The sequence below is a fragment of the Intestinimonas sp. genome (genome assembly GCF_026169115.1).
Classification (GTDB): Bacteria; Bacillota; Clostridia; order Oscillospirales; family Oscillospiraceae; genus Intestinimonas.
In genome coordinates this window covers 1-46292 of sequence record NZ_JAPFEA010000029.1, presented here as the reverse complement: position 1 = coordinate 46292, position 46292 = coordinate 1, and the positions used below count along the sequence as shown (strand labels likewise).

Here is a 46292-nt window from a genome sequence, read left to right as displayed (position 1 = left end):
GGGATGTATACACTTCCTTGGTGATGAGGGCCAGCACAATGGCCAGCACAGGGGGCAGAAGAGCCAGGGGCTGCGCGAAGAAATTGCTCACATACTCGGCTTCGCCCTCGGCGAAAGCGGTGGTCATCAGTAATCCGGTGATCGCTGCCAGGACAAGCATAAAGGGGACAATACGTCTCTTTGTCACTTGCATGGTTACCCTCCCTTTCAAATGGCGCGGTGGTGAGATATGCTGTGCAGTGGACAGGAGCAATGCTGTTTCCAAACCGATCGCGTGTGCTGTGCTTTGTAAATCCTTGTGCAAAACCAAACCAATTCCCACTTGCTACCCTACCAGCTTTTGTGCGCAATTACAAGGGATACTGTGTCAAATTTCGGTATAACTTTTGTAAAATCTATGTAAAGTTTTCAAATAAGTTTTGATATATCTACTTTTATGTCATCTTTTTTCACTTTTTTGATGAAATCCGCCTCTATCCCCTGCTCCACAGCGTCCAGGCCCGCCAGCCCCCGCAGCAGCGCCCGGAGCGATGCGGGCGTGTGTCTGGTCCGAAGGACGCCCATATCCAAATCGCGCTCCCGCTTGGAGAGTCGCCGGCCATCCTCCGCCATCAGCAAAGGCACATGGGCATAGACCGGCGGGCGATGGCCCAGCTGCTCCATCAGCCAGATCTGCCGGGCGGCGGAGTCCAGCAGGTCCCGGCCCCGTACCACCCGTGTCACACCCATCAGGGCATCGTCCACCGTCACCGCCAGCTGATAGCCGTACACCCCGTCGGCCCGGCGGAGGATGAAGTCGCCGCAGTCCCAGGCCAGGTCGAAGGTCTGCTCCCCCTGGATGAGATCCCGGAAGCGGACGGTCTCGTGGGGCAGGGCTGCCTTCCAGGCCGGCGCCTTCACCATGGCCCTGGCCTCCCGCTCTGCCCGTGAGAGGTCCCGGCATGGGCAGCGTCCCAGGTCCCGCACCTCCCCCGGATGGGGGGCCGAGGCCGCCAGCCGCTGGGCCCGGCTGCACCAGCAGGGGTAGACCGCCTCCCTGGCCCGGAGGACCGCAAAGGCGGCGTCATAGAGGTGGGTACGCTCCCGCTGGCAGTAGGGCCCATCCGGCCCTCCGACCCCATAGCCCTCGTCCCAGTCCAGCCCCAGCCAGCCCAGGTCCTCCACGATCTGCTCCGTCCACGGCTGCCCGGTGCGGTCCGGGTCCAGATCCTCCATCCGCAGGACCACACGTCCCCCCACCGACCGGGCATCCAGCCAGGCCAGATAGAAGGAAAACAGATTTCCCAGGTGCATCCGCCCGCTGGGACTGGGGGCAAACCGTCCCTTTTCCGCCATATGCGCCACACTCCTCACAGTTCCGTTTGTTCCCACTGAGTGTACCACGCTCCCGGCCATTTGCAAATAGTGTAAAAAACTCTTGACACATTTCTCCCGGTCTGCTATGCTCAACATGTCAAAAGAATTTGACATACTGCCATCTATATTTGGAAGGGAGGCTCCGTTATGCATCTGCTCCATCCTATCGGCCATGGGCTGTTCCTGCTGCTTCTGCTCGGCATCGCCGCCCTGGACATCGCCCTGGTGGTCTCACTCATCCGTCCGGGAGATGAGCGGCGGCAGCTCATCGTCTGGAAGGCCAGCGCCTCCACCCTGGCCGGTGTCGCCGGCTATCTGATCCTCCGGGTGGCCCTCAATTTCCTGCGCGGCTACCAGAGCATCAACCCCTTTACCCTGCTGGCCGTCCTCGCCACCCTCTACTTCGTCTTCCTGCTCTACCACCGCGCCAGGCTGGGGGGCTGAGCATGGAAAATCGGATCAAGGCCCTGCGGGAGGGGCTCGCCCTCTCCCAGGGCGAGCTGGCCAGGACCTGCGGCGTCTCCCGCCAGACCATCAACGCCATCGAGAACAATAAGTACGACCCCACCCTGGCCCTGGCCTTCCGGCTGGCCCAGGTCCTGGGGACCACGGTGGACCAGCTGTTTACCCCAAACTGACAGAAAAAGGGCCGTTCGGCATGCCGAACGGCCCTTTTTGTCCATTTCTATCGGTTGAGCTGGTGGATGCTCAGGCCCAGGCCGGCCTCCGCCGCCTCGCCGACAGCCTCAGCGAAGGTTGGGTGGGCCCGGATCACCCTGGCCATATCCTCCAGATTCTCCCCCCTGGAGATGGCGGAGGCAAAGGCCCCCACCAGGTCGGTGGCCCGTTCGCACAGGAGCTGTGCCCCCAGCACCATGCCGGTCTCCCCGTGGTAAACCACCTTGATAAAGCCCCGGCCCGCGTCGGCGATGACGCTGCGGCTGTTGCTCCCGGTCAGGTATTTGGCCGTTTTGACAGGGATGCCCGCCTCCTTACACTGGGCTTCGGTGCGGCCCACGGCGGCCATCTCCGGGCGGACATAGACGCAGGAGGGCACCACGGAGAGGTCCATGGGCGGCTCCTTCCCCGCCAGCATGCTCACGGCGTTGATCCCCTGGGCAGCGGCGACATGGGCCAGCTGGATGCCGCCCTTCACCACGTCGCCGATGGCATAGATGCCGGGGACGCAGGTCTGGAATCGGTCATCCACGGGGATAGCCCCCCGGTCCAGGCCCAGGTCCACCTCCGGGGCACACAGCCCTTCGGTGTTGGCCCGGCGTCCGGCGGCCACCAGCAGGGCGTCGGCTGTGATACATTCGGTCTTCTCCTTCACAGTATAGGTGCAGACCAGGCCGTCGGGGCCCCGCTCCACCCGCTCCAGGCGGGCGCCGGTACACAGCTTCACGCCCCGCTTCTTCATGAGCATGCTCAGACTTTGAGAGAGCTCCCGGTCCAGGGTGGGGAGCACCCGGTCCATGGCCTCCAGCACGGTGACCTCCGCCCCCAAGGTCCGGTAGAGCCCGGCAAATTCCATACCGATGACCCCGCCGCCGAGGATGGCAAGTTTGGGATAGAATCGAGCTCCGGTGAGGAGGTCGTCGCTGGTGAGGACCCCGGGCCCGTCCAGCCCGGGCACCGGGGGCAGGGCGGGACGGGCCCCCACGGCGACGAGGATGTGGGTCCCCTCCAGCACCTCTTCCCCCACCCGGACCCGTCCGGGGCCCAGGATACAGGCGGTACCGGTGATGCGCTCCACCTTGTTGCCCTTCAAAAGGCGCTCCACGCCGTCCCGGAGCTGGCCCACCACCTGGTCCCGGCGCTCGCACATAGCCGGGTAGTCAAAGGAGACCCCCTCCGTCCGCAGGCCGAAGGTGTCGCAGGTCAGCAGCTCCTCATACCGCTCGGCAGCATGGATGAGGGCTTTGGTGGGGATGCACCCCCGGTTGAGGCAGGTGCCGCCCATGGCGTCCCGCTCCACCAGAGCGGTGTGCAGCCCCAGCTGGGCGGCCCGGATGGCGGCGGTATAGCCGCCGGGGCCGCCGCCGATGACGATGAGGTCCCAGCTCATGCCTCGCCCTCCGGCGGCCTGTACCGCAGCACCGGGTGACGGGCGGCCTTGACCTCGTCGGGTCGTCCGATGGGCGTGGTGTGGGGGGCGGTGTGGAGGGCCTCCGGGTCGGCGTCAGCCTGAGCACGGATGCTTCTGAGCACCGCCGCCGCCTCGTCCAGGGTCTCCCGGGACTCGGTCTCGGTGGGCTCAAACATGAGGGCCTCCTCCACAATGAGGGGGAAATACATGGTGGGCGGGTGGATGCCGTGGTCGATGAGGGCCTTGGCCACGTCCATGGCGGAGACTCCGGTCTCCTTTTTGAGGTCACGGAGGGTAAGCACGAACTCGTGCATGCAGGGGCCGTCGCCGTAGGCGATGTCATAGGTCCCCCGCAGCTGCTCCCGCAGGTAGTTGGCGTTGAGCACCGCCCCCTTGGCGGCCTCGGGGATGCCCTGGGCCCCCAGGGTGAGGATATAGCTGAGGGCCTTCACCACTACGGTGAAGTTGCCGTAAAAGCCCTTGACGCTGCCGATGCTCTTGGCCGGATGCTGGAATTCCAGGCCGTCGGCCCCCTCCTCCACATGGAACAGGGGCAGGAAGTCCCGCAAAAAACTCTTACAGCCCACAGGGCCGGAGCCGGGCCCGCCGCCGCCGTGGGGGGTGGAGAAGGTCTTGTGGAGGTTCAAATGGACCAGATCGAAGCCCATATCTCCGGGCCGGACCACGCCCATGACGGCGTTGAGGTTGGCCCCGTCATAGTAGCACAGTCCGCCGGCGTCGTGGACGATCTGGGTGATCTCCAGAATATTGGGGTCAAAGAGCCCCAGGGTGTTGGGATTGGTGAGCATGAGGGCGGCGGTGTCGGGACCGGCTGCCGCCCGCAGAGCCTCCAGGTCCACGCCTCCCTCCGGGTTGGAGGGCACGTTGACCACGGTGAAGCCGCACATGGCGGCGGAGGCCGGGTTGGTGCCGTGGGCGGAGTCCGGGACCAGGATCTTGGTCCGGGCGGTGTCCCCCCGGTCCAGATGGTATTTCTTCACCATCAGCAGGGCGGTGAACTCCCCGTGGGCCCCGGCGGCGGGCTGGAAGGTCATGGCCTCCATGCCGGTGATCTCGCACAGCAGCTCCTCGGCCAGATAGAGGACCTCCAGACAGCCCTGGGCGGTGTCGGCGCTCTGGGTGGGATGGACCCCGGTGAAGCCGGGCAGGGCGGCGAGCTCCTCGTTGAGCCGGGGGTTGTACTTCATGGTGCAGGAGCCCAGGGGATAGAAGCCATTGTTCACCCCGTGGGCCCGGCGCTCCAGGGCAGAGTAGTGCCGGGCCAGATCCACCTCGGAGAGATCAGGCAGCTCCAGAGGGCTCTCCCGTTTTGTGCCCTCCATCAGGTGGGCGGGGGGCACGTCCAGGGGGGGCAGCAGGTCGCAGCGGCGGCCCTTGCGGCTTTTTTCAAACAGCAGTTCCACTCATACCACCTCCCGAATGGCCTGTTCCAGGGCGTCGATCTCGTTCCTGGCGTTCATCTCCGTAGCGCACCACAGCAGGTTGCCGTCCTCCAGGGGGAGGGGGCCCAGGATGCCCCAGCAGGCCAGACCATCGAGCAGCTTTTCCGGCTTGCAGGGGCAGGTGGTGACGAACTCATGGAAGTAGGGGCCGGGATAGACCATGTCAAAGCCGGGTACTGCGCACACCCGCTCGGCGGTATACCGGGCGTGGGCCATGCAGCTCTCGGCGGCCTGCCGCAGGCCGTCGGGCCCCATGGCGGCCAGGTAGACGGCAGCCGTCATGGCGCAGAGGGCCTGGTTAGAGCAGACGTTGGAGGACGCCTTCTCCCGGCGGATGTGCTGCTCCCGGGCCTGGAGGGTGAGCACATAGGCCCGCCGTCCGTCGTGGTCGGTGGTCTCGCCCACGATGCGGCCGGGCAGCTTCCGGGTGAGGGCAGCAGTGGCCGCCATGAAGCCCAGATAGGGTCCGCCGAAGCTCAGGGGCATGCCCAGGGGCTGCCCCTCGCCCACGGCGATGTCGGCGCCGCACTCCCCCGGGGTCTTGAGCACGGCCATGGCGATGGGGTTGACCCCCATGATGAACTTGGCCCCGGCGGCGTGGGCGGCCTCTCCCAGGGCCTGGGCCGACTCGATGCGGCCATAGTAGTTGGGCTGCTGGAGATAGAAGCAGGCCACCGTGTCGTCCAGGAGGTCGGCGAGGGCCTGGGCGTCGGTGAAGCCATTTTTCATGGGGACGGTCTTCACCTCCATGCCGCTGCCGAAGCAATAGGTCTCCACCGTCCGGCGGACCATGGGATGGGCGGCAGCCGAAATGAGGACGGTGCTCCGCTTCCGGTCCCGGCACATGGCCACGGCCTCGGCGGCGGCGGAGGGGCCGTCATAGACAGAGGCGTTGGCGGCGTCCATGCCGGTGAGAGCGCAGATCATGGTCTGGTATTCAAAAATGGACTGAAGCACCCCCTGAGAGAGTTCGGCCTGATAGGGGGTGTAGGAGGTGACAAAGGTCTCCTTGCTGGTCACGCTTTTGACGATGGCGGGGATATAGTGCTTGTAGGCCCCCGCCCCCCGGAAGACCGAGGGGAAGACCATATTTTTGGCGGCGATGCCCTCCAGGGTCCGCCGGACCTCCAGCTCGCTCCCGCCCTCGGGCAGGTCCAGCTGCTCCACGCGCATCTCCGCCGGCACCTGGGCGTAGAGATCATCCATGCTGCGGCAGCCGACGGCCTCCAGCATGGCCTGTCGCTCCGCCTGGGTGGATGGCTGATAGCTTCCCATATCCTTGGATCAGCTCCTTTCCGTATGTTGGACGGGCTCAGCCCTCCTGGGCGCAGTGGGCCTCGTAGGCGGCGGCGTCCAGCAGCTCCTCCCGGTCGGTGATATCCTCCACCTCCACCAGCCAGGCGCCGTAGGGGTCGGCATTGATGGCCTCGGGGGCATCCAGCAGATCCTCATTGACCGCCTTCACGGTGCCGCTCACCGGGCTGTATACGTCGGAGACGGCCTTCACCGACTCCACGTCGCCCAATGCCTCGCCGCAGGTGAGGGCGTCCCCCACCTGGGGCAGATTGACGAAGACCAGGTCGCCCAGGGCGTCCTGGGCGTGGTCGGTGAGGCCCACCTTGGCGCTTCCGTCCGCGGCAAAAAGGACCCACTCGTGGGATTTGGTGTAGCTGAGATGCTCAGGGGTATTCATCATAAATTCCTCCTAATATAAAATAACGATGGCTGATCTTCCGGTTCAGCGTTTGTAGAAGGGCAGGGGGACCACCTTGCAGGCCACCCGGCGGCCCCGGACGTCCACCTCCACCTGCTTGCCCTCAACGGCGTCCTCCGGGGAGAGATAGGCCATGGCGATGGCCTTCCCCAGGAAGGGGGCGTGGGTACCGGAGGTAGTCTGTCCCGCTAGCCGGTCCCCAATATAGATGTCCTGGTGCTCCCGGACGATCCCCCGACCGGTGACCTCCAGGCCCACACGGACCTTGGTCAGGGGCAGTCGGCTCTCCAGGCCGGCCTTGCCGATGAAATCCTCCTTGCCCAGCTTGATGGCAAAGTCCAGCCCCGCCTCCAGGGGGCCGATGTCGTCGGTGAGCTCATGGCCGTAGAGGGGCATGGCGGCCTCCAGACGCAGGGTATCCCGGGCCCCCAGGCCGCAGGGGATGAGGCCCGCTTCCTTCCCCGTCTCCAGCAGCAGGTCCCACAGGGCGGGGCCCTCCCCGGCGGCGCAGTAGAGCTCGTAGCCAAATTCCCCGGTGTAGCCGGTCCGGGAGACGAGGCAGCGGATGCCCCCCACCATGACCGCGGGGACAAAGCTGTAATACTTCTTGGGCAGGTCCTCCTCTCCCACCAGCTTCAGCAGGATCTCCTTGGATTTTGGTCCCTGGAGGGCCACCTGGGCCACGGTCTCCGAGATGTCTTTCATCCTGCAAGCTCCGGTCAGGTGCTCCGCCATCCAGGCGGCGTCCTTATCCTTGTTGGCGGCGTTGACCACCACCAGATAGGTCTCCTCCCGGACCTTGTAGACGATGAGGTCATCCACGCAGCCCCCGGCGTCGTTGCACATGGGGGAGTAGCGGACCTGACCGTCGGCCATGCCGGTGAAGTCGTTGGTGAGCATATGGTTGAGGTTTTGGAGGGCGTCCGGGCCGGTAAAGACCAGCTCTCCCATGTGGGAGACGTCGAAGAGCCCGGCGGCGGTGCGGACGGCCATGTGCTCGGCGATGACGCCGGTGGGATACTGGACCGGCAGCAGATAGCCCGCAAAGGGGACGATCTTGCCGCCCAGCGCCTCATGGCGGTCGTAAAGCGGCGTCTTTTTTTCCATTGGCGATCCCTTCTTTCTGAAAATTGGTAGGACAAAAAACAGGAAACGGAGGCGCGCCAAACAAAGGCACGCCTCCGTCTTCTCACCTGAAAGATTCTCCGCCCCGTCGGGGCAGATTGCTTCTTCGGTCCGCCGGGGCCTGGGCCCCTTTGGTCTTCGGAGTCTCGTCCGGCATCGGTACTTTTGCCTGAGAGTTCTTGCCGCTCCCCTTCGGCGCCGCCGAAGCGGTCTCTCCCGATGCCATCATCCGAACCATATTCCTAACATCCTCAGTATACTGGATGTCTCTCCCCATTGCAAGCAGAAATTGTCCGACCTTGGCTGGTTGTCCACAATCTGCTCGTGAACAAGCCCTTCCATTTGTTCGTTCCAACAATGTTTCCGGCTACGTCCCGTCCGACCCTTGATTTTTTCCGACAGACAGGTGTAGAATTACCTCCGTTCTCCGAAGGTGCTCTGTACAAGCAGCGCCCTGCGGAGAATCTATTTTTTAGAGAAAGTGGAGCGGTGTATCATGGAATCCTATGATTTTATTCTGAGTGTAGCCATCATCCTGGCGGCCACCAAGCTGCTGGGTATGGCCACCAAGCGCATCGCCATGCCCCAGGTGGTGGGGGCGCTGCTGGCCGGCCTGATCCTGGGTCCGGCCTGTCTGGGGCTTTTGCGGGAGACCGAGTTTCTCAATGAACTCTCCGAGCTGGGGGTCATCGTGCTCATGTTCACCGCCGGTCTGGAGACCGACGTGAAGGAGCTGAAAAAATCCGGCGGGCCCGCCTTTCTCATCGCCCTCATCGGCGTGCTGGTCCCTCTGGCCGGTGGCACGGCCCTGGCCGCCCTCTTCCACCCCGGCAAGGAATTTCTGCTCCAGCATCTCTTCATCGGCGTCATCCTCACCGCCACCTCGGTGAGCATCACTGTGGAGACTCTGCGGGAGATGGGCCGGCTGTCCACTCGCTCGGGCAACGCCATCCTGGGCGCCGCCCTCATCGACGACGTACTGGGCATCGTGGGCCTCACCCTCATCACCAGCATGGCCGATCCCACCGTGAGTATCTTCACCGTACTACTGAAGATCGCCGCCTTCTTCGTGCTGGCCCTGGTGGGCGGGATGGCGGCCCACAGGCTGGTGGACCGGCTCACCGGCGGCCCTGGTCGGGACCGCCGCCGCTATGCCGTCCTCTCCCTGGCCTTCTGCATGCTCTGCGCCTATATTGCAGAGGTGTGGTTCGGCGTGGCCGACATCACCGGCGCCTATGTGGCCGGCGTCATCATCTCCAACACCAACCGCACCACTTATATTGCCTCCAAGTGCGAAGGGCTCTCCGACATGCTCCTCTCCCCCTGCTTCTTTGCCAGTATCGGCGCCAAGGTGGTACTGCCCCACATGACCCTTTCCATCGTCCTCTTCTCCGTTCTTCTGATGGTATGGGCCATCGTCTCCAAAATCGTGGGCTGCGGCCTGGGCGCCAAGCTGTGCCGCTACACCAACCGGGAGTGCGTCCAGATCGGTGTGGGTATGATCTCCAGAGGCGAGGTGGCCCTCATCGTGGCCAACAAGGGCATCGCCACCGGCCTGATGACCGCCACATACTTCGGTCCAGTGGTCATCATGGTGGCCGCCACCACCATCGTCACCCCCATCCTCCTCAAATTGGTCTACAAAGGCCGCAAGGACTACGGCGACCTGCTCCAGACTGATCTGGTCGATCACATGGAGGACGTCAAGGACCTGGAGGATGCCGCCCAGTCCGTCCTGGACATCCACACCAATATGCTCCGGGAGGGCGAGACACACCGTGAAAGCTCATCCCGTGACTGCTGACCAGTTCTATTCCGCCGCAAACCCATACCTCTGCCAACAAACAGGGCGGGTGGGACCATCCGGTCCCGCCCGCCCTGTTCTCAGTCGTACCACACTAGAAGCAACGTCCCCTTCCGGACCGCCGCCCGGCTCTCCGCGCCGGTGAACTCATTGCTCACACCCAGTGGAAAATCACAGGTGAGGACGGCGTCCTTCAGGGGGTACTTGAGACCCTCCAGGGTCACCCCTTCCGCCCGGTCCCCCTGGCAGAAGACAGAGAGGAAGCCCCTGTGGCGGTTGGAAAAGGTCATCTCGCCGTCGGTGATGGCCGCGGCGGTCCAGTTCTCCCCCACCAGGAAGCCCCGCCCGCCCCGTCTGGAGATCCAGACCAGCCCTTGCAGGTTGGCCAGAGTGTGGTCCACCCGGCCCCCGGTGCCACCGTAGAGCCGGTAGGTCCGGTAGCCCCGTTCCCAGCCCAGCCGGATGGCGGCCATCATGTCGGTGTCGTCCTTTTCCACCGGCAGGTCCACCACATTGGGGTGGTCGGGCCGGAAGCCCATGGAGTCAAAGTCCCCCACCACCAGGTCCATGGCCGTCCCCCGGTCCGACAGAGTCCCGAAGCCCCCGTCGGCGGCGATGACCAGATCCCCTTCCCCCGGCGTGAAGCTCCGGTCATAGAATTCCCCCGCACCCACGATATAGCATGTCCCGTTCTGGCTCATCAACGCACTCCCGCCTTTCTTCTGATGCCTTATCATACCCCACCGGGCCGGTCCTGTCCAGTGCCGGCCCTCCCACCTTGCAAAATTTCCTCCGCCGTGGTATAACTGGTCCACAGAGTAAAGACAGAAAGGTGGTTTTTCCGCATGTTTCGTGCTATGAGACGAAAAAATCAGGTCCTCTCCCGGGAGGAGTGTCTGGCGGTGCTGGACCGCGGCACCTCCGGGGTGCTGGCTGTCCACGGCGACGACGGCTATCCCTACGCCGTCCCCCTGAGCTATTTCTATGAGGACGGGAGGCTCTGGTTCCACTGCGCCCGCTCCGGCCACAAGCTGGACGCCATCCGGAAGGACCCCAGGGTCTCCTTCTGCGTGGTGGACCGGGACCAGGTGGTCCCCCCAGAGTACACCACCTACTTCCGCAGTGTCATTCTCTTTGGAAAGGCCAGAATCCTGGAGGACCCGGCGGAGTTCCGGGAGGCCCTGGAAAAGCTGGCCCTGCGCTACGCCCCCGACGATCCCCCGGAGCACCGAGAGGAGATCATCCGCAGGGAGCTGCCCGGCGTGGCCATGGTGGAGGTGGCGGTGGAGCACCTCTCCGGCAAGGAGGCCATTGAGCTGGTCCGCAGCCGGCATGCGCTGGAGTGAGATACCAAACGAGGTCCCTGCCCGATATGGGCAGGGACCTCCTTTTCCTATTTCCGCTTTCCGCAGCTCTTTCCGCAGGCGGCGCAGTCGCCGCCGCAGCTCCCGCCGCCGCAGCCGCACTCGCCCCGGAGCTGCCGCCGGACGTGGCGGACCAGATAGACCACCGCCCACAGGATGAGCAGAGCCACGGCGGCGTAGATGACATACTTCATGGCGCGCTCCTTTCAGCCCACGATCAGGCTGCCGATCTGGTAGACCAGGAAGGACCCCAGGTAGGCCGCCCCGATCTGCCAGAGCACGGAGCGGAGGGTCCACTTGGCGGAGTTCATCTCCTTGTGGATGGTGGACACCGCCGCCACACAGGGGACGTAGAGCAGCACGAAGACCAGGAAGGCGTAGGCCGCCACCGGGGTCTGGAAGGTGCCGGAGAGGGCGGAGGCCACCACCGCGCCGCTGGCCCCCAGGGAGAAGCCGTAGAACATGCTCATGGAGGAGACCACCGCCTCCTTGGCGATGAGACCGGAGAGGAGGGCCACCGCCGCCTGCCAGGTGCCGAAGCCCAGGGGGCGGAGGACGGGGGCGATGAAGCCGCCCACCAGCCCCAGGAAGGAGTCCGAGGCGTCCTCCACCATGGCAAAGCCGGGGCCGAAGCTCTGGAGGAACCAGAGGACCACGCTCATGGCCAGGATGAGGGTGCCCGCCTTCACCAGGAAGCCCCGGACCTTCTCCCACACATGCATGGCGCAGTTTTGGAAGGTGGGCAGACGGTAGGGGGGCAGCTCCAGCAGGAAGGCGGCGGGCTCCCCCTGGAACATGGTCTTTTTGAGGATGACGCCGGAGACGATGGCGAACAGGATGCCGATGACATAGAGGGAGAAGACCACCAGACCGCTGTATCTGGGGAAGAAGGCGGCGGACATCAGGCCGTACACCGGCAGCCGGGCCGAGCAGGACATGAAGGGCACCAGCATGATGGTCATGCGCCGGTCCTTTTCATTCTCCATGGTCCGGGCCCCCATGACGGCGGGGACGGTGCAGCCGAAGCCCATGAGCATGGGGATGAAGGCTTTGCCCGAGAGGCCGAACCGCCGCAGCAGCCGGTCCATGATAAAGGCGGCCCGGGCCATGTAGCCCGAGTCCTCCAAAATGGAGAGGAACAGGAAGAGGAGGGCGATCTGAGGCAGGAAGGTGAGCACGCCTCCCACGCCGGAGATGACGCCGTCCACCAGCAGGGACTCCACCCAGGGGGCCACCTGGGCGGCTGTCAGGGCCGAGGCCACCCAGCCGGCGAAGACCTCCCCCACCAGATACTCCACCCCATCCGAGAGGAAGGAGCCCACGGGGCCGAAGGTGATGGCGAACATGGCCAGCATCATGAGGAGGAAGACGGGGATGGCCAGATATTTGTTGGTGACGATGGAATCGATCTTGTCGGAGAGGGTGAGGGCGTCGTGGGGCTGCCCCCGCACCACCGACGCCTCCACCACCCGCTGAATGAACTGGTACCGGCTGTCGGCGATGAGGGTCTCCCGGTCTCCCAGAGCATAGGCGCTCTCGTAGTCCCGGCAGATGGCGTCCAGCCACTTTTTCGTTTTTTCGTCCAGGCCCAGGGCCTCCTCTACCAGGGCGTCCCCCTCAATGAGCTTGATGGAGGACCAGTGGGCGGGCAGGCCCACCTCGTAGGCCCGGTCATGGATGAGCTCGCCCACCTGATGGTGGATGCGGTGGGTATAGTCGTCATAGAGGTCGTCGGGCTCCACCGTCACGCCGATGTGCATCTGCCGGTGGGCCACCCGGAGCATCTCCTCCACGTTTTCCCCAGAGCGGGCGGTAATGGGGATAACCGGCACCCCCAGCTCCCGGGAGAGCCGCTCCACGTCGATGCGGTCCCCGTGCTTTTCCACCTCGTCCATGAAATTGAGGGCCACCACCATGGGCCGCTCCAGCTCCAGAAGCTGGGCGGTGAGGTAGAGATTGCGCTCGATGTTGGTGGCGTCCACGATGTCGATGATGGCGTCGGGGTGTTCCCCCACGATGAAGTCCCGGGCCACGATCTCCTCCATGGAGTAGGGGGAGAGGGAGTAGATGCCCGGCAGGTCCACAATGGTCACCGGCTTGCCGTCCACTGAGGCCCTGCCCTCCTTCTTCTCCACCGTCACGCCGGGCCAGTTGCCCACATACTGGTTGGAACCCGTGAGGGCGTTGAAGAGGGTCGTCTTACCGCAGTTTGGGTTCCCCACCAGGGCCAGCTTCATCTCCCGGGTGTCATGGCTGGCGTAGTCGGGCACGCCGCCGTGGTGCTCCTTCTCATGGGCGTGGGCGGCCTCCATCTTCTTCCGTGTGGCCTCGTCCGGGGACTGCTGGGCGGCCTGCCGCCGCCGGTGGCGCTCCTGATGCCGGGCGTCGGTCTCCTCCCGGCTGGTGGTCACGGCGATCTGCGCCGCATCCTCCTTCCGTAGGGAGAGCTCATAGCCCCGGATATTCACCTCAATGGGGTCGCCGAAGGGGGCCACCTTCCGCACCGTTATCATGGTGCCGGGGGTGAGCCCCATATCCACAAGCCGGCGCTTCACGGGCCCCTTGTCGCTGCCCACCTTCAGGATCACGCCGCTCTGTCCCGGCTCCAGGTCCATCAGGGTCCCGCCCTTTTTCACTGTCTCTGCCGCCATCTGTCATTCCCTGCCTTTAGCACTCGCGCCGGTCCTTTGGCTGCGAATTAGCCGCATCAAACTCTTCGCTTTTTATAGTACTACGTCCCCCGGGGGATGGCAAGCCCAAATATTGCCCTCCAAACCGGTAGGTTTTGTATACTTGGCACAAGTCCCCTCCGCGTCGAAGGAGGATGTCCCTATCCCGGAACAAAAAACAAGCGTGGACGCATGGCGTCCACGCTTGTCATTGCTTTGTCAGACTCAGAACAGACCGGTGATGACGCCGTTTTCGTCCACGTCGATGTGCTCGGCGGCGGGGACCTTGGGCAGGCCGGGCATGGTCATGATGTCGCCGGTGAGGACCACCACGAAACCGGCGCCGGCGGAGACCTTCACCTTCTGGACCTTGATGCGGAAGCCGGTGGGGGCCCCCAGCTTTCCGGCGTCGTCGGACAGGGAGTACTGGGTCTTGGCCATGCATACCGGCAGGTTGCCGTAGCCCAGCTCGGTGAGGCGCTGGAGCTCCTTGGCGGCGGCAGGGGCGTAGTCCACCCCGTCGGCGCCGTAGACCTTCCGGGCCACCGCCTCGATCTTGTCCGTGAGGGGGGCCGCGCTCTCATAGGCGAAATGGAAGTCAGGCTTGGCCTCGTCGATGATGCGCAGGACCTCCCGGGCCAGCTCCTCGCCGCCTTCGCCGCCCTTGGCCCACACCTGGCTCAGGGCCACCCGGACGCCGTACTTCCCACAGGCGTCCCGGATCATGGCGATCTCGGCGTCGGTGTCGCTGTCAAACTGGTTGATGGCCACCACGGCGGGGAGGCCGTACACCTTGGTGATGTTCTCCACGTGCTTGAGGAGGTTGGGCAGGCCCTTTTCCAGGGCGGAGAGGTCCTCGCTGCCCAGGGCGGCCTTGGGGCAGCCGCCGTGGTGCTTGAGGGCCCGGACCGTGGCCACGATGACCACCGCGTCGGGGGTGAGCCCCGCCGCCCGGCACTTGATGTCCAGGAACTTCTCTGCCCCCAGGTCAGCGCCGAAGCCGGCCTCGGTGACCACATAGTCCCCCAGCTTCAGGGCGGTGTCGGTGGCCGCCACCGAGTTGCATCCGTGGGCGATGTTAGCAAAGGGGCCGCCGTGGATGAGGGCGGGGGTGTGCTCCAGGGTCTGGACCAGATTGGGCCGGATGGCGTCCTTGAGCAGGGCGGTCATGGCCCCCTGGGCCTTCAGGTCGGAGCAGTACACCGGCTCGCCGGAGCGGTTGTAGGCCACCACCATGCGGCCCAGCCGGGCCTTCAAATCCACGAGGTCGGAGGCCAGGCACAGCACCGCCATGATCTCGCTGGCCACGGTGATGTCGAAGCCGTCCTCTCTGGGGACGCCGTTGACCTTGCCGCCCAGGCCGCAGACGATGTTCCGCAGCTGCCGGTCGTTCATGTCCACGCACCGCCTCCAGGTGATGCGCCGGACGTCAATGTCCAGGGCGTTGCCCTGCTGGATGTGGTTGTCCAGCATGGCGGAAAGGAGGTTGTTGGCCGCGCCGATGGCGTGGAAGTCGCCGGTGAAGTGGAGGTTGATGTCCTCCATGGGCACGACCTGGGCGTACCCGCCGCCGGCGGCCCCGCCCTTCACACCGAAGACGGGGCCCAGGGAGGGCTCCCGCAGGGCCAGGACGGCATTTTTCCCCAGCCGGTGGAGGGCGTCGCCCAGGCCCACGCTGGTGGTGGTCTTGCCCTCCCCTGCCGGGGTGGGGTTGATGGCCGTCACCAGGATGAGCTTGCCCTTCCGGGGCGCGTCCCGCAGGGCCAGGGTGTCCACCTTGGCCTTATACTTCCCATAGTACTCCAGCTTGTCCTCATCCAGGCCCACCTGACGGGCGATCTGCCCGATGGGCAGCATCTCCGCCGCCTGGGCGATCTCAATGTCTGTTTTCATCCTTCCAAGCCCCTTTCACATTGTATGCGGTTTACGGATTCAATAGGGCCGCCGCCGCGGTCCCCACCAGATTGGCGTCGGCCACCTGGCGGAAGGCCAGATGCCGACCCAGCGTACCGGTGATATAGCTGCCGCACAGCCGTTCCAGCTTGCCCCGGAACAGATGTCCTTTATAGAAGGTGGATCCCTCCGCCACCACGCAGGCGGGGCGGTGGATGTGCTGCCCGGAACCGGTCTGGAGGAGGATGCCGGCCAGATTGGCGCACACCAGCCGGGCGGAGCGTTCCACCACCCGGTCTATGACGGTGTAGAGCATCTCCCGGTCTTCCTCCCCGCCGCAGGCGGCGGCCAGCAGATTCTCTCCATAGGGCCGGGCGGCGAAGGCGTCGGCCTGGACCATGGTGAGCCCTTCCAAACCGGTCAGGAAGTCGCTCAGTCCGGAGGAAAAGAGCCCGTCCGCCGCCCCCTGCCGGAGGGCCCGCCACACCAGCTCCCCCTGATAGCGTCCGGAGACCATCTTCTCATAGTGGCACAGGCCGGGGTCCACGCTGTTCTCGTCCAGCGCCCGGTCAAAGGCGCTCATCGGAACGCCGTCGAACCGGGCCGACTCCATATTGATGAGCATGGTGTCCCGGTCCCAGGGGGTGGTCACCTTGCCCAGCTGCTCCCGGCGCTCCACATAGCAGGTGTTGACGCCGGTACCGTAAATGAGGCCGATATACCCGTCAAAATGCTCCTCTCCCAGGGCGGCCACGCCCCCCAGCAGGGCGGCCACCGTATCGTTGAGGACCACGAAGGCGACCCCCTCCGCCCCCTTGGCCGCCAGGGCAGCCGAGAGGTCCCGGCCCAGCTCCTTCCCGGCGGAGCCGGAGATCTGGACCTGCTTGGAGAGGTTGAGGACCCTCCCGTCCCGGTTGGGCAGGATCTCGGCGGCGTAGGAGAAGCAGAAACCCACCCGGCGGCTCCGGTCCGTGAGGGGGAGGATAGCGTCGGAGACCTGGTCCACGAAGGTCTCCCAGGTGATGGGTTCCTGAGAGCCGGGCATGGGGAAGACCCGCAGCCCCTCCACAACCGGCCCATGGTCGGTGATGGTGACCAGACCGATGCGGAAGTTGGTGCCGCCGGCATCGATGACGATGGTGGGGGTGTCCCTGGGGATGTCCCCGTCCAGGGACAGATAGGTGGGCAGCATCATCATCCAGGCATCCGGATCCCCCCGGAGCCCCCGTTCCATGTCGGCCTGAAAGGCTCTGGCGCAGGCGTCCACATCCACCAGGGCGGGGTCCAGGCCATAGGTCCGCAAAAATGCCTGGGTCTTGCCGATGACATCGGCCATATGATTCACCTCTCTATGATCTGGCGGACCCACGGTCCGCCGATATGGCAAAAAGGGACAGGGCAGACTGACTGCCCTGTCCCTTATTGTACCATGATTTCGTGCCGCTGCACAGTCCTTTGGAAAAAACTCTCTTACTTCTTGGCCAGATACTTGCGCATATCCAGGGCGCAGGCGAAGAGGATGATGGCGCCCTTGATGAGGTACTGGAGGTTGGGGTCCACCTTCATCATGGTCAGGCCGATGAAGATGAGGCGGAGCATTAGCACGCCGATGACGATACCGCGGATCTTACCGATGCCGCCGACGAAGGAGACGCCGCCGATGACGCAGGCCGCGATGGCGTCCAGCTCGTAGTTGAGACCGGTGTTGGCGGTGTTGGAGCCGATGCGGGCGCCCTCGATGAAGCCGGTGAAGCCATACATGGCGCCGGCCAGGGCGAAGACCATGACGGTGGTGAGGAAGACGTTGACGCCGGAGACCCGGGCGGCCTCCTCATTGGCGCCCAGGGCAAACATGTTCTTGCCGAAGGTGGTCTTGTTCCAGATGAACCACATGAGGATGGTGAGGGCGATGGCGAACCAGACATAGTTGGGGATGGCGACGCCGCCCACCTTCAGGATGGAGCCCTTGACGAAGTCGGTGTAGGAGGCGTCCAGATTGGAGATGGCCATACCCTTGTTGTTGCCCTGCTGGACGTACAGCAGCAGCAGGGTGTAGACGATGAGCTGGGTGCCCAGGGTGACGATGAAGGGGTGGAGCTTGAACTTGGCCACGAACAGGCCGTTGAAGGAGCCGATGACGGCGCCGATGAGCATGGCGATGGGGATGACCACCCAGATGGGCAGGGTGCCGATCTCAGGCCACATCTTGTTGGCCAGGTTGGTGGTGCTCTGGAGGAGGGAGGCCGAGATACAGGCGGTGAGGCCCACGATACGACCGGCGCTCAGGTCGGTGCCGGTGAGGACAATACAGCCGGCGATACCCAGGGCGGCGGGCAGGTAGGCAGCCGTCTGGGAGATGATGTTGATGATGGAGGTGGGCTTGAGGAAATTCTCATTGGATATGGCGATGTAAATGACGGCCACCACCATCAGGATGATGAGGGCGTTATTGAGAATCAGGTCTCCGATCCGCTTGGCATCCCAAGCCGGCTTTTCCAGGGTCTTGGTCTCGTTACTCATTGCTCGGTTCCTCCCCTTTACACATATTTGGCGGCCAGGGTCAGGATCTCCTCCTGGCTGGTGTTCTTGGCGTCTACCTCGCCGGCCAGCTGGCCGCCGGACATGACCAGAATACGGTCGCACACGCCCAGCAGCTCCGGCATCTCGGAGGAGACCATGATGACTCCCTTGCCCTGGTTGGCCAGGTCGATGATGAGCTCGTAGATCTCATACTTTGCGCCCACGTCGATGCCGCGGGTGGGCTCGTCCAGCAGCAGCACCTCCGGCTTGGTGAGGAGCCACCGGCCGATGATGACCTTCTGCTGGTTGCCGCCGGAGAGGGAACGGATCTGGGTGGACTGGCTGGGGGTCTTGATGTGCATGGCCTGGATGGCCCAGTCGGTATCCTCCCGCATCTTTTTGTCGCTCAGGCAGATGCCGCCCATGAGGTAGCTTTTCAGGTTGGAGATGACGGTGTTCTCCTTGATGTCCCGGATGCCGAAGATACCGGTGGCCCGGCGCTCCTCGGTGAGGAGGGCGAAGCCGTTCTTGATGGACTCCCGGGGAGAGCGGTTCTTGATCTCCTTGCCGTGGAGCGTGATGGTGCCGCCGCCCTTGGTCATGGCGCCGAAGAGATTCTCCAGCACCTCGGTCCGTCCGGAGCCGTCCAGGCCGGCGATGCCCAGGATCTCGCCCTTCTGGAGCTGGAAGGAGGCGTCCTTGAGCCGGGTGTACTTGCCGGAGAGGTGCTGCACGTCCAGGATGACCTCGCCGGGCTTGTTGGTCTTGGGCGGGAAGCGGTTGGTGAGCTCGCGGCCCACCATCAGCTTGATGATCTCGTCCATGGTGAGCTCCTTGGCCGACCGGGTGGCCACCCAGGTGCCGTCCCGCATGATGGTGACGTCGTCACTGATGCGGAGGATCTCCTCCATCTTGTGGGAGATGTAGATGATGCCGCAGCCCTTGTCCCGGAGCATGTTGATGATGCGGAACAGGTGCTCCACCTCGGTCTCCGTGAGGGAGGAGGTGGGCTCGTCAAACACGATGATCTTGGAGTCATAGGAAACCGCCTTGGCGATCTCCACCATCTGCCGCTGGGAGACCGGCATGGTGGACATGATGGTCTTGGGGTCCACATTGACCTCCAATTCCTCAAAGATCTCCTTGGTCCGCTTGGCCATGGTGCGTTCGCTGACCATGAGCCCTCCCACCTTGGGATAGCGGCCCAGCCACAGGTTGTCCATTACGCTGCGGGTCAGGGCCTGGTTGAGCTCCTGGTGGACCATGGCCACGCCGTTCTCCAGGGCCTCCTTGGAGTTTTTGAAGTTGACCTCCTTGCCGTCCAGGACGATGGTGCCGCTGTCTCTGGAATAAATACCAAAGAGACATTTCATCAGCGTGGATTTGCCTGCGCCGTTCTCGCCCATCAGGGCATGGACGGTGCCGGGCCGGACCGTCAGGTGGACGTTGTCCAGGGCCTTGACGCCGGGGAAAGACTTGCTGATGTCGCGCATTTCCAGCAGTACCGGCTGATCCATATGCTTCCTCCTCCTTTTCCGATTCTCTTCCTCAGAGCCTCTGCTTCAGGCGCGCCCTCCCGTGGCCGGGCCGGAGAGGATGCGTCTCAAGCAGATGCTCCGCAATGAGAAGAAACGGGGCTGCCGGCAAGCCGGCAGCCCCGCTCGTCTTTTGGTTTCTTGGGGCCGATCGAGCGTGTAAAATTACTCGGCGGTGTAGAGACCGTAAGGCACGCGGATCTTGTTGACCTTCACGGTGCCGTCGTCGTTGAGGTCCACGATGTAGCCGCCGGCCTCATCGATGCCGTCCATCACGGCGCCGCCGTTCTGAACATTGGCCACCAGAGCGGTGATGGTGCTGGCCATACCCTCGGCGTCCTGCATGACGGTACCGGTCATCTTGCCCTCGTCGATGGCCTGCTTGGCGGAGTCGATGGCGTCCACGCCGAAGACGGGGATGGTGACGCACTCACCGTCGCCCAGGTTGTAGCCGGCGGTCTGGAGGGAGGAGATGGCGCCCATGGCCATGTCGTCGTTGTTGGCGATGACCAGCTCGACCATGTTGCCGTTGGCCTCGGAGTACTCAGCCAGGATGGTGTCCATGTAGGCCACAGCAGCGGCGGAGGACCAGGTGCCGTTCTGGTCGACCAGGTACTTGGTGGCCACATCGGCGCCGGCGTAGTAGGAGAGAGCTTCCTTGCCGCCCTCGGTCAGGATGGCGTCGGCGTCCTCCACGGCGTACTGGGTGCGGAACTCGGCCTCGGCGTTGCCCTCCTGGCCCTTGAACATGACGTAGGAGATCTTGCCGTCGCCGTTGAGGTCCACGGTGTCATAGTTGGCCATCAGGAAGTCGCCGATCATCTTGCCCTGCATGTGGCCGGCCTCGGGGGCGTCGGTGCCAACGAAGGCGCACTTGTCGTAGCTGTTGACCACGTCGTCAGAGACCTCGCGGTTGAAGAAGATGATGGGGATGCCGGCGGCCTTGGCGGCGTCCACAGCGTTCTGAGCGGCGTCGGGAGAAGAGGTCTCCACGATGTTGACAATCAGCAGATTGGCGCCGTTGGCGATGGCGGTGGAGATCTGGTCGGTCTGCTGGTTCTGGTTACCAGCGCCGTCGTAGTTGTCGGGGGTGATGCCCATCTCGCCCAGCATGGTGTCCATGTTGTTGCGGACGCTGGAGATGTAGATATCGGAGTAGTTGTAGTAGAAGACGGCCACGTTCAGGTCGGAGACAGCGCCGGTCTCGGCGGGAGCGCCGCTCTCAGCGGGAGCCGTGGTCTCGGGGGCGGGGGTCTCCTTGTTGCCGCCGGAGCAAGCGGCGATGCTCAGGCACATGGTGCCAGCCAGGAGCAGAGCGGACAGCTTTTTCAGTTTCATGTAAGATCCTCCTTGATTTTGTTTGGCGGCTCTTTTGGAGCTCTACCGTGTTTATCATACCACGAAACCCTGGAAAAGGCCATAGCAAAAATCACCGTTTACCATAAATAATCTATTTTTCCCTTTTTGTTCTTTGTCATTTTTATGCAAAATACTCAACGATTTCTGGTGGAAAAGCCGAAAGGCTCCGTTTCGGCCCTCTGGATGTGCATGGGGATGCGGATGACGCCCCCCTCTGCGTCCTCCAGCCCCTCCGGCTCCTCCCCGTCGGACAGCGCCCGGGCCAGGTCGAAAATGGCCTGACCGTGGGCGGCATAGTCCATAATCACCGTGCCCAGGAGCCGCCCCTCCTCCACTGCCGCCAGGCCCTGGGGCGTGCCGTCGATGCCCACGATGTTCCCCAGGTCCAGCCCCAGCCGTTCCACGGCGTCGGCGGCCCCCAGCGCCATGTCGTCGTTGTTGCAGAGGATGAGTTCGATGTCGGGGCGTTCCAGCAGCCAGCCCTCGGTGAGGACGTCGGCCTGACTGCGCTCCCAGTTGGCGATGCCGCTCTCCACCCGCTCCAGAGGGACGCCGGCGTCCCGCAGGGTCTGGACCGCCACCTCGGTGCGGATCATGGCATCCTGATGGCGGCTCTCTCCCTCCAGCATGGCATACTGGAGGACGCCGTCTCCGTTTTTGTCCAGGGCAGCGGGCTCCCGCTCCCACAGCTCCAATACGATCCGGGCCTGGAGCTGGGCCGACTGCCGGGCGTCGGAGCCCACATAGTAGACCTTTTCCCAGCTCTCCAGGTCCTCCTGGACCGGCTCCCGGTTGAAGAAGACCACGGGTACGTCGGCCTTGCGGGCCTTGCCGATGACCCGGGCGGCGTCGGTCCGGTCCACCAGATTGACACACAGCACATCGTAGCCCAGAGAGAGGAAGCGGTCGATCTGCTCATTCTGGGTATTCTGGTTCTCCTGGGCGTCAGAGAGGCTGATCTGGACCCGGCGGCCAGTCTCTCCGCTCCAGTGCTCAGCCGCCTCCTCCATGGCCTGGGTCATGTTGGTGATGTAGGTGTCCGAGCCCTTGTAGACCGCCACGCCGATGCGCAGGGTCTCCCCCTCGCCGCTCCCGCTGGGGGCGCAGCCGCTCAGGCACAGCAACGCCGCCGCCAGGAGGGCCCCCATCCGCCTTTTCATCGCGCTTCCTCCCCTCTGTCTCACGTCACCGGAAACAGGATCTGGTCCATGGGGTCGGTGAACATATTCTCCGCGGTGACGGTGTAGCAGTCCAGGACCCGGTCCTGGGGCTGCCCGCCCTCCAGGCGCTCCAGCACACTCAGCAGGCTCAGATAGCCTGCGTCATAGTCGCTTTGGAGCACCAGGGCCGCCGCCGCCCCCGTCTCCAGGCCATTCAGGATATTGGTGGACGCGCCAACGCCGTAGACCGGCCCGCCCCAACTGCACAGCGCCTCTGTCATGGCGGGCTCCAGCGCCGCCACGGGCTGCCCATTTGGCTCCGGGAGCGCGTCCACAGAGGCTGCTGTCACCGTTTTCCATGCCACTCCCCGGGCCCGAAGCCCCTCTTTCAGCCCCTGATACCGGCGCAGAGCCGACGCGCCCTCCCGGCCATTCAGGACCACGGTGCAGGAAGCCGCGCCGCTGTCGGCCACGGCGTCGGCCAGACGTCTGCCCAGTTCCTCCTGAGAAGCCGAGATGGCGCAGACCCCGTCCACACCGGGCAGGCCGGGTCCGGCCACGGTCACCGCCAGGTCTGCCGGCGCGTCCTCCAGCGTCTCAGCCAGGGCGTCGCCGTCCACGGGCACCAAGATGACCCCATCCAGCTCGCCGTCCTCCCACTCCCGGCGCAGCTGCCCGGCCTGGGCCGCGCTGACGTCGCCCTCATACCGGGCGACATAACGGACGTCTACATTTCGCTCCCGGGCGGCCTTGTCCACGCCCAGGCGGAAGTTCTGCCAGTAGGTCTCGTCCGTGCCGTCCAGCAGCACGGCCACCCGCCGGATCTCCTGGGGCCGGTCAGCCAAAGCGTCCTGGAGCAGCATCACACCCAGGGCGGCGGCCAGCACCAGCAGCACCCCGAAAAAGAGATGGCGCTCATTCCTGTTCATCAGCTCTCCTCCATTTCCCCGTAGGGCACCGCCGGCAGGCGCAGGGTGACCACGGTCCCCTCATCCGGCTCCGACTGGATGGTGACGCCATAGTCCGGGCCAAAATAGAGCCGGATGCGCTCCTGGACATTCCGCAGTCCGATGCCGGAGCCCCGCTTTCCGGTACTCTGGGGATCCGGCTGGGGCGGCGCTGTGAGGAGGCGTTCCACCACGTCGGGGGGCATGCCCAGGCCGTTGTCCGAGATGGTGATGGTGAGGGTCTGGCCGTCGGTGGCCGCCCGGATGTCGATAAGCCCATCCCCGTCCATAAAATCCATGGAGTGGTAGATGGCATTCTCCACGATGGGCTGCACCACCAGCTTGATGGTGGTGAGGCTGGCGGCCTCCTCGGGGCAGGTGATCTGGTAGCGGAATTTGTTCTTGTACCGCATCTCCTGGATGAGGAGGTAGTTGCGCACATGCTCCAGCTCGTCCCGGACGGGGATGATGTTCCGGCCCTTGGCCAGGCTCAGTCGGAAAAACCGGGCCAGAGCGGTGACCACCCGGACGGCGTCCTCCCGCTGGCCGTTTTCGATCATCCAGACGATGATATCCAGGGTGTTGTAGAGGAAATGGGGGTTGATCTGGGCCTGGAGGGCGTTGAGCTCACTCTTTTGCTTGGCCGCGTGCTCCCGGACCATGTCGTCGCTGAGCTGACGCAGCCGGTCCACCATGTGCTGGATGGCGGCCCCCAGCTCCCGGGTCTCGGTGGTCCCCCCCACATAGATGGCGGGCGGCGTTCCCCCCTCCTCCACCGCGCCCACCGACTCCTGCAGCCGGCGCAGCGGCTCGGTGAGCTTCCGGGAGAGGAGGACGTTCATGAGGATCAGCAGCTCCAAATAGACGCAGAGGATGACCGCCAGGAAGGGCAGCGTATGCCGCAGGCTCATCATGAAGACGGGGCGCTCCACCACTCCCACCAGCTTCCAGCCGGTGTAGCCCACGCTCTGGACGATGACGGAGCGGCGGCTCCCCTCCCAGTCCTCGGTGTAGACCCCATCGGAAAGGGCGGCGGCCCAGAGGTTGTTCTCCCGGACCTGTCCCGAGGCGATCAGGGTGCGCTCCGGGTGGTAGATGAGGGCGCCCGCCCCGTCCACCAGGTAGACATAGCCGCTGCCGGAGAGCTTTACGCTCTGAAAGAGGGCGGTGAGGGCGCTGTACTTCAGATCGATGAGGAGGACGCCCAGCTGGGTGTCGCTGCCCCCGGTGAGCTCCACAGCGCAGGAGAGGGAGATCACCCGCTTGTACCCGCTGTCGGTGTTCTCAAAGAGGTTCTGGACGGCGGGGACCCCGAAGTGGAGGTTCTCTGTTCGCTCCATGGCCACGGTGAACCAGGGGGCCGACGCCACGTCGGCCTTCTCCCGCACCTTGGCCGCCGGTGCAGTGGCCACCAGCCTTCCATCGCCGGTGAACAGGGCCACATTTTCCACATAATCGCTGTATGTGTCGTAGAGGAGCCGGATCTTCTCCCCCACCGGCTCCTGCTCCAGGTCCGTATTTTTGACTACATTATAATAAATGGCGTCGGAGAGCCGGATCATATCCCGCAGATAGGTGCTCAGGGACTGGTTGACCTGACTGACCAGGATCTGGTTTTCCTCCTGGATGGCCTCGTCCATCTGCCGGGAAAACCGGGCGTACAGGGTCATGCCGGTGAGGAGGACGGCCACCAGGGCGCTGACCGTAAAGGAAGCAAACATCACATACCGGATGCTGCCCCGGGAAAACCGTTTTCCCAGCCGTTCGATGAGCCCGCGCATGTTCTGTCCCCTCCCTCTGTGTATGAAACAAGGCCGGCCATGGGCCGGCCTTGTTGAGCCTGTCGACAAAGTCGACAGGCTCGCTCAAAAATGCAAGCATTTTTTCGAAGGGATACAGGCCGCTGCATCGCACTTCGTCCGGGCCCAAAAGGTGGGCTACTTCCGGAATTGCGACGGGGACACCCCGAATCGCTTCTTGAACACATAGCTGAAATAGTTGGGCTCGTCGTAGCCCTTCCCGCAAAAGGCTTCGCCTTGTGCGGGGGCCCCAGGGAGACAGCACTTCCTCGGCGGAAGTGAATTCCGCCTGCGGCAAGGTTTTGCTCTGCGGCAAAACCCTGGGGCGCGGATGACCCGCGTCCCGCCTGCGGCGGGGCCCAAAAGGGGGGCTACTTCCGGAACTGCGCCGGGGACACCCCGAATCGCTTCTTGAACACTTATCTGAAATAGTTGGGCTCGTCGTAGCCCTTCCCTGAAAAGTCTTCGCCTTGTGCGGGGGGCCCCAGGGAGACAGCACTTCCTCGGCGGAAATGAATTCCGCCTGCGGCAAAACCCTTGGGCGCGGATGACCCGCGTCCCGCCTGCGGCGGGGCCCGAAAGGTGGGCTACTTCCGGAATTGCGACGGGGACACCCCGAACCGCTTCTTGAACACATAGCTGAAATAGTTGGGCTCGTCATAGCCCACCTTTTCGGCCACCATATAGGTCTTGTCGTCGGTGGCGCGCAGCAGCTCCACCGCGTGCTCCATGCGCACGTCGGTGAGGTACTGGACGTAGCTCCGCCCGGTCTCCTGCTTGAAGATGGTGGAGAAATAGGACTGGCTGATGTGCAGGTGCTCGCACAGCCGGTCCACCGACAGCCCGGAGTCCGGGTAATGCTCCCGGATATACCGCTCCGCCTCCTCCACCAGCCGCTTGGCGGTGGAGACCCGACGCTGGTCCATGCAGCCGCTCATGTTGAGACAGACCGACAGCAGCCAGTCCCGGAGGGCCTCCATCGGGGCGTCCTCCGCCAGGAGCTTGATCCAGCTTCCCCGTGGCCCCAGCATGGCCTCCTCCCCCAGCCGGCAGCGGCGGAGGATGGACAGCAGCGTTCCCAGGATGCCCAGGACCCTGGACTGGTCGCTCCACTCCCCCTCCCCGTCGGAGAGCAGCTTATCCACCATGGCGGCGATCTGCTCCCGGGTGCCGAACTTGATGACGGAGAGGAGCTGCTGTTCCCTGTGGCCGTCCCACTCCGGGGCGGTCCGGTCCAGCCGCTCCATGTCCTGGATATAGATGGGCTTCCCCAGGCCCACCACCGCCCGGTATTCCAGGGCGGTCCTGGCCTCGGCGCAGGAGCGGCAGAGCTCCGCCAGGCTCTGACAGGGCCGGCCGATGCCCACCGCCAGGGTGACGCCGAGGATGCGCTTGCACTCCGTGCAGACCTCTCCCAGCAGCCGCATGAGACTCTCCACCGGGTCCCGCTCCCAAGCGGTGGCCACCAGGATGGAGGGCACCCCCAGCACGATCTCGCTGCCGCACCGGTCCCAGAGGGCATCGCTCAGCATCTGCCGCACCGAAACGGGCACCAGCTCATCGCTGAGGGCGGGCCGCCCCTCGCCGCCGTGGACGATGTCACACACCGCCGCCACCTTATAGGCCCCCTCCCGGACGGCCAGACCGAACCGCTCCGCCTGAGCCTCCAGCACCTGGGGGTCCATGGGGCCCCGCAGGAGGTCCAGAAGAAATTTCTCCCGCAGCAGCGGCAGACTCTCCTGATAGGCTTGGGTGAGCTGGCGGATGTTCCGCCGCTGCTCGATCTCGGCGTCCAGCGTCCCGCGCACCCGGTCCAGGATGGCGGTGAGCTCAGCGGCGTTCACCGGCTTGAGGACGTACTCCACCACATTGAGTTTGATGGCCTCCTTGGCGTATTCAAACTCGTCAAAGCCGGAGAAGACGATGAGCTTCAGGTTGGGCTTGCGCCGGGCCAGCTCCGCCCCCAGCTCCAGCCCGTCCATGAAGGGCATCTTGATGTCCGTGAGGACCACGTCCAGCTCCAGGGTCTCCGCCTTTTCCAGGGCGTCCCGGCCATTCTCGGCGTCGGCCACGATCTCGAAGCCCACCGCCCGCCAGTCGATCTTCCGGGCGATGGCCTGCCGCACCTCGGCCTCGTCATCGACGATCATGATCTTATAGAGACGCACCGGGACGCCCCCTTCCTGTCTCAATCCCGCCCGAAGGCGAAAAGGATCTCCTGATGATACCGCTCCCCTGCTCTCAGGACCACGGAGGGGAAGCCGGGCTGGTTCACCGCGTCGGGGAAGCCCTGTGCCTCCAGCGCCACCCCGCAGCGGGGGGCGTACCGCGCCCCGTCCTTTCCCGCCATCTCCGGCAGGAAGTTGCCGGTGTAGACCTGGAGCCCGGGCTGGGTGGTGGAGAGGGTCATGGTGATGCCGCTCTCCGGCGCGGCCAGCACCGCCGCCCGGCGCAGTCCGGTCCCACGAAGGGCCCAGTTGTGGTCATAGCCCCTCCCCTGACGGATCTGGGGGTGCTCCTCGTCCCAGCCGGCCTCCAGCGGGCGGGCCGTCCGCAGGTCAAAGGGCGTACCCACCACCGAGACCAGGGTGCCGTTGGGGCAGTTGTCCTCTCCCAGCTCGGTGAAGGCGATGGCATCCACGCTCAGGGTGTGGCTCCCCACGCCGCCCGCGCCGTGGCCGTTCAGGTTCCAATAGGCATGGCTGGTGAGGTTCACCACCGTGTCGGCGTCGCTCTCCCCCTCCAGCACCAGATGCAGGGCATTGTCCTCCGTCAGGGTGTAGCTCGCCCGCACCGCCAACGCGCCGGGATAGCCCTCCTCCCCGTCGGGGGAGGTGCGGGAAAAGACCACCGTATCTCCCTGGATGCTGTGGTCCCAGACATACTGGTCAAAGCCCTTTACCCCGCCGTGGAGCTGCTTGGGGGGCTCGTTGGCCGGGAGCACATATTCCCGGCCATCCAGGGTGAACCGGGCCCCCCGGATGCGGTTGGCGCACCGGCCCACCAGGGCGCCCAGATAGCCCTGGTGCTTCTCCTGGTACTCCTGCGCGGTATCAAAGCCCAGGCAGACGTCCCGCAGGACGCCCGTCCGGTCAGGGACGGCCACCGCCCGCAGGATGGCGCCGTAGTCCAGCACCTCCGCCCAGGCGCCCGACCTGTTTTCCAGCCGGAAACAGGTCACCGGGGCCCCCTCGGCGGTGGTCCCGAAGGGTCTGGCCGAGATCATGCCTGTCCCTCCGCCGTCACCCGGATGCCGCCCGCGGGCCGCACCGACAGGTCATGGCAGGTGCCCGCGCCGAAGACGGACTCCATCTCCCGGCGAAAGTCCTCCAGCTGTCCCACGGGCACAAATGCCTGGACGGTGCCGGCAAAGCCGCCGCCGTGGACCCGCCACGCGCCGTCCTTCTCCAGCAGCCGCCCGCACAGGGCCAGGGCCAGGGAGAGGCTGCGCTCCGACGGGTCGCCGGAGGGATAGATGTTCTGCAAAAGGTCCATGGAGGAGACGCCGGAGGCCCGGACCAGGGTCAGGAACCGGGCAAAGTCCCCCTTCCGCAGGGCGTCGGCCTGGTCCAGCACCCGCTGGTTGTCGCCATAGAAGTGCATGGCCCGCAGGAGGGCCCGGTCGGACACCTTGCCCCGGAGCTCTCCCAGCCGGGCATAGAACTCCGCCGGGTCGGTCTCACCCAGCACGTCCTTGCCCAGCAGAGCGGCCACCGCCCCCATCTCCTGGGGGATGGCGGCGTACTCGTCGGTGAGACCCGCGTGGCTGCCGCCGGCATCGATGAGACACAGGGCATAGCCGTGGTCGGCGGGGATGCAGGGGATGGACTCCACCACCGGCGCGCTGGGATCGGCAAAGTCCATCAGGCAGAAGTCGCCCACGGCGGAGGCACACTGGTCCATCAGGCCGCAGGGCTTGCCGAAATAGGTGTTTTCCGCAAACTGCCCCACCTTGGCGATGAGGACGGGCTCGGCCCGTCCGCCATTGTAGAGGCCGCTGAGGATGGTGCCCACCAGCACCTCATAGGCGGCGGAGGAGGAGAGCCCGGAGCCGGGGAGCACGTCGGAGCTCACATAGGCGTCAAAGCCGCCGTACCGCAGGTCCAGCTCATAAAACCGGGCGGCGATGCCCCGGATGAGGGCGGCGGTGGTCCCCTTCTCCTCGGGGACGATCTCCAGCTTTTCCAGATTGATGCGCTCTTCGCCGTGGCCCTCGGAGTAGATGCGGATGACATTGCGGTCATTCTTGGCCGCCACCGCCACCGCGTCCAGGGTGACGGCAGCCGCCAGGACCCTGCCCCGCTGGTGGTCGGTGTGGTTGCCGCCGATCTCACTGCGGCCGGGCGCGGAATAGAGCTCCACCGCATGCTCCCCGCTGAAGTGCTCGGCAAAGGCGTCCGCGATGCGCAGATACCGCTCCCGCTGGCCCTCCCAGCAGCCGGGATACAGCGTTCGGAAGGTCTCGTCGTAGGCGCCGGCGTTCAGCGCCTGCTTTAACTCCTGAATATTCATCATTCTCCGCCCTTCTTGGACTATGATCCAGGCCCTCTCCAGCCCGGTCGATAGTTGTATTGTACCCTCTTTTTCCCTGGCAGGCAAGGAACAATTTCCAAGCCGCCGGGCTCAGAGGTCTCCCGATACGGTCCGTCCCCGGAAGACCACCGCCCGGACGGCGAGGTCCCGGTCCAGCACCACCAGATTGGCCCGCTTGCCCGGCTCCAGGGAGCCCACGCGGCTGTCAATTCCGATGGCCCGGGCCGGGTTCACCGCCGCCGCCATCACCGCATGGTGGAGGGGGACTCCCATCTCCACCGCCGTCGCCATGCACGCCATGAGGTCGGTGGAGGAACCGGCCAGGGTGCCGTCGGACAGCGTGGCCCGTCGTCCGGCCACATGGACCGCCTGTCCCCCCAGGGTATAGTCCCCATCCGGCATGCCGGCGGCCCGCATGGTATCGCTGACCAGGATCACGCGGTCAGGCCCAAACATGCGGAAGGTGGCCCGGACCACCGACGGGTGGATGTGGACGCCGTCGCAGATGAGTTCCACCCGGCACGCCGGGGTATCGAAGGCCGCCCCCACCACCCCCGGCTCCCGATGGCCAAAGGGGGGCATGGCGTTATAGAGGTGGGTGACCTGCCGGGCCCCAGCCCGGAAGGCGGCCAGGGCCGTCTCGTAGTCGGCGGTGGTGTGGGCGATGGAGACGCACACCCGCTCCCCCACCCGCCGGATGAAGTCCAGCGCGCCGGGCCGCTCCGGCGCCACCGACACCAGCTTGACCAGGCCCTTGGACGCGGCCTGCAATTCCCGGAACAGCTCCACATCCGGGTCCCGGAGCCAGGCCCCGTTCTGGGCCCCCTTCTTCTCCGGGGAGAGGAAGGGGCCCTCCAGGTTGATGCCCACCAGGTCGGCGCCGCCCGCAGCCTCCTCCCGATGCCGCCGGGCATTGGCGCACATGGCCAGCAGGGCCGCCCGGTCCAGGGTCATCCCCGCCGGACAGATCTGGGTCACGCCCCTGGAAAGCTCGTAGTTGGCCATGACGGCCAGGCCCTCCGGGGAGGCGTCGCTGAAATCCGCCCCCCGGCAGCCGTGAAAGTGGAGGTCGGTAAGGCCGGGGATGAGCCAGCAGCCATCCGCCTCCACCACGGCGTCGTCTCCGCTGCGGAAGGAGATGAGCTCCCCGTCGGTACACACCTCCCGGCGGACAAAGCCATTTTGTACGTCAAAGACGTTTGCGCCGACGATCCTCACAGCACGGCCCCCGCCTCACGCAGGCCGCTGAGGGCGGCGGCGTCCCCCACCAGCACCACGTCCGGGTGGAGCTGGAGGATGGAGGCGGGCACCGCCGGGGTGATGGGTCCTGTAAAGGCCCGGCGGACCGCCTCGGCCTTGTCCGCGCCGCTGACGGCCACCAGCACCCGCCGGGCGGACATGATGCACCCGATGCCCATGGTGAGGGCCTGACGGGGTACCTCGTCCCTGGAGGCAAAGAAGCGGGCGTTGGCCTCGATGGTGCGCTCGGTGAGGTCTACCACATGGGTCTCCCTGACGAAGCACTCCCCCGGCTCATTGAAGCCGATGTGGCCGTTGTGCCCCAGACCCAGGAGCTGGAGGTCTGCGCCGCCCAGGCCCTCCACCAGGGCGTCATACCGGCGGCACTCGGCCTCCGGGTCGGCGGCCAGGCCGTCGGGGACGTGGGTGCGCGTTTGGTCGATGTCCACATGGGCAAAGAGATTGTGCTCCATGAAATACCGGTAGCTCTGGTCGTGGTCGGGCCCCAGGCCCTTGTATTCATCCAGGTTCACAGAGGTGACCGCCCGAAAACTGAGCAGCCCCTCCCGGTTCCAGGCGGCCAGTTGGCGGTAGGCGCCCACCGGCGTGGAGCCGGTAGCCAGGCCCAGCACACAGTCCGGCTTCCGAATGACCTCGGCGGCGATCACAGCCGCCGTCCGGCGGCTCATGGCATCGTAGTCAGCTTCCTGATAGATCCTCATAACATCGCTCCTTTTTGGGCATTGGGCGGGGACAGCATGACACCGTCCCCATCTGCTGATGCATACTGCCATTATTATATCGGCATATCCGCCAAAAGCCAAGGGGGAAAGGCAGCTTTTTCCCGTCGCCCACAAAAACAGAATGAGCCCCGGGACCTCTAGTCCCGGGGCTCATAGCAGGCAATAATTGGAGGTCAGCGCTGACCCTTGTCGTAGGGGATGCCCTCCGCCTTGGGCGCTCTGGACTTCTGGGAAGTGAAGGCCAGCACCACCAGGGAGACGATGTAGGGCAGCATATTGTAGACGGCGCTGGGCAGGTTCAGGTTTTTGAGCAGGTCGAAGCCGGTGTAGACGTTGCCCAGGGCCCGGAACAGGCCAAAGAGCAGCGCCGCCAGGGCGATGCGGGTGGGCTTCCACTGGCCGAAGATCATAACGGCCAGGGCCAGGAAGCCAAAGCCGGCCACGCCGTACTCAAATTTCCACTCGCTGACGCCGGCGGTGATGTAGACGATGCCGCCCAGGCCGCCCAGGAAGCCGGAGATGAGCACGCCGGCATAGCGCATGCGGTAGACGTTGATGCCCACGGAGTCGGCCGCCTGGGGGTGTTCGCCGCAGGCCATGAGCCGCAGGCCGAAGCGGGTGCGGTAGAGGACCACCCAGGAGCAGATGAGCGCCACGAGGGCGGCCAGCATGAACCAGTTGAACTCAAAGCCGCCGATGTTGACCAGGAAGGCTTTCTTCTGCTCGATATACTGGATGGTCGCTGAGACGTTGCCGGAGTCGGCAGCGGTGTTCATGGCCTTGACAAAGACGGTGGCGGCGGCGGTGGCCAGCAGATTCATGGCAGTGCCCACCAGCGTCTGATCGGCCTTGAAGTTGATGGCTGCCACGGCCAGCAGCAGGGAATAGAGCATGCCCAGGCACACGGCGGCCAGGACCACCAGGACGAACATCCCGATGGCGGGGAGGCCGGCGGGAGCAAACTTCATCATCAGAGCGCCGCCCAGGGCGCCCATGACCATGATGCCCTCCAGGCCGATGTTGATGACGCCGGAGTGCTCGGAGAAGCAGCCGCCCAGGGCCACCAGGATGAGGACAGAGGCGAAGATCAGGGTATATTGGATCAGCAGCAGCATTACTTCTCCTCTCCTTTCTGCTCCTGGGCCGCGCGGCGCTCGGCGCGGCGGTCCAGCCAGGCGGTGAGCGCCGTCTTGAAGAAGAGCACAAAGCCGCACAGATAGATGATGAGGGACGAGATGAGGTCGGAGATCTGGGCGGAATACATGGTCTTGTCCACATAGGCGCCGCCGTTGGTGATGTGCTGGATGAAGTAGGAGGAGAAGATGGCGCCAATGGGGTTCAGGCCGCCCAGGAAGGCGGCGGCAATGCCGTTGAAGCCCATGGCCGGCACCGAGGACTGGGTGCACTGCCACTGCTCAAAGCCGGTCAGGAAGAAGGCGCCGGCTCCCAGGCCGGCCAGGCCGCCGGCAATGGCCATAGTGAGGATGAGGTTGCGCTTTTCCTGCATGCCGCAGTACTTGGCGGCAAACTTGTTGCAGCCCGTGGCCCGCAGCTCGTAGCCCAGCTTGGTCTTCTCCAGCAGCACCCAGATGAGGACGGCCACGATCACCGTCAGGGGGATGGCGATGGTGACATACTGGTTGTTGGCGAAGAACTCGCCCAGACCCATACTGGGAATGATGGCCTTGGGGTTGGTGCTGGAGAGGGTCATGGTATAGGGACTGGCCGCCTCCTTCACGTTGCTCAGCAGGGCGTTGACCAGATAGAGGCTGATCCAGTTGAGCATGATGCAGGAGATGACCTCGTTGACGTTGCGGTAAGCCTTGAGGGCCCCGGAGATGGCCCCCAGGAGGGCCCCGGCCAGAATGGCGGCGATGAGACAGACGAACCAGGGCATCTGAAGCCCCAGAGCACAGTAAAGGCTGGCCCCCGCACCCACCACAAACTGGCCGGCGACGCCGATGTTAAAGAGGCCCACCTTGTAGGCAAAGAGGACCGACAGAGAGCACATGAGCAGCGGGGCCGTCTTGACCAGGGTGCTGCCCAGGTATTTCATCCGGGCAGGACCGCTGGGATAGTAGAAGAAGTTCTTGATGATGGTGAAGATAGCCTCTTTGGCCCCGGCGGGGTTGATGGCCAGGAGGACCAGATAGCCGATGACAAGGCCGATGAGGATGCACAGCAGAGAGGCCAGCAGGGACTGCACGCCCTTGTTGCGCAGGATCGAATTTTTCTGTTTCATCCCTTAAGCCCCCTTTCGCTTGGCGCCGGCCATGTAGAGACCCATTTCTTCCACCGTGGTGGTCTTGGGGTCCAGCTCGCCCACGATCTCGCCCTCGTACATGACCAGGATGCGGTCAGACAGGGCCATGACCTCGTCCAGCTCCAGGCTCACCAGCAGCACGCCCTTGCCGGCGTCCCGCTCTGCCACGATCTGCTTGTGGATGTACTCGATGGCGCCCACGTCCAGGCCCCGGGTGGGCTGGACGGCGATGAGCAGCTCGGGCCCCCGGTCGATCTCACGGGCCACGATGGCCTTCTGCTGGTTGCCGCCGGACATGGACCGGGCCGTGGTGACGGGCCCCTGGCCAGAGCGGACGTCGTACTGCTCGATGAGCCGCTCGGCGTACTCCCGGATGGCCTTACGCTTGAGGAAACCGGCTCCAGAGACGAACTGGGGCTCAAAATACCGCTGGAGCACCATATTGTCCTCCAGGCTGTAATCCAGGACCAGGCCGTGCTTGTGACGGTCCTCGGGGATGTGGCTCATGCCCATGGTGGACCGCTTGCGGATGGAGGCGTGGGTGATATCCTGCCCGCAGAGGGTGATGGTCCCCTCCTTGGCCGGCTCCAGACCGGTGAGGCCGTAGACCAGCTCGGTCTGGCCGTTGCCGTCGATGCCGGCGATGCAGACGATCTCCCCCCGCCGGACGTCGAAGGAGACGCCCTTGACGGCGTTGTTGCTGTGGACCTTGGAGGCCACGGTGAGCCCCTCCACTGAGAGGACCACATCTCCGGGCTTGGATACTTCCTTGTGGACGGCGAAATCCACATCCCGGCCCACCATCATCCGGGAGAGCTCCTCCTTGCTGCTGGTGGGCACGTCCACGGTGCCGATGTACCTGCCCTTGCGCAGGACGCTGCACCGGTCGGCCACCGCCATGATCTCGTTGAGCTTGTGGGTGATGAAGAGGATGCTCTTGCCCTCGGCCCGGAGCCCCCGCATGATGTCCATGAGCTCATCGATCTCCTGAGGGGTGAGAACCGCTGTGGGCTCGTCAAAGATGAGGATCTCGTTGTCCCGGTAGAGCATCTTCAGGATCTCGGTGCGCTGCTGCATACCCACGGTGATGTCCTCCACCAGGGCGTCCGGGTCAACCTTCAAGCCGTACTTGTCGGAGAGGGCCATGACCTTCTCTCTGGCCTCCGCCTTTTGCAGAAAGCCATGTTTGCAGGGCTCCACGCCCAGGATGATATTGTCCAGCACGGTGAAGCACTCCACCAGCTTGAAGTGCTGATGGACCATGCCGATCCCCAGGTCGTTGGCGTCGTTGGGGTTTTTGATCGCCACCACCTGGCCGTCCTTCTTGATGGTGCCCTCCTCCGGCTGGTAAAGGCCGAAAAGGACGCTCATCAGCGTGGACTTTCCGGCGCCGTTTTCACCCAGAAGCGCATGGATCTCTCCCTTTTTCAACTGGAGCGTGATGTTGTCGTTGGCAATGATGCCAGGAAACCGCTTGGTGATGTTTAACATTTCAATGGCATATGGCTGCTCCAAGCTTACCGCCCTCCCTCTTGTTGCGTCGTATCTGCCGGGCCTTCCGCAGGCCGGGTCCCCGCGGGGCTTTCGCCCCAGGTCCGCCCGGCGGCCTCCGCACCATGCGGAGACGGCTGTGCCGGGACACGCGGTTCTTTTTTATTGTACTATATTCACGCGCATAATTCAAAACAAAAATGTTCAATTTGCCAATTTTCTCTCGCGAACAAAAAAGGACCGCCGCGGCAAGGCCGCGGCGGTCCAAAGTTTTGCTCAGGAAAATGGAATTACTTAATGTTCTCGTAGGCGTTGACGGTGATAACGGTGGCGTTGGCAGCGGGCTCCACGGTCACGTCGTTGGAGACGGTGATGGTGCCGTCAAACATAGCGGCCACAAGCTCCTTGTAGTTGTCCTGGGTGAAAGAGTCGCTCCACTGGGTGGACTCCATGGGCAGCTGGACGTAGTTGGCAGTGGGATCGTCGCCGGACACCAGGCCCAGGGTCTCGATCTTGCCGCCGTAGTTGGCGAAGTTGCCGTCCATGGTCTCCTGGAGGAGGTGCTTGGTGGTGTTGGCCAGGCCCTTCATGGCGGAGGTCACGGTCATGCCCTCGCCGTAGGCGTCGATGATGGCTGCCTGGTCCACGTCCACGCCGATGACCTTGCCGCCCACCTTGGCAGCGGCCTCGGTGGCGGAGGTGAAGATGCCGCCGCCGCAGGCGAAGACGACCTCAACACCCAGAGTCTGGTACCAGTTGTCCATGTAAGCGGTGATGTCGGCGTCGCCGAAGAACTGGTTGCCGTAGACGTACTCCACGGTCACGTCGTCGCCGTTGCCCAGCTCGGCGGCAGCGGCGTCAGCGCCCTGCACGAAGCCGTAGCCGTAACGCTGCACGGCGGGGACGGCCATGCCGCCCAGGAAGCCCAGGTGGGTGTAGCCCAGCTTCACAGCGGCGTAGCCGGCCATGTAGCCGCACAGCTCTTCCTGGTACACGGCGCAGTAGACGTTGGAGGGCACGGTGTAGTCAGCGCCCAGGTCACCCTCGCCCACGTCCAGAGCGATGAAGGTGATGTCGGGGTACATCTCGGCGGTCTCCTTGATGGTCTCAGCGAAGGCATAGCCGGGCATGACGACCACATTGTAGCCCTCGGCGGCAGCGGCGTCCACCATGGCCACGCGCTCGGCGGTGGAGTCACCGGCGGGCTTGTAGTAGGTGAACTTCACGCTGTTGGCGGTGCAGAACTCGTTGCAGGCTTCGTAGGTGGTCTGGTTGAAGGACTGGTCGGTGATGTCGCCGTAGTCGGTGATCATGGCCACCTTCATGTCGGTAGCGGGAGTGGTCTCGGCGGGGGCGCCGCTCTCAGCGGGAGCAGTGGTCTCGGGGGCGGGGGTCTCGTTGCTGCCACCGCCGCAGGCGGCCAGGGAGAACACCATGGCGCCAGCCAGAACAAGAGCGGAAAGTTTCTTAAAATTCTTCAAGCTGATCTACCTTCCTTTCAAAATCAATGCCCGGTATGGTCTCCAAAACGGTCCATTCTCCCGAGCACGGGCCTATTATATCGCATATTTTACCAGAGCGCAACCGCAATTTCTCATTTGTCAAAAAAAGTTTACGCTTTTGTTACAAAAGTGTTAAGCGATCTGAGTCAGTACCCCTCGCCCTGCTGCCCCTGGGCCAGCTTCACGATGCGGGAGGTCCCCAAACGATCTGCGCCCAGGGCCAGGAAGTCCTCGGCATCCTTCAGGCTGGCGATGCCGCCGGCGGCCTTGATCTTCACGCCGGGGCCCACGTGCCTGGCGAAGAGGGCCACATCCTCCCGGGTAGCACCGCCGGTGGAAAAGCCGGTGGAGGTCTTGATATACTCCGCGCCGGAGGCGGTGACAAGCTCGCACATCTTGATCTTCTCCTCCTCGGTGAGCAGGCAGGTCTCCACGATGACCTTGAGGATGCGGCCCTGGCAGCTCTCCTTGATGGTCTTGATCTCCTCCAGAATCGCGTCCCACTTCTGGTCCTTCACCCAGCCGATGTTGATGACCATGTCGATCTCGTCGGCGCCGTTCCGGATGGCGTCCTCGGTCTCAAACGCCTTGACGGCGGTGGTGGAATAACCGTTGGGGAAGCCGATAACGGTGCAGATTTTCAGGTCGTTGCCCACATACTCGGCGGCCTGACGCACATAGGCGGCGGGGATACACACAGAGGCACACTGGTACTTGATGCCGTCGTCGCAGATCTCCTTGATCTGCGCCCAGGTGGATTCCTGCTTGAGGAGGGTGTGGTCGCAGTGGGCCAGGATCTCCTTTACATCCATGGATAACATCCTTTCTCGATTTGTCGGTTATTTGACTTCGATCAGCTCGTAGGAGCGGGTGCCCAGACCGATCTTCTCGGCGTGCTCCAGGCAGGAGCGCCAGTTGGTCTCCGGGAAGTTGTTGCAGAAGTGGTCGTGGTGGTCCACGCAGCCCTCGGTGTGGAGGTACTCGTCCAGGCGGCTGCCCGGCATGACCGGCTGACGCAGGCAGGCGTCGACGCAGGCCTGATCCAGGGCCACCGGGTCAAAGGAGGCGAACATGCCCACATCGGGGAGGATGGGCACGTCGTTCTCCGCGTGGCAGTCACAGAAGGGGGAGACGTCCACCACCAGGCTGATGTGGAACTGGGGCCGGCCATCCACCACGCCCTTGGCGTATTCGGCCATCTTCCGGTTGAGGTCGTCGTTGGCGCTGTCGTTCCGGTTGACGATGGCGTCAAAGTTGCAGGCGCCCAGGCAGCGTCCGCAGCCCACGCACTTGTCCTGGTCGATGAAGGCCTTCCGGTCCTCGCCGTAGGAGATGGCGTCCTGACCGCACTCCTTGGAACACTGGCGGCAGCCCACGCACCTTTTCTGGCGGACCTCCGGCTTGCCGGAGTTGTGCTGCTCCATTTTGCCCCGGCGGGAGCCGCAGCCCATGCCGATGTTCTTGATGGCCCCGCCGAAGCCGGTGGCCTCGTGGCCCTTGAAGTGGTTCAGGCTGATGAAAACGTCGGCGTCCATGATGGCCCGTCCGATCTTGGCGCTTTCGATGTACTCGGCGCCCTCCACGGGGACCTCCACATCGTCGGTGCCCTTGAGCCCGTCGCCAATGATGATCTGGCAGCCGGTGGAGAAGGGGGAAAACCCGTTTTCATAGGCGGCATCCATGTGCTCCAGGGCATTCTTCCGCCGGCCCACATAGAGGGTGTTGCAGTCGGTGAGGAAGGGCAGCCCGCCCAGGCTCTTCACCACATCGGCCACCGCCTTGGCATAGTTGGGGCGCAGGAAGGAGAGGTTCCCCGGCTCACCAAAGTGGATCTTGATGGCCACCAGCTTCTTCTCCATGTCGATGCCGCCGATGCCGGCGGTGCGGATGAGCTTTTCCAGCTTTTTGAGGAGGTTGGTGCCCATGGGGGCCCTCAGATCAGAAAAATATACCTTTGCCCGTTCCATTTTGTTCTTCCTTCCTTTGCGTCAAATCGCATAGTAGGCCGCTTTCCCGCCTACCGTCTCCCGGCGCACCTGTCCCAGGGCCATCAAATGATCCAGGTGAGACATGCACTCCCCCACGGCGAACCACTTCTGGGCCACCGGGAAGTCCTCCCAGGAGCTGGCCCGAATCTTCCAGGTCATGTGGCCCGCCAGGTCATAGGCGCCCCGGCCCGGGTGGTCCTTCACCGCGCCAAGGGCCTCCTCCAGCCGCTGCTGATGATGGCAGAGGAGGTGGTCCACCCTGGACTTCAGATCGCCGGTCTTGCGGTGACCGGGCAGCGTCAGCGCCGGGTCATAGGCCCGGATCTTTTTCAGGCTCTCCAGATAGGAGCCCAGGGCGTCCGGCATGACGGGCCAGGCGGTGATGTTGGGGGTGATGTCAAAGAGCACATGGTCCCCCGTGAAAAGGATGCCCCGGTCGGGCAGCCAGTAGCACATCTGCCCCGGCGTGTGGCCGGGCACAAGGAGACACTGGATGCGGCAGCCGCCCTTCTCCAGGATCTGCCCGTCGGTCAGGCCCTCGTAGTGTCCGCCGCTGGGCGGGGCCATGGACCGGGCCGGGTTGGTCTCGTTCATCCGGGCCATGAGGTGCAGGGGAAAGCCCTCCTCCCGGAAGCGCACATCCATGATGCCCCAGTACCGGCTCCGGTAGTCCTGGTCGTCCAGGCTGGGCCGGTCCACCTCACTGACGTAGATGGTCCGCCCGTCCGCAGCCTCCGGGGCCAGACCGGAATGGTCAGAGTGGAGGTGGGTGAGGAGGACCTCCATCTCTCCCCGGCGGACCCCCAGCTCCCGGAGCCCGGAGAACAGGGCCTCCCGGCAGGCCGGCTGCCGGAAACCGGTGTCGATGAGCAGGGCTCCGTCCTCTCCCTTCAGCAGGTAAGCATTGAGCTCCTTGAGCGGATTTCCCACCAGGGGCACCGGGATGCGGTAGATCCCGGGTGCGATTTCTTCTGGCATCGCTCTCCCTCCATTTTTTTGTTGATACCTATTAACATACCACATTCGGTGGAGCTTGACAATCTGATTTTCAGCGCACCGCGCCCTAAAAAACAAGGCAGCGCCCGCTCCAAAGAGCGGGCGCTGCCTTATTTTTGTATCAGTAGTTCTCAGCCTTGATCTCAAAGTATGCCTGGGGATGACCGCACACGGGGCAGACCTGGGGCGCCTCCGTGCCGTACTCCAGGTGTCCGCAGTTGCGGCAGTACCAGACCTTGACCTGAGCACGCTTGAAGACCTCGCTGTTGGAGAGGTTCTCGGCCAGCTTCACATAGCGCTCCTCGTGGCTCTTCTCGATCTTGCCCACGGCGTCGAAGGCGTCGGCCAGAGCGTGGAAGCCCTCCTCGCGGGCAGTCGCGGCCATCTCCTTATACATCTCGGTCCACTCCTCGTGCTCGCCCTCGGCGGCGGCCAGGAGGTTGGCGGCGGTGTCGCCGATGCCGCTGAGCGCCTTGAACCACAGCTTGGCATGCTCCTTCTCGTTGCCGGCAGTCTCCTCGAAGATGGCGGCGATCTGCTCATAGCCCTCCTTACGGGCGGTGCTGGCGAAGTAGGTGTATTTATTGCGGGCCATGGACTCTCCGGCAAAGGCTTTCCAGAGGTTGGCTTCGGTCTTGCTGCCTTTCAGTTCCATTGTAAAAGACTCCTTTCAGCATTGTAGATCAGTCGCCGTGGTTGCGCGGCGCAGCTTACTCCTGGCCCTTCCAGTAGCCGTGGAGGTTGCAGTACTCGTAGGCGGTGACAGGCTCGCTGCCGCCGGTCTTCAGCACGGGCTCATCGCCGGGCTTGGGCAGCTGGAAGGTGACCTTGTTGCCGCTGACGGCGGCGATGAACTGGATATAGTGCTCCTCGAGCATGGGGTGGATGACAGAGCCCACCTGAACGGTGACATGGCTGCCCTCCCGGGTGACCTGGGGCACGTGCTTCTCCAGGGCGCCGTCGGTGGTGTTGGGCGTCATCTCCTCCATCTTCTGTCCGCAGCACATCAGGGGCACGCCCTTATCCACGACCTTGAAAACGATATTACCACAGTGAGCGCAGCGATACAGCTTGAGTTCCATAAATTTGACCTCCAATTATTTGTTTTTTGTATCATCGGGTCCGCCTTCCGCGGACGTTCGGGACGGGGTGTGCGCGGCCTTAGTGCCGCGTGATGCAATGGGTGCAAAGGCCGGTAAAGACCACGTCGTGGCGGTCTATCTGGTGCCCGCTGAGGGCGCCGACCCGCTCATCCAGAGCGGCGTCGTATTCCACGCCCTCCAAATCATAGACGCTCCCGCACTTTCGGCACCGGAAGTGGGGATGGGGCCGGATCTCGGCGTCGTACCGCTCGATGGGGAAGGGCATCCGGGCGATCAGCCCTTCGTCCGCCAGCAGATTCAGATTCCGATATACCGTCCCCAGACTCAGGCTGGGGTTCTCCGGCTTGAGCCAGTTGTAGAGCATCTCCGCTGTGGGGTGCTCGTCGGTCTCCATCAGGCGCTGGTAGATGAGTTCCCGCTGCCTGGAATAACGCTTTCCGGTCATAACTCACTTCCTTCTAATCAGTAATCATTCCTGTTACTGATTGAAGTATAGCAGAAGCCCGCCCGAAATGCAAGCCCTAATTTTTGATTTTTCAAAAATTTTTCCGGGGGTAGTTTTCGCCGGGCGGCGCAGAATAAAAAGCGGTTGGGAACCTGATTTTGATGAAGCGGAGGCAAGGATATGAAAAGACCCTATCTTGCGCTCGTATGCGCCATGGCGATGCTCCTGTCCGGGGTGGGCTGCGCCGGGCAGCCCAAGGCGACCCCCACGCCGAATACCACCGGGAAGCCCTCAGAGACCCCCGTCCACAGCCCCTCCCCCTCTGCCACACCCATGCCGGGCGAGACGGACAACTACCACGTCGGCGGAGATGGTCGGGTGGACCCGGACGGGAACGGTGAGACCCACGGTCCGGGCGAAATGGTAAAGGATGCGGTGGATGACGCCGGAAGGGTGGCGGGCGACGCCGCCAGAGGGGCCGGAGACGTGGTCAGGGGCGCGGTAGACGGCGCTGGTCGGGCCATTGAAAAGGCCGGCGACGTCCTCACCGGACGGCGCTGAGGTGTGAAAACAGCGTGGAGCATAACATGCTCCACGCTGTTTTTCCCATGATGTGGCCCTTTTATACCTCTGGGCCCTTACCGGCTCCGGGACTGCCAGCAAGCTGGGTCCGGGCGTAGTCCGCCGCCCGCTCCTGTTCGGCCCGGTCGGCAAAGGCCGCCGCCGGGAAGATCAGCAGCTTCCGGTCCCGGCGAAAGAGGGCCAGTCCCCAGTCGTCCGACTTCACGCCCCCGACCTGGCTCCACAGGGTGCGCTCCCGCTCGCCGGGCCGGAGGCTGTCCACCCCGAAGGGACCGATCACGTCGGTGATGGGGCCGTCCAGCAGCTTGTGGAAAGAGTCTCTCTTCGCCTGCCGCCGGATGGCCCAGGCCATAAAGCCGGGGATGAAGTTGAGCCAGATGGAGCCCAGCCCCAGGCCGATGAGCAGAAGTCCGGCAGCGCGGATCACCTCGCTGGCCCTCACCGGCGCCCCGCCGGTGAAGGCCCCGACGAGGACAAGGATGCCCCACACCAGCATAGGGATGGAGAGGACAGCCGCCAGGACCACCGAGGGCCGCCAGAAGAGCCTGGTGCGGAAGAAGGCCAGATTTGCCCTGAGGAGGGCGGTCTCCAGCCTCTCCGGCGTCCAGGCATAGCGGAGGGTGAAGGCGGCCTCCGGCTCTGGCTCCAGGGTGGGAACCCCGCCGGTCTGGGGCGGGCGGCCCTGCCGGGCCTCGGCCAGGGCGGTCAGGAAGGCCCCCTTCTCCTCCGCCCCGGCGAAGGCGCAGGGCGGGAGCACCTCCCATACCCCCTTCTTCAAATAGAGGAGAACGTATCCCTTCTTTTCCCACACCTCGGTGACGGCGTCGTAGGGCTCCACCCGGCGGCTCACACCGTAGGTAAGGGCCATGCCTTCCTTGGTGAGGGTCAGGGTGTGGGGGCCGAAGTAGCCCCCCTCCATGTCCAGCAGCCGGGTCCCGTGGAAGGCCCGTCGCCGGGCGGAGAGCACCCACAGGAAGGCCAGGGAGATCCCCAGGGTGGTCAGGGCCAGCGCCAGCACCAGGCCGAAGTCCTCCTCCCAGTCCCCCATCAGTCGGACAAAGAGCAGCATGAAGAGCACCACGCCGCCGAAGACTGCCCCGGCCAGGAAAAGGAGCCATTCCAGCTTTCGGACCACCGTCAGCGGCCCTTTGAACCGCTTTTCGTGGAGACGCAGCCCCCGCTTGAAGTCCTGCTTGGTCAGATTATACCGCAGTTCCATAGGTCACCTCTCATTTTCAGATGCTCCTTAGACGCCGGCAGGTGGGGAAAAGTTTTCCACACTCTGTGTTTATTTTCGTCCCTTGCCGGGGCGGGCGTTCTTCTTGGCCTTGGGCTTGGCCCAGCCGGCCTTTCGCTTGGGCTGGGGGTCGTTGTGCTCCACCCGCTTACCCTTCTGCTTGAGCTTCTGGTCCTCCCGCTTGGGGGGCTTGCCGCTCCGCCCCTGGGTCTTGCCCCTGGCGGGGGCCCCCGGCTTGCCGTTCCAGGCGGGCCGGTCAGGCCGGAGGAGGCACTCCTTGCCGTAACCGATGAGGTCCTCCCGGTGGGCCTCCCGCAGGGCCTCCTTCACCAGGGGCCGCTTTTCGGGGCGCTTCCACTGCATGAGGGCCCGCTGCATGGCCTTGTGGTGGGCGTCGGTGGGGACGAAGACCGGCTGCATGGTCCGTGGGTCCAGACCGGTGTGGTACATGCAGGTGGAGAGGGTGCCGGGGGTGGGGTAGAAGTCCTGGACCTGCTCAGGCTGGCGGCCCGATTTGTTGAGCCACTCGGCCAGCTTCACGGCGTCGCCCAGGGTGCAGCCCGGGTGAGAGGACATGAGATAGGGCACCAGATACTGCTCCTTGCCGTAGCGTTGGTTAAGCCGCTCGTATTTCTGCCGGAATTTCTCATAGACCTCGATGTGGGGCTTGCCCATCTCGTCCAGCACGCCGTTGACGCAGTGTTCCGGGGCCACCTTGAGCTGGCCGGAAACGTGGTGCTGCACCAGCTCGGCGAAGAACTCTCCGCTGGGGTCCTTCATCATGTAGTCGAAGCGAATCCCGGAGCGAATGAAGATTTTTTTGATTCCAGGCAGTTGTCTCAGCTTCCGTAATAACATCAAGTAATCAGTATGGTCGGCGTCCAGGTTGGGGCAGGCGGTGGGCGACAGGCAGGCCCGGTTTTTGCACAGCCCCGCTTTCATCTGCTTTTTGCAGGCGGGGCGGCGGAAGTTGGCGGTGGGGCCGCCCACGTCATGGATATAGCCCTTGAAGCCGGGGTGGCGGGTGAGCTCGGTGACCTCCCGGATGACGCTCTCGTGGCTGCGGGCGGAGATGATCCGCCCCTGGTGGAAGGCCAGGGAGCAGAAGTTGCAGGCCCCGAAGCAGCCCCGGTTGTGGATGACGGAGAAGCGGACCTCCTCAATGGCGGGGACGCCCCCCAGCGCGTCGTACATGGGGTGGGGCTCCCGGACGTAGGGGAGCTCAAAGACGGCGTCCAGCTCCTGGGTGGTGAGGGGCATGGCGGGGGGATTGCAGATGAGGAGCCGGTCCCCGTGGCGCTGGAGGATGGCCTTGCCCACGATGGGGTCGTGCTCGTCGTACTCCACCATGTTGGCCCGGGCATAGGCCCGCTTGTCGTCCCGGACCTCCTCAAAGGAGGGGACCTCCACCATGGGATAGGCGCACTCCCCCGGGTTTCTGCCCACAAAGCAGGTGCCCTTCACGTCGGTGATCTCAGAGATGGGCGTGCCGGAGGCCAGCCGGGCGGCGATCTCCCGGGTGGCCCGCTCCCCCATGCCGTAGACCAGCAGGTCGGCCTGGGCGTCAAAGAGGACGGAGCGGCGGACCTTGTCCTCCCAGTAGTCATAGTGGGCGAAGCGGCGCAGGGACGCCTCCAGGCCGCCGATGACCAGGGGGATGTCCCCAAAGACCTCCCGGACCCGGTTGGCGTAGACGATGGTGGCCCGGTCGGGGCGCAGACCCATGCGTTTTCCCGGGGAATAGGCGTCCTCGGTCCGGCGGCGCTTGGCCACGGTATAGTGGGCCACCATGGAATCGATGTTGCCGGCGGAGAGCATCACCCCCAGCCGGGGCCGGCCCAGGGCGGCAAAGGCCGCCGGGTCCTTCCAGTCGGGCTGGGCCATCACCGCCACCCGATAGCCCTCCGCCTCCAGCACCCGGGAGATGATGGCCGGGCCGAAGGAGGGGTGGTCTACATAGGCGTCGCCGGTGATGATGAGGAAGTCATAGTCCTCCCAGCCCAGGTCCCTCATATCCGTTTTGGAGACAGGGAGAAATCGGGTGTTCATAGCGTATACCTCTTAATGATAAAGAATTGGAAGGCGGCGGCTGTGCGCCGCCGCCCGCAGTTGTCTATGGTTCGTCGGTCCGGCCCGCCAGATAGTCCATGGTGACGCCGAAGTGGTCGGCCAGCTTCCACAGGTTGTCCAGGCCGGGCTTTTGTTCGCCCTTTTCAAAGCGGAGGATCTGCGCTGTGGAGACGCCTATGGCCGCCGCCAACACCGGCTGGGTCTCCCGGGCCAGCTTGCGCAGCCGCTTCAGCCGATCCTCCAGGGCCTCGGCAGGCGTATCGGGACCATGCAAAGGCGTTTGGTCGGGTTCCTCCAAAACCAGCTCCGCCCTGTCCACACGGCCCATCAGAAAATCCACACTGACCTGAAAATGGTCGGCCAGCTTCCACAGATTGTCGAAGCCCGGCTTCTGTTCGCTCTTTTCAAAGCGTTGGTACTGTCGGGCGGCGCACCCCACTGCGGATGCAACTTCCCCCTGGCTTTCACCAGTCTTTAATCGCAGTTCTTTCAACCGAATATGGAATTCCATAAAATCACCTCTTGACATTGCCAATCATTCACATTATAATATACGCATAAAAAGTCGTTAATATATTCTTAGTAGTTTATTTTGGCTGTAATGTCAAGCGTTCCTAAATGTAAAATTTTAGATAACAGGGAAATCTACCGGAGGGATAAGTGTGGACAATATCCTTGACCAACTCTACGCCGGGAAATTATCCCCCTTTGAGGTCCCCCGCTCCCCGGACCAGGAATATGAGTCGGCGGCCACCCGCTTTGAACTGGCCTGGACGGCCCTGATGGCCGACCCGGACCCGGAGCGGCAGCGGCTCCTCCTCCAGCTGGAGGAGGAACATGAACGGCTGCTGGGTCTGCTGGAGCGGGACGCCTTCTCTCAGGGCTTCCGCCTGGGCGGCCAGCTGGTGGCCGAGGTCTTTCGCTGAGGGCCCGGCGGCATGGGCGCGTCTGAGAAGTCGCGCCCCACACAAAAGGAACGCCGCCCCTCCCCCGCGTCATCCTGAGCGCAGCGAAGGATCCGTCTCCCCCGTCCCTCTGGCTCCCTTCCCGAGGGAGCTGCCGCCGCAGGCGGCTGAGGGAGTCCTCAGAGCGGTTTGGCCCGCCGGGCCGGGTCACGGGGAATGCGGATTCTTCGGCCTTCGGCCTCAGAATGACGGGGGCAGGGCGCGTCTGGGAAGCCGCGCCCCACACAAAAGGAACGCCGCCCCTACCCCGCGTCATCCTGCGCGCAGCGAAGGATCCGTCTCCCCCGTCCCTCTGGCTCCCTTCCCGCGGGAGCTGCCGCCGCCGGCGGCTGAGGGAG

The 46292-nt window shown here is 64.2% G+C and carries 42 protein-coding genes, 1 pseudogene and 1 riboswitch; of the genes and pseudogenes, 6 read left to right on the top strand and 37 right to left on the bottom strand.

All coding sequences use genetic code 11. From position 1 onward, the window contains the following. Together Q0Y09_RS02895 and gluQRS are read right to left on the bottom strand one after the other, a co-directional pair. Positions 1–193 (bottom strand): annotated as a pseudogene (locus tag Q0Y09_RS02895) (Na+/H+ antiporter NhaC family protein); the annotation flags it as partial. Between the two features lie 215 nt (positions 194–408). Then, entirely contained in the window at positions 409–1335 is a 927-nt protein-coding gene (gluQRS, locus tag Q0Y09_RS02890) for a tRNA glutamyl-Q(34) synthetase GluQRS (RefSeq protein WP_297717322.1), read from the bottom strand. 168 nt (positions 1336–1503) lie between these two features. On the opposite strand from gluQRS, the gene Q0Y09_RS02885 reads away from it, so the two are divergent. Both Q0Y09_RS02885 and Q0Y09_RS02880 read left to right on the top strand, forming a co-directional pair. Beyond that, positions 1504–1800, top strand: a complete 297-nt coding sequence (locus Q0Y09_RS02885) for a hypothetical protein (protein WP_297717319.1) — start codon at positions 1504–1506, stop codon at positions 1798–1800. A 2-nt stretch (positions 1801–1802) separates the two neighbouring features. Continuing rightward, positions 1803–1994, top strand: a complete 192-nt coding sequence (locus Q0Y09_RS02880) for a helix-turn-helix transcriptional regulator (RefSeq protein WP_297717313.1) — start codon at positions 1803–1805, stop codon at positions 1992–1994. Positions 1995–2041: 47 nt separating this feature from the next. On the opposite strand, the gene lpdA is transcribed toward Q0Y09_RS02880, so the two are convergent. From lpdA to gcvT, 5 genes are read right to left on the bottom strand one after another with little or no spacing between them, the layout of a single operon-like run. After that, on the bottom strand, positions 2042–3424 hold the full coding sequence (gene lpdA, locus Q0Y09_RS02875; protein ID WP_297717310.1) for a dihydrolipoyl dehydrogenase: 1383 nt from the start codon (positions 3422–3424) through the stop codon (positions 2042–2044). After that, positions 3421–4869, bottom strand: coding sequence for an aminomethyl-transferring glycine dehydrogenase subunit GcvPB (gcvPB, locus tag Q0Y09_RS02870; RefSeq protein ID WP_297717307.1), 1449 nt, complete (start codon positions 4867–4869; stop codon positions 3421–3423). Before gcvPB ends, lpdA begins: the two co-directional genes overlap by 4 nt. Continuing rightward, complete coding sequence (gcvPA, locus tag Q0Y09_RS02865; RefSeq protein WP_297717304.1) at positions 4870–6183, bottom strand: aminomethyl-transferring glycine dehydrogenase subunit GcvPA; 1314 nt, start codon at positions 6181–6183, stop codon at positions 4870–4872. 37 nt (positions 6184–6220) lie between these two features. Further along, a complete protein-coding gene (gene gcvH, locus Q0Y09_RS02860) occupies positions 6221–6601 on the bottom strand; it encodes a glycine cleavage system protein GcvH (protein ID WP_297717301.1) in 381 nt (126 codons plus the stop codon). Between the two features lie 45 nt (positions 6602–6646). Then, positions 6647–7729 carry a glycine cleavage system aminomethyltransferase GcvT gene (gene gcvT, locus Q0Y09_RS02855; protein ID WP_297717298.1) on the bottom strand — a complete coding sequence of 361 codons (1083 nt, stop codon included), beginning with the start codon at positions 7727–7729 and terminating at the stop codon, positions 6647–6649. Between the two features lie 165 nt (positions 7730–7894). Further along, positions 7895–7976: riboswitch (glycine riboswitch) on the bottom strand. Between the two features lie 267 nt (positions 7977–8243). Here gcvT and Q0Y09_RS02850 point away from each other — a divergent pair. Then, positions 8244–9551 (top strand): cation:proton antiporter, encoded by a 1308-nt coding sequence (locus Q0Y09_RS02850; protein ID WP_297717295.1) that lies wholly within the window; start codon positions 8244–8246, stop codon positions 9549–9551. Between the two features lie 80 nt (positions 9552–9631). Here Q0Y09_RS02850 and Q0Y09_RS02845 read toward each other — a convergent pair whose 3' ends face one another. After that, on the bottom strand, positions 9632–10252 hold the full coding sequence (locus Q0Y09_RS02845; RefSeq protein ID WP_297717292.1) for a thiamine diphosphokinase: 621 nt from the start codon (positions 10250–10252) through the stop codon (positions 9632–9634). Positions 10253–10396: 144 nt separating this feature from the next. Between Q0Y09_RS02845 and Q0Y09_RS02840 the strand changes: the two genes are divergently transcribed. Further along, positions 10397–10897 (top strand): pyridoxamine 5'-phosphate oxidase family protein, encoded by a 501-nt coding sequence (locus tag Q0Y09_RS02840; RefSeq protein WP_297717289.1) that lies wholly within the window; start codon positions 10397–10399, stop codon positions 10895–10897. Positions 10898–10944: 47 nt separating this feature from the next. Here Q0Y09_RS02840 and Q0Y09_RS02835 read toward each other — a convergent pair whose 3' ends face one another. From Q0Y09_RS02835 to Q0Y09_RS02710, 26 genes are all read right to left on the bottom strand, one after another. Next, entirely contained in the window at positions 10945–11109 is a 165-nt protein-coding gene (locus tag Q0Y09_RS02835) for a FeoB-associated Cys-rich membrane protein (RefSeq protein WP_297717285.1), read from the bottom strand. Between the two features lie 12 nt (positions 11110–11121). After that, a complete protein-coding gene (gene feoB / locus Q0Y09_RS02830) occupies positions 11122–13566 on the bottom strand; it encodes a ferrous iron transport protein B (RefSeq protein WP_297717282.1) in 2445 nt (814 codons plus the stop codon). A gap of 243 nt (positions 13567–13809) precedes the next feature. Then, positions 13810–15477: a formate--tetrahydrofolate ligase gene (locus Q0Y09_RS02825; protein ID WP_297717280.1), complete on the bottom strand. Its 1668-nt coding sequence runs from the start codon at positions 15475–15477 to the stop codon at positions 13810–13812. Between the two features lie 31 nt (positions 15478–15508). Next, positions 15509–16813, bottom strand: coding sequence for a hypothetical protein (locus tag Q0Y09_RS02820; RefSeq protein ID WP_297717277.1), 1305 nt, complete (start codon positions 16811–16813; stop codon positions 15509–15511). A gap of 134 nt (positions 16814–16947) precedes the next feature. Next, a complete protein-coding gene (locus Q0Y09_RS02815) occupies positions 16948–17997 on the bottom strand; it encodes a beta-methylgalactoside transporter (protein ID WP_297717274.1) in 1050 nt (349 codons plus the stop codon). Positions 17998–18014: 17 nt separating this feature from the next. Further along, a complete protein-coding gene (locus tag Q0Y09_RS02810; RefSeq protein ID WP_297717271.1) occupies positions 18015–19514 on the bottom strand; it encodes a sugar ABC transporter ATP-binding protein in 1500 nt (499 codons plus the stop codon). A 183-nt stretch (positions 19515–19697) separates the two neighbouring features. After that, on the bottom strand, positions 19698–20870 hold the full coding sequence (locus tag Q0Y09_RS02805) for a galactose ABC transporter substrate-binding protein (protein ID WP_317380757.1): 1173 nt from the start codon (positions 20868–20870) through the stop codon (positions 19698–19700). A 155-nt stretch (positions 20871–21025) separates the two neighbouring features. After that, the gene (locus Q0Y09_RS02800; protein WP_297717269.1) at positions 21026–22051 is read right to left on the bottom strand and encodes a galactose ABC transporter substrate-binding protein; all 1026 of its coding nucleotides are present in this window, start codon (positions 22049–22051) and stop codon (positions 21026–21028) included. Positions 22052–22071: 20 nt separating this feature from the next. Beyond that, entirely contained in the window at positions 22072–22980 is a 909-nt protein-coding gene (locus tag Q0Y09_RS02795; RefSeq protein ID WP_297717266.1) for a substrate-binding domain-containing protein, read from the bottom strand. Further along, complete coding sequence (locus Q0Y09_RS02790) at positions 22980–24779, bottom strand: sensor histidine kinase (protein WP_297717264.1); 1800 nt, start codon at positions 24777–24779, stop codon at positions 22980–22982. Before Q0Y09_RS02790 ends, Q0Y09_RS02795 begins: the two co-directional genes overlap by 1 nt. A 156-nt stretch (positions 24780–24935) precedes the next feature. After that, positions 24936–25160 (bottom strand): AraC family transcriptional regulator, encoded by a 225-nt coding sequence (locus Q0Y09_RS02785; RefSeq protein WP_297717261.1) that lies wholly within the window; start codon positions 25158–25160, stop codon positions 24936–24938. Between the two features lie 224 nt (positions 25161–25384). Further along, a complete protein-coding gene (locus Q0Y09_RS02780; protein WP_297717258.1) occupies positions 25385–26965 on the bottom strand; it encodes a response regulator in 1581 nt (526 codons plus the stop codon). Between the two features lie 20 nt (positions 26966–26985). Continuing rightward, a complete protein-coding gene (locus tag Q0Y09_RS02775) occupies positions 26986–28023 on the bottom strand; it encodes an aldose epimerase family protein (RefSeq protein ID WP_297717255.1) in 1038 nt (345 codons plus the stop codon). Next, the gene (locus tag Q0Y09_RS02770) at positions 28020–29312 is read right to left on the bottom strand and encodes a galactokinase family protein (protein ID WP_297717252.1); all 1293 of its coding nucleotides are present in this window, start codon (positions 29310–29312) and stop codon (positions 28020–28022) included. Before Q0Y09_RS02770 ends, Q0Y09_RS02775 begins: the two co-directional genes overlap by 4 nt. Before the next feature lie 108 nt (positions 29313–29420). Continuing rightward, positions 29421–30548, bottom strand: a complete 1128-nt coding sequence (gene nagA, locus Q0Y09_RS02765; RefSeq protein ID WP_297717248.1) for an N-acetylglucosamine-6-phosphate deacetylase — start codon at positions 30546–30548, stop codon at positions 29421–29423. After that, positions 30545–31291, bottom strand: a complete 747-nt coding sequence (gene nagB, locus Q0Y09_RS02760) for a glucosamine-6-phosphate deaminase (protein ID WP_297717245.1) — start codon at positions 31289–31291, stop codon at positions 30545–30547. The genes nagA and nagB overlap by 4 nt, the downstream gene beginning before the upstream one ends. Positions 31292–31485: 194 nt before the next feature. Further along, complete coding sequence (locus tag Q0Y09_RS02755) at positions 31486–32427, bottom strand: ABC transporter permease (protein ID WP_297717242.1); 942 nt, start codon at positions 32425–32427, stop codon at positions 31486–31488. Continuing rightward, positions 32427–33554 carry an ABC transporter permease gene (locus Q0Y09_RS02750; protein WP_297717239.1) on the bottom strand — a complete coding sequence of 376 codons (1128 nt, stop codon included), beginning with the start codon at positions 33552–33554 and terminating at the stop codon, positions 32427–32429. Before Q0Y09_RS02750 ends, Q0Y09_RS02755 begins: the two co-directional genes overlap by 1 nt. 3 nt (positions 33555–33557) lie before the next feature. Further along, a complete protein-coding gene (locus Q0Y09_RS02745) occupies positions 33558–35066 on the bottom strand; it encodes an ABC transporter ATP-binding protein (RefSeq protein ID WP_297717325.1) in 1509 nt (502 codons plus the stop codon). A gap of 290 nt (positions 35067–35356) precedes the next feature. Further along, positions 35357–36547 (bottom strand): BMP family ABC transporter substrate-binding protein, encoded by a 1191-nt coding sequence (locus Q0Y09_RS02740; RefSeq protein WP_297717236.1) that lies wholly within the window; start codon positions 36545–36547, stop codon positions 35357–35359. 167 nt (positions 36548–36714) lie between these two features. Continuing rightward, the gene (deoC, locus tag Q0Y09_RS02735) at positions 36715–37380 is read right to left on the bottom strand and encodes a deoxyribose-phosphate aldolase (RefSeq protein WP_297717233.1); all 666 of its coding nucleotides are present in this window, start codon (positions 37378–37380) and stop codon (positions 36715–36717) included. Positions 37381–37407: 27 nt separating this feature from the next. Further along, positions 37408–38535, bottom strand: coding sequence for a DUF362 domain-containing protein (locus Q0Y09_RS02730; protein WP_297717230.1), 1128 nt, complete (start codon positions 38533–38535; stop codon positions 37408–37410). A gap of 21 nt (positions 38536–38556) precedes the next feature. Continuing rightward, positions 38557–39534, bottom strand: a complete 978-nt coding sequence (locus tag Q0Y09_RS02725; protein WP_297717227.1) for an MBL fold metallo-hydrolase — start codon at positions 39532–39534, stop codon at positions 38557–38559. Between the two features lie 139 nt (positions 39535–39673). After that, positions 39674–40207: a rubrerythrin gene (gene rbr, locus Q0Y09_RS02720; protein ID WP_297717224.1), complete on the bottom strand. Its 534-nt coding sequence runs from the start codon at positions 40205–40207 to the stop codon at positions 39674–39676. A gap of 55 nt (positions 40208–40262) precedes the next feature. After that, positions 40263–40634 carry a desulfoferrodoxin family protein gene (locus Q0Y09_RS02715; protein WP_297717221.1) on the bottom strand — a complete coding sequence of 124 codons (372 nt, stop codon included), beginning with the start codon at positions 40632–40634 and terminating at the stop codon, positions 40263–40265. A gap of 79 nt (positions 40635–40713) precedes the next feature. Beyond that, a complete protein-coding gene (locus Q0Y09_RS02710) occupies positions 40714–41100 on the bottom strand; it encodes a transcriptional repressor (RefSeq protein ID WP_297717218.1) in 387 nt (128 codons plus the stop codon). A gap of 180 nt (positions 41101–41280) precedes the next feature. Between Q0Y09_RS02710 and Q0Y09_RS02705 the strand changes: the two genes are divergently transcribed. Further along, complete coding sequence (locus Q0Y09_RS02705; RefSeq protein WP_297717216.1) at positions 41281–41661, top strand: hypothetical protein; 381 nt, start codon at positions 41281–41283, stop codon at positions 41659–41661. A gap of 61 nt (positions 41662–41722) precedes the next feature. Here Q0Y09_RS02705 and Q0Y09_RS02700 read toward each other — a convergent pair whose 3' ends face one another. The 3 genes from Q0Y09_RS02700 to Q0Y09_RS02690 all read right to left on the bottom strand — a co-directional run bounded on the left by Q0Y09_RS02700 (position 41723) and on the right by Q0Y09_RS02690 (position 45500). Further along, positions 41723–42901 (bottom strand): hypothetical protein, encoded by a 1179-nt coding sequence (locus tag Q0Y09_RS02700; protein WP_297717213.1) that lies wholly within the window; start codon positions 42899–42901, stop codon positions 41723–41725. A gap of 69 nt (positions 42902–42970) precedes the next feature. Further along, entirely contained in the window at positions 42971–44968 is a 1998-nt protein-coding gene (locus Q0Y09_RS02695) for a YgiQ family radical SAM protein (protein WP_297717210.1), read from the bottom strand. 64 nt (positions 44969–45032) lie between these two features. Next, a complete protein-coding gene (locus Q0Y09_RS02690) occupies positions 45033–45500 on the bottom strand; it encodes a helix-turn-helix transcriptional regulator (protein ID WP_297717207.1) in 468 nt (155 codons plus the stop codon). A gap of 151 nt (positions 45501–45651) precedes the next feature. On the opposite strand from Q0Y09_RS02690, the gene Q0Y09_RS02685 reads away from it, so the two are divergent. Then, positions 45652–45915, top strand: a complete 264-nt coding sequence (locus Q0Y09_RS02685) for a DUF6809 family protein (protein WP_297717204.1) — start codon at positions 45652–45654, stop codon at positions 45913–45915. Positions 45916–46292: the final 377 nt, after the last annotated feature.

Excerpts from the sequence above, each read along its gene's own strand:
- Q0Y09_RS02710 (WP_297717218.1), bottom strand. The coding sequence starts at position 41,100 with ATGACCGGAAAGCGTTATTCCAGGCAGCGGGAACTCATCTACCAGCGC.
- gcvT (WP_297717298.1), bottom strand. The coding sequence starts at position 7,729 with ATGGAAAAAAAGACGCCGCTTTACGACCGCCATGAGGCGCTGGGCGGC.
- Q0Y09_RS02750 (WP_297717239.1), bottom strand. The coding sequence starts at position 33,554 with ATGAAACAGAAAAATTCGATCCTGCGCAACAAGGGCGTGCAGTCCCTG.
- deoC (WP_297717233.1), bottom strand. The coding sequence starts at position 37,380 with ATGGATGTAAAGGAGATCCTGGCCCACTGCGACCACACCCTCCTCAAG.
- Q0Y09_RS02800 (WP_297717269.1), bottom strand. The coding sequence starts at position 22,051 with ATGAAAAGGCGGATGGGGGCCCTCCTGGCGGCGGCGTTGCTGTGCCTG.
- Q0Y09_RS02700 (WP_297717213.1), bottom strand. The coding sequence starts at position 42,901 with ATGGAACTGCGGTATAATCTGACCAAGCAGGACTTCAAGCGGGGGCTG.
- Q0Y09_RS02815 (WP_297717274.1), bottom strand. The coding sequence starts at position 17,997 with ATGAGTAACGAGACCAAGACCCTGGAAAAGCCGGCTTGGGATGCCAAG.
- rbr (WP_297717224.1), bottom strand. The coding sequence starts at position 40,207 with ATGGAACTGAAAGGCAGCAAGACCGAAGCCAACCTCTGGAAAGCCTTT.
- Q0Y09_RS02745 (WP_297717325.1), bottom strand. The coding sequence starts at position 35,066 with ATGTTAAACATCACCAAGCGGTTTCCTGGCATCATTGCCAACGACAAC.
- gluQRS (WP_297717322.1), bottom strand. The coding sequence starts at position 1,335 with ATGGCGGAAAAGGGACGGTTTGCCCCCAGTCCCAGCGGGCGGATGCAC.
- Q0Y09_RS02820 (WP_297717277.1), bottom strand. The coding sequence starts at position 16,813 with ATGGCCGATGTCATCGGCAAGACCCAGGCATTTTTGCGGACCTATGGC.
- Q0Y09_RS02840 (WP_297717289.1), top strand. The coding sequence starts at position 10,397 with ATGTTTCGTGCTATGAGACGAAAAAATCAGGTCCTCTCCCGGGAGGAG.
- nagB (WP_297717245.1), bottom strand. The coding sequence starts at position 31,291 with ATGAGGATCTATCAGGAAGCTGACTACGATGCCATGAGCCGCCGGACG.
- gcvH (WP_297717301.1), bottom strand. The coding sequence starts at position 6,601 with ATGAATACCCCTGAGCATCTCAGCTACACCAAATCCCACGAGTGGGTC.
- lpdA (WP_297717310.1), bottom strand. The coding sequence starts at position 3,424 with ATGAGCTGGGACCTCATCGTCATCGGCGGCGGCCCCGGCGGCTATACC.
- Q0Y09_RS02790 (WP_297717264.1), bottom strand. The coding sequence starts at position 24,779 with ATGCGCGGGCTCATCGAACGGCTGGGAAAACGGTTTTCCCGGGGCAGC.
- Q0Y09_RS02770 (WP_297717252.1), bottom strand. The coding sequence starts at position 29,312 with ATGATGAATATTCAGGAGTTAAAGCAGGCGCTGAACGCCGGCGCCTAC.
- Q0Y09_RS02725 (WP_297717227.1), bottom strand. The coding sequence starts at position 39,534 with ATGCCAGAAGAAATCGCACCCGGGATCTACCGCATCCCGGTGCCCCTG.
- Q0Y09_RS02695 (WP_297717210.1), bottom strand. The coding sequence starts at position 44,968 with ATGAACACCCGATTTCTCCCTGTCTCCAAAACGGATATGAGGGACCTG.
- Q0Y09_RS02690 (WP_297717207.1), bottom strand. The coding sequence starts at position 45,500 with ATGGAATTCCATATTCGGTTGAAAGAACTGCGATTAAAGACTGGTGAA.
- Q0Y09_RS02825 (WP_297717280.1), bottom strand. The coding sequence starts at position 15,477 with ATGAAAACAGACATTGAGATCGCCCAGGCGGCGGAGATGCTGCCCATC.
- Q0Y09_RS02805 (WP_317380757.1), bottom strand. The coding sequence starts at position 20,870 with ATGAAACTGAAAAAGCTGTCCGCTCTGCTCCTGGCTGGCACCATGTGC.
- feoB (WP_297717282.1), bottom strand. The coding sequence starts at position 13,566 with ATGGCGGCAGAGACAGTGAAAAAGGGCGGGACCCTGATGGACCTGGAG.
- Q0Y09_RS02810 (WP_297717271.1), bottom strand. The coding sequence starts at position 19,514 with ATGGATCAGCCGGTACTGCTGGAAATGCGCGACATCAGCAAGTCTTTC.
- Q0Y09_RS02845 (WP_297717292.1), bottom strand. The coding sequence starts at position 10,252 with ATGAGCCAGAACGGGACATGCTATATCGTGGGTGCGGGGGAATTCTAT.
- Q0Y09_RS02715 (WP_297717221.1), bottom strand. The coding sequence starts at position 40,634 with ATGGAACTCAAGCTGTATCGCTGCGCTCACTGTGGTAATATCGTTTTC.
- Q0Y09_RS02730 (WP_297717230.1), bottom strand. The coding sequence starts at position 38,535 with ATGGAACGGGCAAAGGTATATTTTTCTGATCTGAGGGCCCCCATGGGC.
- Q0Y09_RS02885 (WP_297717319.1), top strand. The coding sequence starts at position 1,504 with ATGCATCTGCTCCATCCTATCGGCCATGGGCTGTTCCTGCTGCTTCTG.
- Q0Y09_RS02835 (WP_297717285.1), bottom strand. The coding sequence starts at position 11,109 with ATGAAGTATGTCATCTACGCCGCCGTGGCTCTGCTCATCCTGTGGGCG.
- Q0Y09_RS02775 (WP_297717255.1), bottom strand. The coding sequence starts at position 28,023 with ATGATCTCGGCCAGACCCTTCGGGACCACCGCCGAGGGGGCCCCGGTG.
- Q0Y09_RS02880 (WP_297717313.1), top strand. The coding sequence starts at position 1,803 with ATGGAAAATCGGATCAAGGCCCTGCGGGAGGGGCTCGCCCTCTCCCAG.
- Q0Y09_RS02795 (WP_297717266.1), bottom strand. The coding sequence starts at position 22,980 with ATGAACAGGAATGAGCGCCATCTCTTTTTCGGGGTGCTGCTGGTGCTG.
- Q0Y09_RS02705 (WP_297717216.1), top strand. The coding sequence starts at position 41,281 with ATGAAAAGACCCTATCTTGCGCTCGTATGCGCCATGGCGATGCTCCTG.
- gcvPA (WP_297717304.1), bottom strand. The coding sequence starts at position 6,183 with ATGGGAAGCTATCAGCCATCCACCCAGGCGGAGCGACAGGCCATGCTG.
- Q0Y09_RS02755 (WP_297717242.1), bottom strand. The coding sequence starts at position 32,427 with ATGCTGCTGCTGATCCAATATACCCTGATCTTCGCCTCTGTCCTCATC.
- Q0Y09_RS02850 (WP_297717295.1), top strand. The coding sequence starts at position 8,244 with ATGGAATCCTATGATTTTATTCTGAGTGTAGCCATCATCCTGGCGGCC.